54 protein-coding genes and 4 pseudogenes (2 of these 58 cut by a window edge) are annotated in these 55,716 nt (G+C 60.6%); 14 read left to right on the forward strand and 44 right to left on the reverse strand.

The annotated features are described in order from the left end of the window. The 4 genes from DPM35_RS26110 to DPM35_RS26125 all read right to left on the reverse strand — a co-directional run. Positions 1 to 18, reverse strand: partial view of a conjugal transfer protein TraG gene (locus DPM35_RS26110; RefSeq protein WP_112130088.1) — the 5' portion only. It extends 2,013 nt beyond the left edge of the window; the window shows 18 of its 2,031 coding nt (coding positions 1–18); it begins with the start codon at positions 16 to 18; the stop codon falls past the left edge of the window. A gap of 700 nt (positions 19 to 718) precedes the next feature. Beyond that, complete coding sequence (locus DPM35_RS33335) at positions 719 to 826, reverse strand: hypothetical protein (RefSeq protein ID WP_425373418.1); 108 nt, start codon at positions 824 to 826, stop codon at positions 719 to 721. A 46-nt stretch (positions 827 to 872) separates the two neighbouring features. Next, positions 873 to 1,055, reverse strand: a complete 183-nt coding sequence (locus tag DPM35_RS33155) for an isopentenyl transferase family protein (RefSeq protein WP_342633683.1) — start codon at positions 1,053 to 1,055, stop codon at positions 873 to 875. A 302-nt stretch (positions 1,056 to 1,357) separates the two neighbouring features. Beyond that, positions 1,358 to 2,374 (reverse strand): helix-turn-helix transcriptional regulator, encoded by a 1,017-nt coding sequence (locus DPM35_RS26125; RefSeq protein WP_112130090.1) that lies wholly within the window; start codon positions 2,372 to 2,374, stop codon positions 1,358 to 1,360. Between the two features lie 194 nt (positions 2,375 to 2,568). Here DPM35_RS26125 and DPM35_RS26130 point away from each other — a divergent pair, with 194 nt between their 5' ends. Beyond that, positions 2,569 to 2,781, forward strand: coding sequence for a transposase (locus DPM35_RS26130; protein ID WP_425373419.1), 213 nt, complete (start codon positions 2,569 to 2,571; stop codon positions 2,779 to 2,781). 216 nt (positions 2,782 to 2,997) lie between these two features. Further along, positions 2,998 to 4,014 carry a LysR family transcriptional regulator gene (locus DPM35_RS26135; RefSeq protein WP_073986507.1) on the forward strand — a complete coding sequence of 339 codons (1,017 nt, stop codon included), beginning with the start codon at positions 2,998 to 3,000 and terminating at the stop codon, positions 4,012 to 4,014. Between the two features lie 446 nt (positions 4,015 to 4,460). Here DPM35_RS26135 and rlxS read toward each other — a convergent pair whose 3' ends face one another. From rlxS to DPM35_RS26190, 11 genes are all read right to left on the reverse strand, one after another. Continuing rightward, positions 4,461 to 6,431, reverse strand: a complete 1,971-nt coding sequence (rlxS, locus tag DPM35_RS26140; protein WP_112130092.1) for a relaxase/mobilization nuclease RlxS — start codon at positions 6,429 to 6,431, stop codon at positions 4,461 to 4,463. A 397-nt stretch (positions 6,432 to 6,828) separates the two neighbouring features. Next, positions 6,829 to 7,152, reverse strand: a complete 324-nt coding sequence (locus DPM35_RS26145) for a hypothetical protein (RefSeq protein ID WP_112130093.1) — start codon at positions 7,150 to 7,152, stop codon at positions 6,829 to 6,831. Between the two features lie 256 nt (positions 7,153 to 7,408). Then, complete coding sequence (locus DPM35_RS26150) at positions 7,409 to 8,098, reverse strand: lytic transglycosylase domain-containing protein (RefSeq protein WP_112130094.1); 690 nt, start codon at positions 8,096 to 8,098, stop codon at positions 7,409 to 7,411. Further along, positions 8,086 to 8,634 carry a S26 family signal peptidase gene (locus tag DPM35_RS26155; protein ID WP_112130095.1) on the reverse strand — a complete coding sequence of 183 codons (549 nt, stop codon included), beginning with the start codon at positions 8,632 to 8,634 and terminating at the stop codon, positions 8,086 to 8,088. The genes DPM35_RS26150 and DPM35_RS26155 overlap by 13 nt, the downstream gene beginning before the upstream one ends. Beyond that, complete coding sequence (locus DPM35_RS26160; protein ID WP_112130096.1) at positions 8,631 to 8,876, reverse strand: helix-turn-helix transcriptional regulator; 246 nt, start codon at positions 8,874 to 8,876, stop codon at positions 8,631 to 8,633. The genes DPM35_RS26155 and DPM35_RS26160 overlap by 4 nt, the downstream gene beginning before the upstream one ends. A gap of 144 nt (positions 8,877 to 9,020) precedes the next feature. Continuing rightward, the gene (locus tag DPM35_RS26165) at positions 9,021 to 9,344 is read right to left on the reverse strand and encodes a DUF736 domain-containing protein (RefSeq protein ID WP_059186375.1); all 324 of its coding nucleotides are present in this window, start codon (positions 9,342 to 9,344) and stop codon (positions 9,021 to 9,023) included. 538 nt (positions 9,345 to 9,882) lie between these two features. Continuing rightward, on the reverse strand, positions 9,883 to 11,613 hold the full coding sequence (locus DPM35_RS26170; RefSeq protein ID WP_112130097.1) for a ParB/RepB/Spo0J family partition protein: 1,731 nt from the start codon (positions 11,611 to 11,613) through the stop codon (positions 9,883 to 9,885). 88 nt (positions 11,614 to 11,701) lie between these two features. Further along, positions 11,702 to 12,109 carry a DUF2958 domain-containing protein gene (locus tag DPM35_RS26175; protein ID WP_073986499.1) on the reverse strand — a complete coding sequence of 136 codons (408 nt, stop codon included), beginning with the start codon at positions 12,107 to 12,109 and terminating at the stop codon, positions 11,702 to 11,704. 144 nt (positions 12,110 to 12,253) lie between these two features. After that, the gene (locus DPM35_RS26180; protein WP_112130098.1) at positions 12,254 to 13,216 is read right to left on the reverse strand and encodes an ArdC family protein; all 963 of its coding nucleotides are present in this window, start codon (positions 13,214 to 13,216) and stop codon (positions 12,254 to 12,256) included. A 598-nt stretch (positions 13,217 to 13,814) separates the two neighbouring features. After that, positions 13,815 to 14,909: an omptin family outer membrane protease gene (locus DPM35_RS26185; protein WP_245431645.1), complete on the reverse strand. Its 1,095-nt coding sequence runs from the start codon at positions 14,907 to 14,909 to the stop codon at positions 13,815 to 13,817. 1,345 nt (positions 14,910 to 16,254) lie between these two features. Then, on the reverse strand, positions 16,255 to 17,907 hold the full coding sequence (locus tag DPM35_RS26190; RefSeq protein ID WP_112130100.1) for an MFS transporter: 1,653 nt from the start codon (positions 17,905 to 17,907) through the stop codon (positions 16,255 to 16,257). A gap of 390 nt (positions 17,908 to 18,297) precedes the next feature. On the opposite strand from DPM35_RS26190, the gene DPM35_RS26195 reads away from it, so the two are divergent. Further along, positions 18,298 to 18,759, forward strand: coding sequence for a Ros/MucR family transcriptional regulator (locus tag DPM35_RS26195; protein ID WP_112130101.1), 462 nt, complete (start codon positions 18,298 to 18,300; stop codon positions 18,757 to 18,759). A gap of 354 nt (positions 18,760 to 19,113) precedes the next feature. Beyond that, complete coding sequence (locus tag DPM35_RS33340) at positions 19,114 to 19,353, forward strand: type IV toxin-antitoxin system AbiEi family antitoxin domain-containing protein (RefSeq protein ID WP_112130102.1); 240 nt, start codon at positions 19,114 to 19,116, stop codon at positions 19,351 to 19,353. A gap of 1,307 nt (positions 19,354 to 20,660) precedes the next feature. Here the strand turns inward: DPM35_RS33340 and DPM35_RS26210 are convergent. After that, positions 20,661 to 20,873, reverse strand: a complete 213-nt coding sequence (locus tag DPM35_RS26210) for a helix-turn-helix transcriptional regulator (RefSeq protein ID WP_112130104.1) — start codon at positions 20,871 to 20,873, stop codon at positions 20,661 to 20,663. A 121-nt stretch (positions 20,874 to 20,994) separates the two neighbouring features. Here DPM35_RS26210 and DPM35_RS26215 point away from each other — a divergent pair, with 121 nt between their 5' ends. Next, the gene (locus DPM35_RS26215; RefSeq protein WP_112130105.1) at positions 20,995 to 21,261 is read left to right on the forward strand and encodes a DNA -binding domain-containing protein; all 267 of its coding nucleotides are present in this window, start codon (positions 20,995 to 20,997) and stop codon (positions 21,259 to 21,261) included. A 24-nt stretch (positions 21,262 to 21,285) separates the two neighbouring features. Here the strand turns inward: DPM35_RS26215 and DPM35_RS26220 are convergent, their stop codons facing one another. From DPM35_RS26220 to DPM35_RS26275, 12 genes are all read right to left on the reverse strand, one after another. Next, positions 21,286 to 21,801 carry a DUF2285 domain-containing protein gene (locus DPM35_RS26220; protein WP_112130106.1) on the reverse strand — a complete coding sequence of 172 codons (516 nt, stop codon included), beginning with the start codon at positions 21,799 to 21,801 and terminating at the stop codon, positions 21,286 to 21,288. Positions 21,802 to 21,838: 37 nt separating this feature from the next. Beyond that, positions 21,839 to 22,090, reverse strand: a complete 252-nt coding sequence (locus DPM35_RS26225; RefSeq protein ID WP_112130107.1) for a transcriptional regulator domain-containing protein — start codon at positions 22,088 to 22,090, stop codon at positions 21,839 to 21,841. Beyond that, on the reverse strand, positions 22,090 to 22,758 hold the full coding sequence (locus DPM35_RS26230; RefSeq protein ID WP_112130108.1) for an acyl-homoserine-lactone synthase: 669 nt from the start codon (positions 22,756 to 22,758) through the stop codon (positions 22,090 to 22,092). The genes DPM35_RS26225 and DPM35_RS26230 overlap by 1 nt, the downstream gene beginning before the upstream one ends. An 87-nt stretch (positions 22,759 to 22,845) precedes the next feature. After that, positions 22,846 to 23,571, reverse strand: a complete 726-nt coding sequence (locus tag DPM35_RS26235) for a helix-turn-helix transcriptional regulator (RefSeq protein ID WP_112130109.1) — start codon at positions 23,569 to 23,571, stop codon at positions 22,846 to 22,848. A 306-nt stretch (positions 23,572 to 23,877) separates the two neighbouring features. Then, positions 23,878 to 24,126, reverse strand: coding sequence for a hypothetical protein (locus tag DPM35_RS26240; RefSeq protein ID WP_112130110.1), 249 nt, complete (start codon positions 24,124 to 24,126; stop codon positions 23,878 to 23,880). 489 nt (positions 24,127 to 24,615) lie between these two features. Further along, entirely contained in the window at positions 24,616 to 26,145 is a 1,530-nt protein-coding gene (locus DPM35_RS26245; protein WP_112130111.1) for an alkaline phosphatase family protein, read from the reverse strand. Next, complete coding sequence (locus DPM35_RS26250) at positions 26,142 to 27,014, reverse strand: ABC transporter permease (RefSeq protein ID WP_112130112.1); 873 nt, start codon at positions 27,012 to 27,014, stop codon at positions 26,142 to 26,144. Before DPM35_RS26250 ends, DPM35_RS26245 begins: the two co-directional genes overlap by 4 nt. Next, positions 27,008 to 27,952, reverse strand: coding sequence for an ABC transporter permease (locus tag DPM35_RS26255; protein WP_181592147.1), 945 nt, complete (start codon positions 27,950 to 27,952; stop codon positions 27,008 to 27,010). The genes DPM35_RS26250 and DPM35_RS26255 overlap by 7 nt, the downstream gene beginning before the upstream one ends. Then, positions 27,952 to 28,950: an ABC transporter ATP-binding protein gene (locus tag DPM35_RS26260; protein WP_112130114.1), complete on the reverse strand. Its 999-nt coding sequence runs from the start codon at positions 28,948 to 28,950 to the stop codon at positions 27,952 to 27,954. Before DPM35_RS26260 ends, DPM35_RS26255 begins: the two co-directional genes overlap by 1 nt. Next, positions 28,947 to 29,954 carry an ABC transporter ATP-binding protein gene (locus DPM35_RS26265; protein ID WP_112130115.1) on the reverse strand — a complete coding sequence of 336 codons (1,008 nt, stop codon included), beginning with the start codon at positions 29,952 to 29,954 and terminating at the stop codon, positions 28,947 to 28,949. Before DPM35_RS26265 ends, DPM35_RS26260 begins: the two co-directional genes overlap by 4 nt. Further along, positions 29,951 to 30,811 (reverse strand): DeoR/GlpR family DNA-binding transcription regulator, encoded by an 861-nt coding sequence (locus tag DPM35_RS26270; RefSeq protein ID WP_181592148.1) that lies wholly within the window; start codon positions 30,809 to 30,811, stop codon positions 29,951 to 29,953. The genes DPM35_RS26265 and DPM35_RS26270 overlap by 4 nt, the downstream gene beginning before the upstream one ends. A 4-nt stretch (positions 30,812 to 30,815) precedes the next feature. Beyond that, a complete protein-coding gene (locus tag DPM35_RS26275) occupies positions 30,816 to 32,390 on the reverse strand; it encodes an ABC transporter substrate-binding protein (protein WP_112130117.1) in 1,575 nt (524 codons plus the stop codon). Between the two features lie 243 nt (positions 32,391 to 32,633). Between DPM35_RS26275 and DPM35_RS26280 the strand changes: the two genes are divergently transcribed. Next, positions 32,634 to 33,431 (forward strand): class I SAM-dependent methyltransferase, encoded by a 798-nt coding sequence (locus tag DPM35_RS26280; protein ID WP_112130118.1) that lies wholly within the window; start codon positions 32,634 to 32,636, stop codon positions 33,429 to 33,431. Positions 33,432 to 33,668: 237 nt separating this feature from the next. Here the strand turns inward: DPM35_RS26280 and DPM35_RS26285 are convergent, their stop codons facing one another. The 5 genes from DPM35_RS26285 to DPM35_RS26305 form a co-directional block, all read right to left on the reverse strand. After that, positions 33,669 to 34,268, reverse strand: coding sequence for a CDP-alcohol phosphatidyltransferase family protein (locus tag DPM35_RS26285; RefSeq protein ID WP_112130119.1), 600 nt, complete (start codon positions 34,266 to 34,268; stop codon positions 33,669 to 33,671). 10 nt (positions 34,269 to 34,278) lie between these two features. Next, positions 34,279 to 35,076, reverse strand: a complete 798-nt coding sequence (locus DPM35_RS26290; protein ID WP_112130120.1) for a phosphocholine cytidylyltransferase family protein — start codon at positions 35,074 to 35,076, stop codon at positions 34,279 to 34,281. A 23-nt stretch (positions 35,077 to 35,099) separates the two neighbouring features. Next, entirely contained in the window at positions 35,100 to 36,284 is a 1,185-nt protein-coding gene (locus DPM35_RS26295; RefSeq protein ID WP_112130121.1) for an aminotransferase class I/II-fold pyridoxal phosphate-dependent enzyme, read from the reverse strand. A 38-nt stretch (positions 36,285 to 36,322) separates the two neighbouring features. After that, entirely contained in the window at positions 36,323 to 37,252 is a 930-nt protein-coding gene (gene aepX / locus DPM35_RS26300) for a phosphoenolpyruvate mutase (protein WP_112130122.1), read from the reverse strand. A gap of 475 nt (positions 37,253 to 37,727) precedes the next feature. Continuing rightward, positions 37,728 to 37,940 carry a helix-turn-helix domain-containing protein gene (locus DPM35_RS26305; RefSeq protein WP_112130123.1) on the reverse strand — a complete coding sequence of 71 codons (213 nt, stop codon included), beginning with the start codon at positions 37,938 to 37,940 and terminating at the stop codon, positions 37,728 to 37,730. A gap of 126 nt (positions 37,941 to 38,066) precedes the next feature. On the opposite strand from DPM35_RS26305, the gene DPM35_RS33345 reads away from it, so the two are divergent. Beyond that, on the forward strand, positions 38,067 to 38,318 hold the full coding sequence (locus DPM35_RS33345; RefSeq protein WP_245431647.1) for a DNA -binding domain-containing protein: 252 nt from the start codon (positions 38,067 to 38,069) through the stop codon (positions 38,316 to 38,318). Between the two features lie 325 nt (positions 38,319 to 38,643). On the opposite strand, the gene ubiM is transcribed toward DPM35_RS33345, so the two are convergent. The 3 genes and pseudogenes from ubiM to ccoN form a co-directional block, all read right to left on the reverse strand. Beyond that, positions 38,644 to 39,825 (reverse strand): 5-demethoxyubiquinol-8 5-hydroxylase UbiM, encoded by a 1,182-nt coding sequence (gene ubiM / locus DPM35_RS26315; protein WP_112130125.1) that lies wholly within the window; start codon positions 39,823 to 39,825, stop codon positions 38,644 to 38,646. Positions 39,826 to 40,541: 716 nt separating this feature from the next. Beyond that, positions 40,542 to 40,755 (reverse strand): annotated as a pseudogene (locus DPM35_RS32915) (cytochrome-c oxidase, cbb3-type subunit III); the annotation flags it as partial. Next, positions 40,656 to 42,539 (reverse strand): cytochrome-c oxidase, cbb3-type subunit I, encoded by a 1,884-nt coding sequence (ccoN, locus tag DPM35_RS26335; RefSeq protein WP_342633680.1) that lies wholly within the window; start codon positions 42,537 to 42,539, stop codon positions 40,656 to 40,658. The pseudogene DPM35_RS32915 and the gene ccoN, both read right to left, overlap by 100 nt. A 738-nt stretch (positions 42,540 to 43,277) precedes the next feature. On the opposite strand from ccoN, the gene DPM35_RS33350 reads away from it, so the two are divergent. Beyond that, on the forward strand, positions 43,278 to 43,505 hold the full coding sequence (locus DPM35_RS33350) for an Lrp/AsnC ligand binding domain-containing protein (RefSeq protein WP_425373420.1): 228 nt from the start codon (positions 43,278 to 43,280) through the stop codon (positions 43,503 to 43,505). Between the two features lie 131 nt (positions 43,506 to 43,636). After that, complete coding sequence (locus DPM35_RS26345; protein ID WP_112130126.1) at positions 43,637 to 43,930, forward strand: hypothetical protein; 294 nt, start codon at positions 43,637 to 43,639, stop codon at positions 43,928 to 43,930. A 293-nt stretch (positions 43,931 to 44,223) separates the two neighbouring features. Here the strand turns inward: DPM35_RS26345 and DPM35_RS32925 are convergent. From DPM35_RS32925 to queC, 5 genes and pseudogenes are all read right to left on the reverse strand, one after another. Continuing rightward, positions 44,224 to 44,481, reverse strand: a pseudogene (locus tag DPM35_RS32925) (cytochrome-c oxidase, cbb3-type subunit III); the annotation flags it as partial. Positions 44,482 to 45,160: 679 nt separating this feature from the next. Then, positions 45,161 to 45,913, reverse strand: coding sequence for a Crp/Fnr family transcriptional regulator (locus DPM35_RS26355; protein ID WP_112130261.1), 753 nt, complete (start codon positions 45,911 to 45,913; stop codon positions 45,161 to 45,163). Positions 45,914 to 46,502: 589 nt separating this feature from the next. After that, positions 46,503 to 47,237: a 7-carboxy-7-deazaguanine synthase QueE gene (gene queE, locus DPM35_RS26360; RefSeq protein ID WP_112130262.1), complete on the reverse strand. Its 735-nt coding sequence runs from the start codon at positions 47,235 to 47,237 to the stop codon at positions 46,503 to 46,505. Next, a complete protein-coding gene (queD, locus tag DPM35_RS26365) occupies positions 47,234 to 47,590 on the reverse strand; it encodes a 6-carboxytetrahydropterin synthase QueD (RefSeq protein ID WP_112130127.1) in 357 nt (118 codons plus the stop codon). Before queD ends, queE begins: the two co-directional genes overlap by 4 nt. After that, positions 47,590 to 48,288: a 7-cyano-7-deazaguanine synthase QueC gene (queC, locus tag DPM35_RS26370; protein ID WP_112130128.1), complete on the reverse strand. Its 699-nt coding sequence runs from the start codon at positions 48,286 to 48,288 to the stop codon at positions 47,590 to 47,592. The genes queD and queC overlap by 1 nt, the downstream gene beginning before the upstream one ends. 304 nt (positions 48,289 to 48,592) lie before the next feature. Here queC and DPM35_RS26375 point away from each other — a divergent pair, with 304 nt between their 5' ends. After that, positions 48,593 to 48,982, forward strand: coding sequence for a hypothetical protein (locus DPM35_RS26375; RefSeq protein WP_112130129.1), 390 nt, complete (start codon positions 48,593 to 48,595; stop codon positions 48,980 to 48,982). 730 nt (positions 48,983 to 49,712) lie between these two features. Here the strand turns inward: DPM35_RS26375 and DPM35_RS26380 are convergent. Together DPM35_RS26380 and DPM35_RS26385 are read right to left on the reverse strand one after the other, a co-directional pair. Beyond that, positions 49,713 to 49,961 carry a DUF6074 family protein gene (locus tag DPM35_RS26380; RefSeq protein ID WP_112130130.1) on the reverse strand — a complete coding sequence of 83 codons (249 nt, stop codon included), beginning with the start codon at positions 49,959 to 49,961 and terminating at the stop codon, positions 49,713 to 49,715. Positions 49,962 to 50,362: 401 nt separating this feature from the next. Then, complete coding sequence (locus DPM35_RS26385) at positions 50,363 to 51,337, reverse strand: hypothetical protein (RefSeq protein WP_112130131.1); 975 nt, start codon at positions 51,335 to 51,337, stop codon at positions 50,363 to 50,365. A gap of 208 nt (positions 51,338 to 51,545) precedes the next feature. Here DPM35_RS26385 and DPM35_RS26390 point away from each other — a divergent pair. Then, a pseudogene (locus tag DPM35_RS26390) lies at positions 51,546 to 52,168 on the forward strand (Fic family protein); the annotation flags it as partial. Between the two features lie 379 nt (positions 52,169 to 52,547). Here the strand turns inward: DPM35_RS26390 and DPM35_RS26400 are convergent. Next, positions 52,548 to 52,691, reverse strand: a pseudogene (locus DPM35_RS26400) (3-methyl-2-oxobutanoate hydroxymethyltransferase); the annotation flags it as partial. Between the two features lie 189 nt (positions 52,692 to 52,880). Between DPM35_RS26400 and DPM35_RS26405 the strand changes: the two are divergent. From DPM35_RS26405 to DPM35_RS26415, 3 genes are all read left to right on the forward strand, one after another. Further along, positions 52,881 to 53,849, forward strand: a complete 969-nt coding sequence (locus tag DPM35_RS26405; RefSeq protein WP_112130133.1) for an NUDIX hydrolase — start codon at positions 52,881 to 52,883, stop codon at positions 53,847 to 53,849. Between the two features lie 64 nt (positions 53,850 to 53,913). Further along, positions 53,914 to 54,888 carry a quinolinate synthase NadA gene (gene nadA / locus DPM35_RS26410; protein WP_112130134.1) on the forward strand — a complete coding sequence of 325 codons (975 nt, stop codon included), beginning with the start codon at positions 53,914 to 53,916 and terminating at the stop codon, positions 54,886 to 54,888. Next, positions 54,885 to 55,716, forward strand: the 5' portion of a protein-coding gene (locus DPM35_RS26415) for an L-aspartate oxidase (protein WP_112130135.1). The gene runs 710 nt beyond the window's last position; the window shows 832 of its 1,542 coding nt (coding positions 1–832); its start codon is at positions 54,885 to 54,887; its stop codon lies beyond the right edge, outside the window. The genes nadA and DPM35_RS26415 overlap by 4 nt, the downstream gene beginning before the upstream one ends.

A 55,716-nucleotide genomic window follows, 5' to 3' on the forward strand; every position in this document is an offset into this window, starting at 1 on the left:
AAGCTTCGTGGGTGTCAATTTTGTCCACCGTCTTAGACCGGTGGATAACATCGCGCCGGTTAATGGGAACCGGAACGCATCTTAGGTACGATTGAGTGCGAGGACACAACTCTTAGGGAGGACGCCGCTCGATAGAAGAATCTCGTGAGGTCATCGATCCCGCCCGCACCGAACTGAAGCTGTCAGCCTGGGAGCGAGGTCCGCATATTGAGGTGTTTGGCTGGGGCAAGTGCCATTGCATTGCTCTGGACGGTCGCCACTGCCTCGGCGAAAATCGAAGGTACTATCTCCATCTAGGCGAGCGCAACGAGCCGATGAGCTGTCCAGGTCGTGGTTTACCGCCCCAAGCCCTCGCTTCCAGACAATACAAAGCACAGCCGCAGAGTAAACGATCTGCATAAACAAAGCGCAGAGTGCCGCCTGCACCAGGACAGCAGTGAAAGAGCCAGTTAGATAGAATGTGGCAACCGCGAAAACGACCAAAATCCCGATCATGCCGGTCAAAAAGCGAGCCGCGTGCATTATCAATCCCCATTGCCCAGATGGTACGCGACCGCGCTTTGTCGTGTTAGCCGCAAAGTTTGATCTCTTTGTTCTAATGGAGAAGCACGCGGTTGGAACAATGGATTGATTCGATGCGAGCTATCGATGCCATGGATGACTGTCCTCCCGACGCGTGGAAGCTACGATTTCCAGGGAGATCTTGCCTGGCGAGGATCTAATGGCGAGCCTTTCCGTTACGCGCCGCTTGGCGCGCGTCACGACCAAGGCGCAGACGCTTGATGTGCCATCGAAACCCGGCATCCCAATAAGGCCTTCTGGCCATGCAATTCAGAAGCGAGATCGACCCGCCTTCGAGGATAAGGCCAGACCTAGACTAGCGGGACTCCACTTCCACTATGAGCTGGAGATGGGCGGCCCCCAGCCTCGATCAGGCCGGCACCGAGCGGGCGCAAATCCAAATAAATTCGCTCGGTGGGTGGCAACTCCGGCTGCAAAGGACGCCCGCTGCCGGTGACGATTTGAGGGCAGCATTGTACACGATCCAGCGCGATAACGGGTCACCCGTCTCCCGTGCATTTCGCAGTACTGCAGGTTGCCCAAAGATTAGATGAATCAGCATATTCTTTGCTTGCGGGCTTTATCGGACCTATCCCGCCGATAGAGCGTCAGTCCGACCTTCAGACCAAAGCCGCGAAAGACGCGGCGGATGCTCATCTCGACGTCGTGGCGACGTGAGAGGCAGGAACAGCAAAAAAGTTCGCCGACCAGAGGGTTATCTGCGTGAAATGGCCATCGTCCGCCTCGCGCAACCGGTTATGCTGTTTGTCGCGCGAGCGCCTTCGTCACCGCCTTGTCAGAACGAGTTTCGAGAATGGGATCCGCAGACGCGTTTCCTCGTCTCGGAGGGATTTTCTCCATAGTGTGCCCTATAAACAGCGGCGAACCTTCCGAATTGAAAGAATCCCCATTTCAGGCAGATTTCCTTCATGAGCATACGGTTCCCCGGATCGAGCAGGTCCTCGCGTGCCGCCTGTAACCGAAGCATCTGTAGGTAGGCTGCAGGCGTTGTATTCTTGAAAGCACGAAAACCCGCTTCGAGTGCTCTGGTGGAAACACCCGCTGCGTTTGCCACCATTGGCATTGTAATCGGCTGATTTACGTTGGCGCGCATGAACTCGATCCCGCGGCGGATGTGGCCGGGAGCAATCATGTGGGGCTTCTTATTCAGTAAATGTGATAATCGATGAGGCACCATCCTTATCACGAGATCGGCTAGCGCCTGCGTCATATGATGCATGGCTATGGGACTCTGATGCAGGGGACCATTATGACGTAATCCGTCGATGATCGCCTCCGTAAGATTGCCGATAGTCCGGCCAACTGGTGTTGACAGACCCACTTCAGGCAACAGGTCGAGTGAGCCGTTAAACGGCAAATCGAAAGTTTCGCCCACGGTCCGTTGGATCAAAGACCAATTAAGCACCAACTCATCTATTAAATTGGATTGCCCTTGTATCGAGACGCTGTCCCATTCGAAATTCCTGTAAAGAAGCAATTTCCCTTCTCGGGCCTCGGCCATGCGGGAGCCGTAGGTGACCCCCATCCCGCCTCTGCGCGGCACCACGATCGATAGACGCTCTGTTGCGTCCGAACTCCACTGAGCGCGGAACTGAAACCCGGTCTGATGCGAGCCGGTAATCAGTGCTGCACTTTCACAACCTGCAAGATCGAGCGCCCAATGGAAGTTTTCAGCACGACCGACGAGATCGGCGTCGAATGCGCCGAAAACCGCTCCGAGGGACTCGATCATGCTATCGAACGTCGAGCCACGATATCGAAAAACGGCATCCCCTGCGCAATTTTCCATCATGCATCTCCAGCCTCAGAATTGCTGCGCTTTGCTACCGGTTCAATGGCCGTGCCGCTGGTGGCGTAGGATTCGGTCGCTGAAGCCAACTCTACCACCAGATCTCACACCCGCCACGAGCGACGATACGTCGCCGCCGTTATGCTTTTCCAGCCGTCGGACGCAAGAAGATCACAGCTGCGTTTGAAGGCGGGCGCATCGCATCGGATGGCGGCGTCATACTTCTGGCCGGCGTCGAGCGGCGTCTGCGACTGGCCGACCGGCTTGCGGCTGCGATCCACGATCCGCGTCACCCGCAGCAGGTGACGCACGCCATTGCCGACATCCTGCGCGGCCGCAGCCGTCGACCTCCAAAGGCTCTCGAAGGCCAAGCTACCGGCACGGGACAAGCTCGACCGTTCACTCGCTGAAAATCGGCGGCACCAGTAATGGATGGATGACTCGCGTTGCCTGATCGCCATGCCCAATCGGAATGCGCAATATTCGAATTACGCATTCAATGTGCGATTTACGAACAAAAACTCCATACGCGGTCTCCGCGCTGTGAAAATGTCAACATGTATTACTAATGAAGAATGACGTTAGGTTTGGTGGCACAGATCCACGTTATGGATAGATAGAGAGACATGCGGTTCCAGGGACTTGATCTTAATCTCCTAGTCGTGCTCGACGCTTTGATGGCCGAGCGTAAGCTCACGGCGGCGGCACGCAGCATCAATCTCAGCCAGCCGGCCATGAGCGCCGCCGTCGCCCGGCTGCGCGCCTATTTCCAAGATGAGCTTTTTACGATGGCTGGCCGCGAATTTATCCCGACGCCGCGGGCGGAAGGTCTCGCGCCTGCGGTGCGCGAGGCTCTGCTGCAAGTTCAGCTCTCCATTATTTCCCCGCAGCGGTTTGATCCGACCCAATCGGATCGTCGCTTCAGAATCGCGCTTTCCGATTACGTCACATTGGTATTTTTTGAAAAGGTCGTGGAGCGTGTGGCGCGGGAAGCTCCCGGCGTCAGTTTCGAATTTTTCCCCCCGGCCGACGACAGTGAAAATCTGCTCCGGCGCGGCGATATCGATCTTGTCATTCTGCCGGAAATATTTATGCCGAACTCTCATCCTCGTGCGAGGTTGTTCGACGACCTACACGTGTGCGTCGGCTGTCGCTCGAACAGGCAGCTGTCGGAGCCACTTACATTCGAAAGATACATGTCGATGGGGCATGTTGTGGTCCAGTTCGGGGATAGCCTGAGGCTAGGCCTTGAGGAACGCTATTTGCGCGAGCACGCTCGCAAGAGACGCATCGATGTCGTCGTACACGGTTACAGTATGATTCCTCTCATGCTGTCCAACACCGAGCGTATAGGCACTATGCCCTTACGGCTGGCGCAGCATTTCATGAAAACAATACCCATGCGAATCGCCGAGCTTCCGATGCCGCAACACCTTCCGTTCACGGAGGCCGTTCAATGGCCTGCGCTTCACAACAGTGACCCGGCAAGCCTCTGGATGCGCGACATGCTATTCCAGGAAGCGTCCCGTATGGTCTCGCCGCTTGACACAGCCGAGGCCCTCATCGACCCGGACCAGCACGAATGTTACCGCCTCATTGGTGAAGCAGCCTCAAGCTGCGGCGCGCTTGTTCCTCATGAATGACAACGTGTGGTAACCCGACCGATATGCGGGGGACCGCATTCCGCACCCACGCATTCCTCTACAGAACAACTGCTGGCACAAATTCAGCCTCGAACATTTGACCGCTGCCCTCCCAGGTACTTTGCCAGTCAGCATGCTCTTTGCGAGCGACGGCCGCGGCAAGAAGCCCGGAACGGCAGTTAAATGATGAACGACCAAGGGAGGCAGCGGTCGCCACGTGACTTGATGCAGCCAGTCGAACCTCTTGACCCTTCTTGATGCCTTCCTGCACCACTCGTGTGCCGTCGATTTCGTCAATTGGTAGTTCTCTAGTGCAGCACGGCTATCAATTCGCAAAATCGATTGTTTGGATAACGCGCTCTACGCTATCAATTTGGATATAGGCCGTTGGCCGCGTCTAGGGTTTAAAGTGCACACCGAGAAATGCGTTGACCGCATAGCGAGGTTCAAGACACGCTCGGCCCGCTCCTCTGCCGCCCGACGGTCCAGGAAATCCCCTCGGCGCGCACGACGCCGGAGACCTCCTTGCCGGTATGCCGCTCCAGCACCGGTCGCCATGGCACCAGCGTGAACTCACGCGACTTCTCAACAACAGCGTATCTGCCGCTGGCGAGCTCAACCGAACGGCGCAGCGTGCCGTTTACCGGATCTCCAGGCCGAGCTTCGGAATATGCGAGCCCAAGCTCGTCCGACAGCTGACCTGCAATCCGGTTCAGCTCGCGCTGGCGCAGAAGCGAAATCATGTTGGCGCGATAGACGATCCGGTCGTGATCTTCCTGCGCGAGGCGTTGAGTAATCAGCCACTGTCGCCGCCGGGCTAACGCTTCCCGTACCTCACGCCCGAAGCCGGATCCGCGCAAGCTCTCCGGCGTTTCGGAAACCAATTCATGGTCGATCCAGGTGGCGCCGTCAAAACTGACCTGCTGTTCCAGCGTCAATGAGGAGAGCTTGTCGACAACGACAGGCTCGGCCCTCGCCCTCTGACGCTCGTAGTCCGCGACGCGGTCGAGATGATCGGGCGCGATGATCCAGGTGCCGTCCGGCTCGCGTTCGACGCTGTTGGTCGCGCGGCGAATCGCCTCCAGCCGCCGCACATGGGTTTCGGCAAAGCGGTCGGTGGCGGATGGATCATGCTGCAGGTGAATATCGACGTTGTAACGCCCGCCATTGGCCGAGGCGATGTCAGCGACCGTTCGGTCGACTTGCCTCGGGCCGATGCTCCTCGGTGTGACACGCACTATGCAGCCGTCGGGCGTCGGTTGTGTCGCCTCGCCCTTGCCGATGTCGATGTAACTGGTGCTGCCGTCGATGCCGTCCACAATCAGATAGTGACGGTCGCTGATCTCGTCGGCGAGGCCGCGGGCGACCACGCGACCGACAATAGGCTGAGCCTCCTGTCCTCCCGATCGATCGTGGACAATGTAATCTGCGGCACTGCGCGTAAGCCCCTTACCGGTCAGCTCGCGGTGCATGGTCTTGATGATATCGCCGCGCTCGCCGATGCGACGGAGCGTTGCTTCAAGTTCATTGTCCAGGCGCCAGCGACCCGGACCGACCTCCTCAGCCAGGCCCATCCGCTCGAGCTTGCGCAGTCGACCCTGGTGCAGCGTCTGCCGAAACGCGTCGCGGCTGGCCGGCAAGACATGCCCCTCCTCGTCGCGCATGCTGAGCAGACGCCGGTCGATGCCGGTGAAGCGTTCCTGTTCCATCTCGTGCCGCAAGCGCTGCTCGATCTCGCGGTCGGTGCGCGGGCCGAGGTCGAGGCTGACCAGTTCGGCCGCGCGCTCCCGCAAACCCGATGAGATGTAGTCCCGAGCGATGACCAGATTTTCGCCGCGATCATCCTTGCCGCGGACGATGATATGGGTGTGCGGATGGCCGGTGTTGAAATGGTCGACGGCGACCCAGTCGAGCTTCGTGCCGATGTCTTTTTCCATCTGCGCCATGAGGCGACGGGTCAGCGGCTTGAGGTCGTCATACTCGATGCCGTCCTCGGGTGCGACGATGAAGCGGAACTGATGCCGGTCGCCTCCCGCACGTTCGAGGAAGGCCTTGCCGTCGACCCGGTCACTATCGACCCCGTAGAGGGCGCCAGGCTCGCCCTCGCGGGTGACGCCGTCGCGCTGGAGATAGCGCAGGTGCGCACGCGCCCCGTCGACGCCCTTTCCGGCCAGCTTGACGACGCGCGCCTTAACGACGACGCGACGCTGACGGAAGGCCGCATGGCGATCGCGCGATCCGAGGATCGCGGCAGCCGCGCCGCCGCGCCCGGTCCGGCTTCCTGTGAAGCGGCCACGCGGGACCTTGCCGCCGGCGCGATTGATGGCGGCACGGATCTGGCCGACATAGCGCTTGCCGGCCTTCGAACCGCGGGATCCGATCTTGCCGAGTCTCGGTCTGAATTCATCATCTTGCATCGGAGCCTCTAAGGGATTTGCAGCAAAATCAGAGGCTTGCGCGAATAAGCGCTCCAAGGACTGGAAGGAGCCTCCGGAAGAAACGATGTGCAGACAAAGACTTAGCCGCCTCTTGGAGGCGGCACCTTTATCTTGCCTTCCCCATTTTACACCTATCTACCTGCAACAATTCATCAATATCAACCGTTCAAATCCGGCTCGATCGCAGTAAAGACGGCATGATTCATTTCAGTCGTAGATAAGCCAAGCCTACGGGCGGATTGTTGCCTCCGGCGATCCATGCGCTAGTTCGAGCTCGGCGCCTAACGCCGGGCAACGCGCCGCCGAGATGCGCGATCGGAATTCCGCGGTGGCGACATAGGACGAGAGGCGGCGGATGCCGCCTCTCGTCTCGATTTTAGCGGCGATCCTTAAGCTCGCGGATCACCGCCTTGACCTCATAGTCGCCGATCTTGGTGCGGCGTTGCGCCACTAGGATGCTGACAGCCGTTTGGTTCGCCTCGATCGCCTGGATCGCCTCCTCCATGTCGGCATACGGCCGGAGGTTTTCGATGGCGATGACGTCGCCGTTCTCGTCATAGCCGCCGTGGAGATACATCGGCGCCCGCTCCAGGCGCGAAAGCGCCCATTCCGCCTCATGGATGAGAAGGAAGCCCAGCTTGCGCTGCCGCCAGTATTCTGTGCTGCCGCCATCGATGGTGACGATGTTGCGATGTGTCATGGAAATCTCCTTTCGTTCTCTGACGGAAGGAGCCCGCACCGGCGCATCGAGGGGTCAAGGATCGCTTTAGCGACCGCAACGCGGCGAGCGGGGGAGCCGATTTTGTCGGCGGGCGCCGGCAAAATTGGGGGGACCGCTCGTCCTTGACGCCGCAGAGGCGGTGCCACAATGGGCAGTCAGAGAGAGATAGCCCACGGCCCCGACCGGGGCCGTGTCCGTATCCGGCGACCAGCCGGCGCAGTGCCCTCCCACCACGTCAATGGCTGCCGTCCGGCCGCGCTGATCCCCCTGGCGGAGACCCGAGCGGCACCAGAATTTCGTCGCTCGAACCACCCGCAGAGGCGCCATCTTTCAGGAAAAACAATTCGCGCCCGGAGGAGATTTTCGGCGCTTTTGGCAGGCGATGTTTGCCCTTGAACGCATCCATGTCGGCCGCCGAGACACCCGCCGCCTTAAGCTGTTTGAGATACAAAACCGTCTCTTTGGGCAGCGGCTTGCGACGCCGCAGATGGTAAGCGTAGCGATCCGGCCCGGCGTTGTAGGCTGCGAACAGGCCGGGAAAACCGAAGCGGTCATACATGGCGCGCAGATAGGCTGTGCCGGCCAGAATGTTATCGCGCGGATCGTGCGGATCGGCTCCGAGCCCATGCTCAGCGCGCAGTTCCTCATAGGTGTCGGGCATGACCTGCATCAGCCCGATCGCACCGGCGCGGGAGGTAATCGGCCGGCCGTTGAGCATCGTCTGCCCACGGCTTTCGGCATTCATGACGGCATAAATCCAAGCCTCAGGAACACTGAAGCGCCGGCTTGCCTCGGCAACAAACTCTTGCCATCTTGCCAACTGCGGACCTTGGGAGATGACGGCCGGCTGCGCACCGGTCGCGGCGGAACAGGCGCATGGTGCGATCGACACCATGCTCAGGATCAGGAGGGTTACTCGGTCCATAGCGGCACGAGCCTCCCGATGATATTGGCGGCCGGCACCGGCCCGAAATACCGGCTGTCGAACGAGCCGGGAGCTTGGCCATTGATCAGAAAGACCTCGTCACGGCCGAGCGCGCGGCATTCGTTCCACCACGGCAAGGTTCGGCCTTGCGTGTCGACCGGAACGCGGCGGGCGACGATCTCGCCGCCGACGATGATGGCGTCATTGAATGCGCAGACTTGCTCGCCAGGCAGTGCCGCGATGCGCTTCACCAGCGGCACATTGCGGGGCAGATAACCGCGTTGGTCGGCGAGTTGAGCGACCATTTTCGGCAAGCGGGCCAGCACGAAATCGCCGGTGCGAGGTCCACTAAGGCCAAGGCCGTAGAGCCCGATTGGCGCGCTGGCCGAACCATTCCAGACCAGTACGGGCGCCGGCTTGGCGAAAGCGGCGAAGCCGATCAGGCCAAGGCCGATGCTTGCCGCGGCAAGCGTCTTGCGGGCGCGGATGCGCCGCAAACGGCTGCCGATCGGATGGAGGGAAGGCCGTGCGATCATGACCGGCCCCCGCGATTGTCATCGGCGTCGGAGCCCTGCGGCCGGCCTTTCGACCAGGCGTCGAGCTCGTCGATGTGGTAGCGGACGAAGCGGCCGTGCTTGCGAAATTGCGGGCCGCCGCCCTTGAGCCGCATCTTTTCCAGCGTGCGCTGGGACAGCCCGACATAGAAAGCCGCCTGCGCTGTGTTGAGGAACGGGCTGCCCTTCTTGGCGCGGGCGGCGCGTTCGTTTTCGTCGTCCATGATGATCCTCGTTTCGTCGGCTGAAGACGGCGGCGAGGATCGGCGAGCGGGAGCGCTTGCGGGACGGGCGAAGAGTCAACGGCGAGTTTTCGCCGCCCTTGGGGACGGGGAGCCCCCGCGCCGGTGGCGCGGGGGCCTGTTGCGTCAGTCGGCCGGGTTCCAGATGATGGCGAAGGTGTCGTCGTCATCCTGGCCGGCGGCGCGGCCGAGATTGGCGTAGAGTTTTCTCGGGCCAAACTCGGGGGCTGCGATCGACAGGCTCACATAGTCCTTGCCGGAAGCCTCGCCGATCCGGGTCCAGCCCGCACCCACCTCGACGCCTTGCGTCAGCACCCGGAAGTCGGGGTGGTTGTCGGCGCTCTTTGACTGATTGGGCACGATGGCGATGTCGGCGCGGACGCTGAGCGTCTTGAGCTGGCCCTTGTAACCGCCATTGTCCTGCTTGGTGACGTATCCGATCGCGGTCATGTTAGTCTCCTTTTGCTTGTCGCCGGGGACCATTCCCCTGCGATGGCGGACCGTGATGGGCGCGTCCGGCCCGCCCGAACCTCAAAAGGCCGCAGCGACAGCGGAGGACCCGAGCGGGCAGCTTTTTTGAAGCGAAGCGGGCGCGAGGAGCCGCCGCAGGCGGCGGGGAAAAAAGCTGCTGGCCGAGGGTTTCGGGCGGGCCGGATCCGCCCATAGGTCATCAAGCCAGCGGCAGGGGAATGGTCTTGGGCACCAAGCAAAAGGAGATGTCGCCAAGACGCGGTCGCGGCAGCCAGGCGGAAGCTAGGCGAGGACAGGTTTGCGGACGCTCCAGCGCCGTGCCAGCGCTATCGTGCTTAAGCACAAAGCGCCAGATTGCCGCCACGGGCGGTGCTTTCGGAAGTCCGGTCGGGCGATGCGTGTGGCTGAAACCGGACCGGCGTTGCGGTCTCGCAGCAGACGTTGCCGAGGCTCGATGCAGCACATTTATGCGGACGAGCGACGACGCCGGGAACGTCGCCGCCCGCATTGCCAAGGATCATTCTGACACAAACAGCGTCTGGACCTTCGCCCACTGATCGGCGGTGCGGAAACCGCCGCGGTTGGTGTAGCTCGACACCGGGAATGCCATCCAGCGCGGCAGCCAGCCGTCGACTTTCTGCCTGCCGTTTTCGCCGGCGAGGAAGTCGCGAATGATCTTCTTTTGCGTCTTCACCTTCTCCGAAGAATTGCCATCGGCGACGACCCTGCCGCCGATATCGGCGAGGATTTCGTTGGCGACATGCCTGTCGCGCAACAGATCGAAGAAGGCATCGTCCGGCTGCCACCAGCCGTGCATATCGAGACCAAGATGGTTGCCGAGCGCCTCGACGATGGCGCTGCCTGCGCTGAGCGTTTCTGCCATGACGAGAGCCAGGACGCGGAGCACATCGTCATCCGGGAGCGCCAGCAGGCGAGCGAAGACGCTGGCCAGCGCGAAGTCGTCGCCATTGCCACCGGTCACCGGACCATCCTCATCCAGCGTGCCGAGCAAGGCCAAAACCGTGCGCTGCTTCTCTGCGAAAGCGGCTTGCGCCTTGCAAGCGGCGACGCTGGCGGCCACCGCCTCGTTGGCGGCGCGCTGCGGCTCGACACGCACGGTCCACAGGCTCGACCCGACGATGGCGTGGGCCAGCATCAGCCGCAGCGCGACGCCCGGATGATCGAGCAGCGCGGTGCGGACGGCGGCGTGGCGGTGCAGATCGACATAGTTCTGCAGCGGCCCGGTCAACTCGGGCCGTGACGGTTTGGCCGGCGGTTCGGCTTCATCTGCCGTCTCACCTTCTGCGCGGGCGCGGCGCGCTTCCTTGCGCGACAGATAGCCTTCGTGCGCCTCGACCTCGCCGCGCTGCGAGACGGTGATGATCACCTTGCCGCCCTTCTTCTTCGGCGTCTTTTCATAGTCCCACGAATGGAAATATTGGCCGGGTTCGAGCGCGACTACTTGCGCCCAACCGGCTTCCAGATAAGCCTCGCGCGTGGCGGCAATCGCCTCGTTCTGCTTTTGCCAGAAGAGGTCGGCATCGGCGAAATAGCTCTCCTCGCCGAACAGGTCCGACACGATCAGGCCGGGATAGTCTGCGATCGGGAACAGCGCCACCTTGGTCGCGATCGACTGGCCGCCGAACAGCCATTGCTTCAACTGCCAGCCGCGCGGGGCTCGGCTGTCGGGATCGGCAAACAGCGCCAGCCAGTCCTTCTGCTGTGCTTTTGAGGCCATGGTCAGATAGCGCACAGTCTCTTTGTCGATCTCCTCGCGGCGATAGGCTTCGCGGATCTTGGGCAAGAGATCGCCGAGCGCCAGAATGCGCTTCACTTGAGGCTCGGTAAGGCCGAAAGTGGCGGCGATATCGGCAATGCTGCGCCCCTCCTTGATGAGGCGGGTGAACGTTTCCCATTGCGAGACTTCGTCGGGGTCCTCACGGGCGATGTTCTCGATCAGCGAGGCTTCGAGCGCATCGGCGTCGTCGCCGTCTTCCATGATGGCGCAGGGCAGCGGTTCGGCCTCGCCGCGCTCGTCGGCGACTGTTTTGGCCGCGAAATAGCGCCGCCGTCCGGCGACGATTTCGAAGGTATCGGGTGTGCCGTTGGGCCGGATCAGAAGCGGCACCAGCACGCCGCGCGCCCTGACCGACGGCAGGATGTCGGATATGTCGGGCGCGCGCTTGGAATGTCGCATGTTGATGGCGGACACGCTCAACTGGTCGATGGAAACGTGGGCAAGCTGCATTTCTCTTCTCCTTTGTCTGGGCTTGAAAAGCCCCACCGCGAGGCCGAAGGCCGAGCGGCGGGCGGTTTTTGCGCCAAAGCGGCGCGGGTCATTCCGCCTCCTCGGGCGGAAGCTCTGGCGTTGGGATCTCGAGAGCGGCGGCAGCCTGCCGCAAAAGGCGTTCGGCCTCGGTGATGTGGCCGGAAGCCCTAGCGGCTTCGGCGTAGACCGAGAGCGGAAACCGCGCACGAAAATAGAGATCGCGTTCGATGCCGAGGCCAAGCGGTCCCTTGACCGCTTGCAGTTCGGCGAGGCTGACGCTGCCCAATTCCGGGAAGCCGAAGCCGAGATCGCAAAGCCCGAACAGCGTGTCGCCGTCGGCGTCGAGTTCGCTCAGAAGCCAAGTCGCCGCACCTGTCGGATTGAAGAGCTTCACGACCGGGACATGGTCGGTTTCGATTTCGGCGGCACCATTGGCGAGCAGGCGGGCGCGCAATTCGTCGGTGATCAGGATCATGGCAAAGCTTCCTTTCAGGATAGGTTGGACCGGGTCAGAACAGCTCAAGCCGGTCGCGCGTTGTGGTCGGGCGGACGCCTGGAACCAGCATCTGCTCGCCTTCTGGCGTCGGCTCGCTTTGCAGCGGAATGGGATCGGGAGCGCTCATGCCGCGACCCCTTCCGGGCTCTCGCTCTCGGCGTAAGCCTGAAAGGCGAGCAGGAAATCGGCGGCTTTCGAGGCAAGGCTTGCAGCACGAAAAATCGCGCGGTTGTCCTCGCGCAAAACCTCCAGCCAAGAGGCGATGTAGTCGGCATGGCGCACGGTCGGGGTGATGCCGAGGCTCGAGCAGGTGAAGGCAGCCGTGATCTCGGCGACCAGTTCCTCGCGCGCATAAAGTTTGGTGCCGAATGAGCCGGAGAGATCACGCGCAAGCCGCGTGGGGTGCCCGGTCCAGTGGCCAAGTTCGTGGAAGCAGGTTCGGTAATAATTGATCTGCTCGAAGAAAGCGGGCTGCGGCGGCAGCTGAACGAAGTCGGCAGACGGCATGTAAAAAGCACGGTCGCCGCCGATGCGGATATCAGCGCCAGACGCTCGAACAAGCGCCTCGGCCTGCGGGATGATCTGGCGTTCGGGCAGCGGTTCGGGCTGGCTGTAAAGATGCTCGGGCAATCCCTCGCATTGCGCGACATTGAAGACGGTGAAGCGCTTGAGAAACGGCACCGCCTGCGGCTCGGTATCCTCGGCTAAAGCGCGCTCCTTCTCGGTCTTCGGTATGAAGCGGTCGGCATGCACGATGGTCGTGCCGTGCTCGCCTTTCCTGACGTTGCCACCAAGGGAAAGCGCCTGCCGGAAGGTGAGCCAGCTCTGGCCCGGATAGCCATTCTCGATGACCGCGCCCCACAGGATCAGGATATTGATGCCGGAATAGCCGCGCCCCGTGGCGGCATTCTTCGGCAGCCCAAGGCTGGCCTTGGCGCTGCCCCAAGGCTTCACCCAAGGCACGCAACCCCGCTCCAGATCGGCGATGATGCGGTCCGTGATCTCGGAATAAAGGCTGGCCCTTTGCGGCTCGCTCTTCTTGTCGCCAACTTCTCCGCTAGCGCTATGTTTGCCGGTTTTGCGCATGACTTGACCTCCGCTCGCCAATCTCGCCGCGCCCTTCCCCGGAAAGCGGGGTGGGCGGCGAAAAACGACCGGAAAGGCCCGCCGTCAGAGGTGGCCTGCATCCGCAGGACCGGAACGCGAGTGGAGGACCCTGAGCGGAACGCGAAGGGTTGCGGGCCGCCGCGGCGGGCCTAGAAGGGAGAGCCGCCCACACCGCGCCGCCGGGAAGGCCAACTAAAAAGGACAGCGCCGCCCAAAGGGCGGCGGCCGTCTCAGCCCGTAAGGGCTGCCCGCGCCAGGGGGCGAAGCCGAATGGCCGAGACCGCCTGAGCTTGCCGAAGACAAGCGGGCTCGGTTCACGAGCACCCGGCGCGCGCCATAGGCGCGCGGGCGCCGCGATTGCTCCTGGTCGGAACGAAACCGATGGTCCGCACAGCGGCTGCGATGCTGTCGGGCGGCCACAGCGATCCTTGCGATCGGCCTTGACGCGTCCGGTCAGTACTTGAGGCGAATGCGGGATCAGGCCCGGAAGCGATCGAAGCGCCGCGGAACGCCGCGCGATGAAGCCAAAGAAGTCGCGCTCAACATCGGGCTCTCAGGCACTCGAGCGAAACTGGACTCAAAAGGCAGCCTTGAGGCCGAAGGACACCGACATGACCTGGAAAGCCGACGCGACGGTGTTTTCCCACTGGCCGTTGAACTTGCCATTGAACTTGCCGGGGACGGTGGCGTAGCTCCTTTCGTCGCCGCGGGTTTGGAACACCCGGTCGAAGGACCCGCGCAGGTACAGCGAGGCAGATGGCGTGACCGCGTAGCTGACCGCGACATCGGCTCCCATGGTCGGCGCTGTGTATAAGTCGTGGTAAATACGACGTTCGCCCCAGTGATCGTCGATGTCTTCAAAGCCGATTGTCAGGCCGGCTCGAATGCCGCCGCTGACGGAAAGGTCGCCGATCACATGCTGGCCGCTCAGGCTAAGGAATCCGATCGGAATCTTTTGGCGATTGCTCACGACCTTACGATCGCCGGGCCAGATTGGATGGCGGTCGCGAAATAGGGGATCGCCGCTCGATTCGATGCCGTACCCCCCATAGGCCGTCCATTTGACGTCGGTATAACGAAAGCCCGCGCCGATGGCGAAACTGCTGGTGCCGGTGCTAGCGACGATCCGGTCAAGTTGGATGGAGCCGCTGAAATAGTGGTTCAGGTTGGTGTCGGGCATAACCGCACGGCCGCTCCAATCGCTGTGGAGCTTGCTGGCCCAGTCGCGATCGAGCATGTGCCCGTCGCCGCCCGCACCGATATCGAACCTGCTCTTCACGCTCCAGTCCTGGTCGATGTACGCGTCGAGACCGATCGTAAGCAGAGTGACCTCTATACTCTTCCAGTCGAGTTGGCTGGCCTTGTGATTGTGCCACTCACCGGAGTTCCAGTAGAGAAATTCCTGGCCCCTGATATCGGCAAGACCGATTTCGCCGGAAAGGACGACGTTACCATAGTTGAAGTGAAAGGGACCATTGCCTGCGAGAGCGTTGCAGGGCATCAACGACAACAGGCAGGATGTAACAAAGGCTTTAACGCTGCAGATGCGATTTGCGCACTGCCGCTCGTGCGGTTCGCACCTCCAGGCCGCTGCGGTTGAAGTACCGCTGAGGCTTGCGCATAGCGAAGCAGGCGGCGTTTTCCTGTCCAGCGGCGTTTGAGGATGCAGCATCGTTTCTTTTCTCCTTTTTTGATAGGTTCAAGGTCGCTCACCAACCTGAAATCCGTGGCGCGAACGCACCTGGTTGGCCGGAGGCAAGGGCGGGAAAGCAATAGCGATGCGGCATCCGCCACGTTAACGGGATCGGGAAGGGAGCATGGTCGGTTCGCAGCGGTTTGGATGGGCTACGCAATTGCCAGGCCAAATCCGAAACGGCTCCTGACAGCGTGGTCACTCGGACAAGTGAAGTTTCAGTTGTCCGGAAAGGAACAAACGCCACATTCCGAGAGGCAATGGGAGGGCTTTTGTTTACATTCGCGCGTCTTGCCGTCTGCCACGAGCCCAATGCGGACCGGATAGGAGGATCGCTTCGCTCGCTCGCGCGATACGGTCACGGCCCGGTTGTCGATAGCGCTATGAACCGCCCCGGCAATGTCAAATCGGGGATAGGCGGGCCGGGGAAACGAGAGAAGCTGTCCGTTCGACAAAGCGCATTCAGGCAGCTGGGTGCCGGCAGGCACTGTTCGAAGGCCCGGCCACCTTGAACGCGTTGCGCCATGGCGAGGTATATGTATGCCGGGCCAGACCACGGGACAGGCGATCGTCGGCACCTTCTGTGGCAAGCAAACCTCGGCGTGGGGTGAAACGCGCAGAAAATGGCTCTGCGAGTTCACGTCCGTGGAGCAGAGCCTCGGTTTCCAGATCGAAAATTGTCTCGCTTGCTTGGAGCTCGTGCCTGTTATGATCGACCGTGTTCCACGGGTTCAAGGGTGGTATCACCGTCAAGGGGAGTGCAACGAGCTGATGAGCTGTGTGGATCGTGGCTTACTGCCCCAAGCCCTCGCTTCCAGACGATACAAAGCACAGCCGCCGAGTACACGATCTGCATAAACAAAGTGCACAGTCCCGCTTGCACCAGGATAGCGGTGAAAGAGCCAGTTAGACAGAATGTGGCAATCGCGAAAACGGCCAAAGTCCCGATCATGCCGGTTAAAAGGCGAGCCGCGCGCATTGATCAATCCCCATCGCCCAGATGCAACGCGACCGCGCTCTCTAACCTGTTGGCCGCAAAGTCTGATCTCATTGTTCTAATGGAGAAGCGCGCGGTTCGAACAATGGATTGTTTCGATGCGAGCCATCGATGCGATGGATGACCGTCCTGCCAACTGGTGCGTCCGGGCGCGAGCCTGAACGCGCCCGCAACGCTGCGCGCGCCCACCTGCGAACAGGATGTTGACGACAGGCTACAGGGAAATTGTTACCAGCCGAGAGCGGTCCCAGGAGTTGGAGGGAATGCAAGGATGCAGGGACGCGGCTCGCCTCACCCCGCCTGTTGCGCTGGCTGCGTCTATCCCGGTCAGCGCCGCGAGATAAATGGCGGCCATTGATCCCGCTTCAGGGTCGGCCGGGCCGGCCGCTCGATCGAAAGCGTGGTGCGCGGTGGAAGGTCTCCAACGTGGAGTTCCAGCAGCCGCCGATCCAAGTCCTTGTCCGCCGCCGTAAGGCGATGGTTCAGCCGAAGATAGTCCATCCATGTCGGCGTGCGGAAGGTCTCTATCCAGTGCGACGGCTCCTGCAGATCGCGCTGGAGATTCCAGCGCCGGGCACCAACGCGGCTTTGCACTCTGCGTCGTTCCTGCATACCATCGAGGAAAGCATCGATGTCCGCCTCCGGTATCGAATACTCGATCTTGACGACGATCGGGCCGCTTCTCGGCTTCAGGTCCAAGGAAAGGTCTGGCGTTTCGAAGCCAATCGAGTCCTGGTCGGAATCCTTCCACTGGCGAATGGGCAACAGCAACCCGGCGCCGGCGACCAAGAGCAGGGCGCCGGCGGCGCTTTCCAGCGCCATCGTCAGCGAATAGCTCTCAGCCACTGTTCCCCAGAGCCAGCTGCCGGCCGCGATGCCGCCCGATGAAAGCGCCGAATAGATCGAGAGCGTGCGACCGACGACCCATCGCGGGCTCGACAACTGCACGCTCACGTCAAGCCCCGTCCAGGTGACGACCCAGCCCGCGCCGCCCAGCGCCAAGGCCACGCTCGCCACGGCCAGGGAAGGCGTAAGCGCCAGCGACAGACAACACGCCGCACATGCTATGGAGGCGAGCGTCGTCAGCCGCTCCTGAGAGAGGGAACGTCTCAGGGCGTTGTTGCCAATGCCGGCGCACAGGGCGCCAACGCCGAAGCCGGCCATCAGGATGCCGTAGGCGATCGGGCCTCCTCCCAGCTGGTCGCGGGCGACCAGAGGCATCAGCGCCAGCATCGCGATGCTCGTCAGGCCGAAAAGCGCTCCGCGCGCAATCGCAGCCTTGATCTCAGTCGAGAGGGCGGTGAAGCGCGCCCCGTCATGGATGGCGGTGGCCAATAGCTCGCGCGGCAGGGGCGAGGAGCGGACGCTCCATTTGCAGCGGGCGATGGTCCAAAGCATCATCAGGTATGTCAGCGTCGCAAGGGCGAACGCAGTCAGCGGTCCGAAAGAGGCGACGACGATGCCGCCGAACGCCGGACCGATGCTTCGCATGGCGTTGTAGCCGACCGAGATCAGCGTGACCGCGGCTGGGACCTCGCGTTTGCGCAGGATGTCGCCGACCGAGGCGTGCCAGGCAGGATCGGTGAAGGCGGCGCCGCATCCAGCCAGGCAGCTGAAGGCGAGAATCATCCAGGGATTGAAAAAACCGAGGCCCGCGACTGCGGTAAGCAGGATCGCGGACAACGCTATCACGCACCAGCCCAGTATCATCACAGTCCGGCGGCTGAAATTGTCGGCGACGGCGCCGGCGACGATCGACAGAACGAAGACTGGCAGCGTGGTGGAAGCCTGGACCAGGGCGACCATCACATCGGACGTCGAAATGGTCGCCATCAGCCAGCTGACGGCGACGGTCTGAATCAGCCAGCCCAGGCTGGACACCTGTGCGCCAACCCAGATCGCACGAAAGGTCGCATTCCCGAGCGGCGCGAAAGTCGCCGACGAAACTGGATTCGACTCTGCGCAAGCCGCCCCGCTCATTGGCCGAGCCTTTCTCTTGTATAGATCCGGGAAGGTTTTCTCGGTCGCGACCGTACTCATGGAGAAGTGGCAGCATCAGGGCATTTTGGTCTCTGCCACAAGTAATTTTCGGCGGCTCGTAAGGGGCGAAACTCAAGTCCTCTTTCGGGAAAATGACTATTCATCAGTGAGTTGAAGCGCCCTTGGCCCCCGCCCGTGAGATCGTTTCCAGAAGCTTGAACGAGTGCAGAACCACTCTTCCTACCGACGCGCCATTCATGTGCGTTGCAGCGTGCCGCACTTAGGAAGATGACGCTGACGAAGACTGCCGGGAATTTTATTGCTTTCTGCCGCCGCCTTCACTAATGAGGCGAAACTTCGCCGAAGAATTTATCAAATCAGGAGCATCCCGTGGCAGAAGAAGCCGAGAACAAAACTGACGCCCTCATTGAGCTTACTGCTGACGTCGTGTCGGCCTATGTCTCGAACAATCCGGTCCCGCTGAGCGAGCTTGCGGCGCTGATCGGCCAAGTGCATGTCGCGCTGAAGGCTACGCTGGGAGCAGCCCCTGAAACGGCGGAGCCCCTCACGCCCGCGGTTCCCATCAAGAAGTCCGTCACGCCCGACTACATCATCAGCCTCGAGGACGGAAAGAAGTTCAAGTCGCTGAAGCGGCATCTTGCTACCCATTACGGTCTGACGCCCGACGAATACCGCGCCAAGTGGGGCCTGCCGGCAGATTATCCAATGGTCGCCCCCAACTATGCCGCAACCCGATCCGCCTTGGCCAAGTCGTTGGGGCTTGGCAGAAAGCCTGCTCCGGCTGAACAAGCCGCACCTGCGAAGAAGGCACGCAAAAAAGCCGCGGCCTGAGAATTCGTTCTGGCGCGCAGTTGAAGGGCGGGAGGATCCTGCCTTTCGCTGCCGCGCGGCGTGCAGCAATTTGCGCAGGCTTTCGTTTACTCCAACTCCCGCGTCATTCCCTCCGCGTCACCCCAAAAAGCGCCTGCCTCGCGGTCCAGTCTGACGGGAGCGCAAGGCATGCCCAGCGCACGTTGCCAAGCCGACGCGGGACGCCGCTCAGCAGAATAGGACTTCTTTGAATGCACTCGAAAATGTTCGATTTTAATTGACATATCCCGGCAGCGCTGAAGTAGCCTTTCGCATCTCGGAGAGCCCCTACGAGCGGACGGACCTTAATTTTGTCCCTGGGTTTGACCAATCAGAATGTCATCGCCGGAGCGTGCGGTTCTGGAAGCTATGGCGAACGTTCCGAACACCGTTAGCTTTCACGCAAATCCCCTTCGAGGCCTTGGTGAGCCTGCGGCCGCGGCTCTTGCCGCAATTGCTCGTAAATGCCGCGGTGTGAAGGTGAAGCACCTGTTCTTCGTCTATGTCGACAAGCATGGGCATCCTTGGCGCAAGCACGTCAATGCAGCCGAGTTGAATTGTCGGCCGCGGAGATAAGAGCCTCCTGGCCGACGGCCAGCTTCATCCGACTTATCGCAGAACCGTGCCGGCTGACCTCTTATCCCAAGAGGCGTCCGATGCACGAATCCTACAGGCGGGAAGTGGAACTTCTGGTGTTTTCGGGCCAAGGGCATTCATGTCCTCTTCTGGCAACCTGGCGAAAAGTCTTTAGCTTCGGTTGGGCATTTTTGGTCCGCTTGTCACAATGCTCGCAGTCATCGGCAGCTAGAATGGCAGTCGAGAGGTTGGACGACCGGCAATGAGTTTCGTGCAGCTCGGCGCGACAGAGAGCCGGGCGGTAACGTCCATGCGCTGATGTCGTACAAGTGATCAACAAGAAAACAGTTCTCCAGAGGAAACATACTGACTTGGCGATCGGGAGGGTTCGGCGGACTGAACGAGGACGAGGGCAAATGGTGCGGCCTGGAGAACACTCCGTGATTGAACGCATGCAGAAATGGCGGGCAGGTCCTGGAATATTGCCGCCGCCGCGACGTTTTCGCGGTGGCAAATTCGATCTTCGAGGGCCGCCAGGCGAACTGCCCAGCAGATGAGAGCCTGCTCGAAGCGTGAGCTGTTCGGGTCGCAATTGCATGACTGCCGTTGCGGGCGGGAGCACGGTTCAGCATTGTTGCTGGGGGCTATTCAGATATCCTGCCCCTACTCTCAACCTGTCTGAGCGGTGTCTCGCGTTCAGGGGCGGACATGGGCACTGAGGAACTGCTTCCATATACATTGCAGACAGAAACCAGTCGCCTCACAAATCTCCAGCCATTCTGCGTGCACACACATCAGCAGAGGTGGACGAAGAAGAGCGGACGTCCGGCGGACTCCTGGCCGGCGCCGACGCATACTCTTGGGGCGGAGGTTACATGAAAGCGTCGGTCGCCGGCACTAGGCGAAGTGCGTCAGCAATGACGCGCGGCAAGGCTCCGGAGGAGCCTGCACGACCATCCCCCATTATGGTAAAGAAGCTGTTAGCATCGCCTTTTTTCTCGCACGTGACCGGATACGTCACTGTCCTGGGGCGCATCGCAAAGGCGTCAAATGTGGATCCGTGCGACCTAATCAGGCCGTCCTCCTGATCCGCAGATCGCATTCTGCAGGCGAGTAGTCAGCAACTTGCACGCTAGCGTAGCCTACAGCGATGCCGCCAGCCCGCAAGGGCTGCCCGCGCCAGGGGCGGAGCCGAACGGCGCGAGACCCATCTGAGGTTCCCCGAAGAAAAGCGAGCTCGGTTAACAAGCCCCCGCCGGAGCGCCTTCAGGCGCGCAGGCGCCCAGCAATTTCCGCGCAGAGTCCGATTATTTGTCCGGACGAACCAGATCCATGTGGCTGACGCCAAGCGCCAATGCCAGTTCGTAGATGGTGACGATCGTCGGATTGCGGCGGCCCTTCTCCAGCCCGCTGATATACTGCTGACTAAAGCCGGAAATTTCGGCGAGCCGTTCCTGCGTCAGACCTTTCTTCAGCCTGATCCTTATCACATTCCGACCCACCAACTGACGCATGTCCATGCATCAGAAGTCAGCGGATCAGGCTCCTTGAGTTTATCAACTATAATATGTATTCCACACCAAGCGTCTCAATCCGATCGGGGACGGGTTTGCTAGACCGCTCTTGGAGATAGGATCAGCGATGTTGCAGCCTGAATCGAACGTGCCGATAGCGGATGAAGCGCCATGGTCTGACAGCCTCACGGCTTACGACAAGGACCACTTCACCATCTATATGCGCTTCCTCGATGCCGCCGCCGATGACGCCAGCTACGAGGAGATGGCCGATCTGATCCTCGGCATCGATCCGGAGCGCGAACCAGAACGCGCCCGCAATGCGGCCCGCAGCCATCTCGACCGGGCGAACTGGATGGTGACAACGGGCTACAGGGAGCTGTTCACCGGCTGACGCATTTGCACGGTGCGAGACACATCAGGCAAGAAAGTCGAGATAGCCGCCATTCATGAGCACCCGAGCCCGTGTCACGGCACGTCGGGTGCGATCGCGGAGATGGTCGCGAGGATCTGTCCAGTCGGCCCGGACACGCGTGTGACCAATCAGCACTTCGGCGATGTCCCGGTACGAGGCGCCCGCAACTGAGCCGTCAAGGGCCCGCAGAACAAAGCGCAGGCGACGACCGCGTGTGTCTGGCGCAAACAGTCTTTTCGGCCAGTGTTGCCGTGTAATGACACTGTGGAGGCATTCGAGCGCCCAGAGGCGTTGCCGCAACTCACCGGCCGGCCAGATCGCATCCGTGCTCAGCCGAACGGGGTCGACGATACTCAACCCCGAAACGGCGAGCTGAAGCTGCCGGCCGGCGCTGTGCAGGAGGAGATGCTGGCCGCCGTCAACCAGCCTGAGGACAATCGCACGGTAGGGCAGACTAGCCGGTTCGAACGCCGGCATCGCCGGCGAGGAGGACACCGGTTCGGCGACGACCGGCAACACCTGAGAGCATCGGCTCGGACACCAGAACGTAGCTGCGTCACGGTGCGTTGAGGAGGCGAAACAAAAGCCCCCAGCGCGACAGGTCGGCGGAGGAGGCAATCACGTCGAGCGACGGCCGCTGATCGACAAACCTGGCCTGTTCCAATGCGTGGGACAGATCATGCCGGAAGGCCGAATTGCGCCGCAGGAATTCCCAGGCCCACCCGCGCCGCGTCAGCTCAAGGGTGTAGTCATAGGACCGCTCATCGCGCCAGTCCGGCCGATCGGCTTCAGGTTCCGGCAGGCTCATCAGGCATCTCCGCCCGCAGCACGAAGCGAAGCCATCGTGCGACCTCGTGGATTGACGGGTGCCCACAGCACCGGACCGGCAAGACCGCCATTGCGGCGAACGGCATCGAGGCGCTCGTTTGAGACCTCGAGGTAGCCGGCCACTGCCCGGGTGGGGCCGATCGCGCGCGGCTCGCCGAGCCGCTCGAGCGGCCAATCGGCCCGGCGCAGGATGCGCTCCATGCGCAGGTCGGTGACGGTGACGATGCAGCTCAGACCTCGCCATAGCCCGAACTCGATCATGCCTGCGAAGAGCGCGTAGGTGCCGGCAGCGATGCCGCCTGCCCCCTTGGCGGCCGACGGCGACAGGTCGAGCGCGAAACGACTGCTTTCCCAGATTCTTGGATCCTGCGGCGCCGGCTGCCCGTCCAGCAGGGCCGGAAAGACATCGCCAAGCATGGTCGGCCCGGTCGAGGCAAGCAGGCGGATGCAGCCGTCGACGCTGCCAGTTGAGCCGCGCAGCAAAAGATAGTGGGGTTTCAGCGCGTCGAAGCGATCGATCTCGTAGCCGCCGCTGGTGCTGACGTCCCAGTCCAGCCGCTCCTTGAAGACACGATGGCGCAGACGGTGCATTTCGTGGAGCTCGTCGGCGAAGTCGCCGTACCATTCGGGAGCAATGAGCTGCAGCATGATTATCGGCCTCCAGGCGGGATTGACCCTGCCATTGGAGGCCGAGCGTCAGGCCGAAGCAGCCTGTACAGCGGTACAGGTGCCTGGTCAGCCGAGACCCGTTCTGGCGGCTGAGAATTGCGCCACGGCCTGCACGCGGGTGCGCAGCCCAAGCTTCTTCCTGGCGTTCTCCAGGTGAAAGGCGGCGGTGCGGCGCCTGATGCCAATAATGCAGGCGATGTCGCGTGCGGATTTGCCCTGCGCCGCCCATTCCAGGCATTCATATTCGCGCGGCGTCAGTTGCACGCCGTTGACCACCCGGTCGGCCGAGAGCTTGCGGCGGACGCAGATATGAAAGCAGGTCGCCATGAAGCGAAATGCCTCTTGGTAGCGCTCGGTCACCCGCAGGAGGGCCGGATTGAGCTCGTCTGCGGCAAAGCTCATGGCAGCGACGTTGCCCCGCTTGTCGAGGATCGGGATCGTCAAACCGCAGCGGATGCCGAACACGGCCGCCTCGTCGAAGAGCTTGTGCTCGAAATCCGATAGCCCGGTTCGGCTGTAGTGAAGTCCCCACAGAAACGGGCATTGGCTGCCTTGCGCCCGCGCGATCACCGGATCGATGGCGTGATAATGGTTGCTCAGGTAATGAGCGGTCCAGCGCGGCGGATAGTTCGAGATCAGCCTTGGCTTTCCCGGCGCTCGTGGCGGCAGGCACAGATAGGCGAATTGGACGAGATCGAATGCCGCGGCCGCACGCGCCATCGCGTCGCGGAAATCGGTCTCATCGACGCTTTCCGACAGCTGCTCCAGGAAGGTCTCGAAGACAAATTGCATGCCTAGTCGTCCCCAGACCCTTCCGCCGCGCGGCATTCTCCGAAGTCGGCGGGCAGCTTGCCAAGGTGGATGGCCAAGTTCGCCGGCACAGAGCGTTACGCGATCGCCAGTGCGCCACCTTCGGGCTGGCATTCCAACGATCGGAGAATGGCGATTGAAGTCTCTTCAGCATCCAATTCGAACTGACAGGCGATGACACCGGATCCGCGGCACGCGCCATTCAACAAGTCGTGCAGCCGCGACAGATTTTCAGCCGTTTCGCCATCCGGCTGATAGCGCTTGCGCCACGCGACATTTGGCCGACGCTCAAGCCGAGGCTTCGCCAAGCATCTTGAGCATGGCCAGCCGGATCCTGACGAGCTTGCGCACCGGCGCGTGATAATTTTGAGGAGCAGCGTCCACCACAAACACCAAGGTCATCAGATCCAGCAAGAATTGATGGATCGCGTCGGCAGTCATGACCGACTCGAACTGATGCAGCATCGAGCGCGCCTCGTTGACCGATTCAGCGCCGGGCGCATCGATCAACGCTTCGAGCCTTTCGAAAATCTCCAATTCGGCGAATCCTCCATTGCATCAATTGCCGTACGGCAGATTGCTATTGGCGTTACGCGAAAAATACCGCGCCAAGAGACGGCTACGCCACGACCCACGGGGGACCAGTCCGGAAACAGACCTCACCCCCTCGATGGAAGACACAAAAACTTGCTCGCAAGCCATCGAAAAATCCGTTTGCTCGCGGAACAAGCGGTGGCCTGCCACTGCGTCCGCATCGCGGTGACAACTCAAAGCCAGCTTCCCTCATACGCCCTGGCCTGCCTCAGGCCTCCGCCTCACCGAGCCCGGCGATAGCGCCTCAGTCCGGGCGACGAGGAGGACGTCTGCGTCTGTGCGAGTCACTATGGCCACATGGATTTTTCCCGCGAACTCCTGCATCCGGATGTTTTCTCGGCGACCATCTGCGATCAGGCTCGTTGCCTTTGGAAAAGCTTGTCCTCAACAACGACCTCCCCGGCATCTGTACGCTTCTAACGATGGCATAGATCACGTTGTTGGCGTTGCCGACAAAGAGGCGATGCTCGCGGACAAGGCATCACGGATATCGGCGGATTCAAGATAAACTGCTCCACCGACCCTCACACGCTGAAGGCGCTGCAGGTATTCGCCGGTGCCCGTTTCATAGACCGTCTTGATCGTCGGCGGCCCATCCCCAGGGTTCTGGATAAAAACTTCGGCGAGAACCCGGCCGGTCATCGTCGAGGGTCGCGAGATGCCAAGCAGATCGAGCACTGTCGGCGCGAAGTCGCAAACACCTGAGGGCACGTGTGAGACGACCCCGCTCTTGATCCGTGGACCAGCCAGGATGGCGACCGATGCCATCTCCTTGGCATGCAGCCCCCCGTGCACACCAAAGCCGATAGGGGAATCCGCGCTCCAACTGCGGCCTAAGAGACCAAAGCGATCGAGACCGTCATCCGCCCGGAACGAGAACAGGATGTCCGCCGAACGGGCATGATCGGCGAAGACCAGGTGGCGTGCGAAGCTTCCCGGAGCCACCCCCTCCGACTCGCTTCGGCCAGTGGTAAAAACCGGGCCGCACCAAGGCCGTTCGGTCATCGCCGCGACTGCGCGGCGGATAATCGGCTCAGATGGCTCGGCCAGGTATATCGCTCCGACCTGCCCCGGCATCACGGTTGCGTCGATACCTCGCGCTGGCGCTTGGCCGCAACGCAGCCCGGTCGCCTCAAGCGTTTCGAGCAGATCGGCTCGTGCATGAACTGTGACATGACCATGATCGGAGGCGGCAATCAAGTGCACGTTCTGGGAAACACCCTCGGCCTCCCACCAATCGAACACCCGGCCGAATTGGCTATCGATGAAGCGAATTGCTTCCAGTGTCTGCGGCGCACCAGTTCCGGAATAGTGGGAGGAAATGTCGGGCTCGCCAAAGGACAGGATCGCGACATCGGGCCGGATCTGCGGCCAGATCACCTCGAGGAATGCGGAGGTCAAGAAGGCTTGAGCCGCGAGATCGGCGGTGCCCTGGGGCGCCGGCGCCGGCGTGGGTCCTAGCAGAGCTTCGACCCGCTGGAGCATCTCGTACGAAGTTGCGACACGGGGAAAGTGACCCGACAGCGTCAGTTGGCCGAGCGTCCGAGCCTTGTGATTCAGCATGCGGGTCGCCCCGGCGGAGTTCGAGGCCAGGACCGAGTATGTCCTACTGTTTGCCGCGAGTATCTCACCGAGACAGGGCACGCCGAGGAAATGGCCGCCGCTTGCAGTGTCGAGTTCCTCGATAAGGCGGTCGTCGCTGGTATCGACATAGCGCGGCATCCCGGACAGCCGATCAAGATACTTGTTGCCGACGATGCCGTGACGATCCGGCGTCGTGCCGGTGACGAGGCTAGTCAAGGCAATCCGCGTCTCGCTTGGATAGACCGTGCGATGTCGCGACAGTGTCGCGCCACGGCGCTTGAGCCTTTCCAAGTTCGGGGTCAGCCATGGGCTGATGAGATCGGGCCGAAGCCCGTCAAACAGCACGATGAGAACGTGAGTCGGCATGAAGCGGCTCATTGGAGTGCCTTGTCCATTCGGTCGCGCAGACAATCGCCAATTAGGCAAACCGACATTGTGCTTAAGGCGATGACAAGCGATGGTGCGATGAGGATCCATGGCGCGCGGGTCAGATAGTCGCGGCCGTAGCCGACCATGTTGCCGAGCGAGGTCTGCGGCGGTTGCACGCCAAGTCCGAGGAAACTCAGCCCGCATTCCAACAGGATCACCTCGGGAAAGGCGAGCGTCAGGGTGACGATTAGGCTGGAGGCAATGTTGGGTAGGACATGGCGAATATAAAGCCGCCAGGGTTCCGCACCGAGCTGGCGCGCGGCAATGGCGTAGCCTTGCGCCCCGGCACTAATGGCCAGTACGCGGGTGATGCGGGCATAGCGCTCCCAGCCATGTAGTCCGAGAAGGGCGATGAACAGGGCAAGCGAGTTGCCAAAGAAGGCCAGGACGGCGAGTGCCAGAATGAGGAAAGGCATGCTGGCCTGGAAGTCGACGAATGCGAGCACGATCTGCTCGGCCCAGCGGCGGAAATGGGCAGCGAGAAGGCCGAGCGCTATCCCGAGTACGGCGCCGAGACAGGTGGCCTCGAAGGCGATCAGCAGGCTCATGCGGATCGACGCGATGAGACGCGAGAGTACGTCCCGGCCTAGTTCGTCTGTCCCTAACGGATGCAGGACCGTGCCACCCAATCCAGCGGGCGGGGACAACCGATGGTGCAGGTCCAGCGCAGCATAGTCGTAGGGGGCCAATACGTCTGCCAGCAGCGCGATGGCGAGCATTAACGCGAGCCAGACTACCGCCGCGACGACCAGCGGCGGGATCGCGGTCCGCGCCGCCGACCTCGGCGGCGCAGCGCCTTCATGTGAGGCATTCAGCATCTGCCGGCTCCCGCGCAGAGCGGTGCTGTGCGGATGCGTGGGTCGAGCACACCGTAAAGCAGATCGACGGTGACATTGGCACCAATCATGACAGCGGCGATGAGAAGCAGGATGCACTGCACCACGGCGAGATCGCGACTGACCACTGAGACGACGAGCAATCGGCCGAGGCCCGGCCACGAGAACACATTCTCGACCAAGACCGCACCGGCGATTAGGTTTCCGACCATGAAGCCTACAATGGTGAGCGTGGGGATTGCCGCATTGGGCAATGCGTGAGACACGATCACCCTTCGCCAGGGCAGACCCCTGGCGCTGCCGGCTCGGATATAAGGCTGGCCGAGCACTTCGAGCATGGCGCCGCGGGCGAAGCGGGCCAGCACCGCGGCGCCGCCAACGCCCAGGGTGACGATCGGTAGGATGCAATGGCCCAGTCCCCCGATGCCGCCCGACGGCAGCCATCCGAGTCTGATCGAAAACACCAGAACCAGTAAAAGCCCGAAAACGAAGGAGGGAACAGTGAAGCCCGCGATCGCTGCGACCATCACTGCCCGATCGGTTCGACTGTTGCGTTGAAGGGCCGCATAGACGCCTGCCGGAATCCCGACTGCTAGACTAAAGAGCAGCGCCGGCACGGTGAGTTCCAGCGTCGCGGGGATGCGCTCGGCGACGACGACAACGGCTTCGCGCCCGTCGCGCATCGACTGGCCGAGATCGCCGTGCAGGATAGCCAGCAGATATCGCGCGTACTGAATCCACAGCGGCGCATCCAGGCCCCAGGCCTTGCGGAAGGCGGCGATGGCCTCGGGTGGCGCATCGACAGACATAATCTCCAAGGCCGGATCGCCCGACACACGCAGCACGATGAAGGCGAAGGTCACAACCAGCGCGATGGTGATGAGCGCGCGCAACAGGCGCACGGCGAAAAAGCGCAGCATCAGGCAAGCCTCCTGATGGCCGGGCCCCCGGTGGTGCCATGGACCGCGTGGCAGGCGACGCTACGACTCTCTTTGACGGGTTCAAGCGCCGGCAATTGCAGCTTGCATGCCGATCCTGCGATGGGGCAGCGCGGGTGGAAAGCACAGCCTTTCGGCCGGTTCATGGGATTTGGCGGATCGCCTGGGAGCAGAATCCGTTCGGTCCGGCGTCTTCTCGGGTGCGGAATCGCCGAGACGAGCGCCTGCGTATAGGGGTGCAACGGCGCGCCGAAGACCTCATCGGGTGGTCCCTCCTCGACGATGCGGCCGAGATACATTACCGCTACGCGATGGCTGACCTGCCGGACGGCCCGGAGATCGTGACTTATGAACAGCATCGCAGTGCCGAGTTCTGCCTGCAGGTCGGCCAGGAGGTTAATGATCTGAGCCTGGATCGACACGTCGAGGGCCGACATAGGCTCGTCGCAGACGATTAGGTCGGGCCGTGGCGCCAGTGCCCGGGCTAGCACGGCACGTTGGCGCTGCCCGCCCGAGAGTTCGTGCGGATACCGAGTCGCATGATCGGTGCCGAGGCCAACGGCCGAGAGCAGTGCAGCCACACGCTCTGCTCGCTCGGACGGCGAACCGAAACGGTGGATGTCGAGCGGCTCGCGGATCTGTTCGCGGATGGTCAAGTGCCGGTCGAGCGCGGCCAGCGGATCCTGGAACACCATCTGCATGCGCGCGCGGGAGGATCGCCAGCCCGGCTCGTGGGGCATCGGCAACACCGTGCCGTCGAAAGAGATTGCGCCGGCGTCCGCGGGCTCGAGGCCGATCAGGAGACGTCCAGTGGTCGATTTCCCGCAGCCGGATTCGCCGACCAGGGCAAGGGTTTCGCCGCGACGGATCGTCAGGGAGACGTCGTCGACCGCATGGACGGTGGATTTTCGGCCGAAGAAGCCATGGCGCACGCCATAGCGACGAACCAGCCGTTCCGCCTTGAGGAGTGGGACGGTCATGCGAGTACGACCTCCTTGTGTTCGGGCGCGCGGGCGTGTGCAAAGGACGAATGAAAGCATGCCGCCCGACGCCCAGGATGTTCCGCATCGACGGAAGCCAGTGCCGGTTCGGCGGCATCGCAGGCCGAGGTGTGACGTCTACAGCGGGGCCCAAAGGGACAACCTGGCGGCAGGCGGACGAGATCGGGGACCGAGCCCGGAATGGCGGTCACGCGACGTCTCGGGCCATCGACGTTAGGCAAAGCCGCGAGCAGAGCCGCAGTATAAGGATGGATCGGCCGCTCCAGCAGATCGTCTACCGGAGCCTCCTCGACGACGCGGCCGGCATACATGACCGCGACGCGCGAACAGGTTTCGGCGATAATGCCAAGATCGTGCGAGATGATCACGAGTCCCATGCCTGTCTCGGTCCGAACCTCGCGGAGCAGATCGAGAATCTGGGCCTGTATGGTGACGTCCAATGCGGTGGTCGGCTCGTCGGCGACGAGCAAGTCGGGTTCGCCGGCAAGGGCCGCAGCGATCATCACGCGCTGATTCTGGCCCCCCGACAGCTCGTGCGGGTACGCGTCGAGCCGCCGTCCCGCATCGGATATGCCGACCGCATCGAACAAGCGCCTCGCCTCGGCTCGCGCCGCACGGCGGTCCATGCCACGGTGGAGCCTCAGCACTTCCGAGACCTGATCGCCGACCTTGTGTACTGGATTGAGTGAGCTCGCCGGATCCTGGAAGATCATAGCGATGCGCGCCCCGCGCACCCGGTCCAGGAATGGCGCGGGCATATGCAGAATATCCTCGCCTTGGAGCCGAACTCTTCCGGCGACCCGGGCCTTTCGCCCCAGCAGCCCAAGAGCGGCAAGCCATGTCACCGATTTGCCGGATCCGCTTTCACCGACGATGCCAACCGCTTCACCGCGCGCGACCATGAGATTCACGCCGCGCAAAACCGAAATGCCGCCGATCGAGACGCAGAGATCCGTCAATTCCAGGAACGGGCGTGTACTCATAGCGCCTGTCCGGACTGCGATCGCGTCGAACTGTTGTGACCGGTCGGGAGCAGAACCCTTACCCCTGCCTCCTCCAGCGCGATTGCCATATCAGGAGGTGCGGCCCTATCCGTAGCGAGAACTGCGACCCGGCTGAGCGGCAGCACCACATAGGCGTCCGATCGGTTGAACTTGGTGGCATCCGCCACGACGACGAGGCACCGCGCCCGCTCTGTGAGCTTTGCACCGATTGCGGCATGCCATTCGGACGGGCCGAGGAAGCCATGCACAGCATCAACGCTGCTCGCGCCGCAGACCGCAAGATCGAATACCTGGTGGTCCAGCGCGTTAAGTATGTCGGGGCCAATCAGCGTTCGGGTGGTCGGCTTGAGCACGCCCCCGAGCAGCGTCACCTTAAAGCGGACCTCCACGGCAAGTCGTGTGGCGATGTCGATCATGTTGGTCGTGACCGACAACGCCGGGCCTTGCCCTGCGAGCGCGTCGGCGAGCAGCAGCATGGTGGAGCTGCCGCCAAGGAAGATGTTCATTCCTTCCTGAAAAAGCGGCAGCGCGGCCTCGGCTGCCGCCATTTTCGCAGAGCGGTCGAGCTCGAGCCGCTCGGCAACCGGACGGCGAGCAGTGAGGTCGACCGGCGCCATGGGCGCCACGCCGCCGTGAACTCGGCGGAGCAGTCCGGCCTGATCGAGCGCGCGGATATCTCTGCGGATACTCTCCTGCGAAACACCAAAGCGCTCTGCGAGGTCCCCGACAGCGATGATGTCGCCGTTGGAGATGAGCGTCAGGATCTGCTGCTGTCGCGCCGCCCCAAGTCTGGCACTGCCACGCGGCTGCGGCGCGTCGCGCTCTTGGTCCACCATGACCTCAGCTCCGCGCGAAAGCTTGATTTGATGGCCCGAAATTGAGATCCAGCATCTGCCCGGGAATCCACGGCACGTCACGGCGCTTGCCGTAGAATTGACCCGAGGCATGCAGCACCACACACGGCGGATCGTCCCGGTCGATGATCGTCAGCATGCGGCGAATGATCTTTCGGCGCTCTTCGACATCGACTACGTCCTGCAATCTGGCGCCGAGATGGAAATACTCCTCATTTGACCAGATTCCGACCTGCTTCGGCAGGGTCCCGTTCGGCCCGAATTCACGCCAAGCATGACCGAGGTGGTCGAGGAAGATCGCTGTCGATGAACTGTCGTAGATCGCGTTGACGGGCTTGCGCTGGATTTGTGAGAAGTTCTCCATCATCTGGATCTCGACATTGAGGCCCGCCGTCCGCCACATCTCGACCATCGCCTGCGCGCCGGAGACTTGGTTTGTGTAGTAGTTGTTGAGCAAACGGTATGTGATTGGTTCGCCTTTGTAGCCGGCATCCTTGATGAGTTGGCGCGCCAAGTCGGGATCGTAAGCAAGCGCCGGGAAGTCCTCGATATAACCCGAGCCGAAGCTCGATAACTGGAAGCCGTTCGGTACCGGTACTCGGTTCTCCCACAGGGCTTCGACGAAGAGCTTCCGATCGATCGCGACGCTGAGCGCGCGGCGGAGCCGGGGGTCTTTGAATATCGGGGCGGTTTGGTCGATAGCGAGGTACCGAACGTTTTGGACCGCACCGCCGGCGATCTCGAGTTCAGGCCGCGCGGCGATGTCTCCGAACTGATCGGGCGGCACATCGGTTATGATGTCAAGCTCACCGGCGAGCAGGCCGTTCACGCGTGCGGCAAGCTCAGGGATGATACGGTACTCGATGGCACCGAAGGGAGGTTTGCCTCCCCAATAAGCATCGTGCGGAGCGAGAACGATATTGACGTCCAGGTTCTGACTGACGAGCCGGTAGGGCCCGGTGCCGACCGGCGCAGCGCTCCACTTGTCCCAGGAGCCGGCGGCCTCGAACGCGCGCTTGCCGACAATCTCCGAAGCCCAGGCCGCCAGGCGTTGCTCGAGAAGGGCATCGTTGCCTTTGGCGCGGATCACTATGGTGTAAGGATCAACGACTTCAACACGCTCGACGCGATCAAGTGTCTGCATGGCGATCGACCTGCCGGAGCGGCCCGGTCCTAGAAGATGATCGGGGCTGAAGGAGAAGGCGACATCGTGCGCCGTGAACGGACTGCCGTCATGAAAGGTTACCCCCTTACGCAACGAGAGGCGGAGCGCCCCACCGTCGAGCCGTTCCCAGCGCTCTGCAAGGGCTGGTTTGAGCGCCATGCCCTTGCCGTGGTCGAAGGCGATCAGGGTGTCGAAAATCTGTGGTACGACCCGCCGCGTAGCAGTGTGGTTGAAGAGCGCCGGCTCGACCGCCGGCGGAAAGCCCGACATGCCAATCGTGAGCCGAGGGTGCGTCCCAGCCTGGGCAGCCCAAGCCCTCGACGCCATCGCAGCAAGCAATCCGCTCGCCAAGGCGCCAGCGATTGTCTGCCGTCTTGTCATTTGAAGCTCAGCCATCTCACTCCTCCAGTGGTTTGAAGGGAGACTTAGGTGGCGGACATGAAGCTAATGTGACTTTTTGTTGCGGTTTTGTGAATTTTTGACTGCTTTTGACCACCCTTGTCCGGTGCGACTGGCGCTTCCGCGTTGCCTTCGCTAAGGCTGAAGCCGATCCAGGACGTCCCGGCCGCTTCTTCGGGTATAGGTTGCCATGCAAAATGCATTCGTTTTGAATGCGACTGCCATAATCAGGAGAACGCGATGACTGTCCCCATCAAACAGGCGGCAGAGCAGGAAAGATTTGGCGATTTTACGCACGTGTCACAGAATTATAGATACAGGCCTTATTACTCCTATCCTGTATTCGAATACATAGCCTCTCGCATCCGGTTCGCTGCGTTGCCTCTCGTGGCGGCGGACATCGGCGCTGGAAGTGGCAAGCTGGTCGAGATGCTTGCTCGCATGGGCTTTTCCGGCTTTGCCGTCGAGCCGAACCGGGAAATGCTTAAACACGGTCGGGAAGAGTGTTCATATCTTCGGGGTTTTTCGTGGCTGGAGGCGACGGCTGAAAAAACAGGACTCGATGATCGATCAGTCAGCTGGGTCTGCATGGGTTCCATGTTTCACTGGACGATCAGCGACGCCGCACTGGCTGAGTGCCATCGAATTCTTCGCCCAGGAGGATTTCTTTCGGTCGTCTATGACCTGACGGATATACGATGTGACCCGTTCCAGACAAAGGTGGAAAACCTGATACGGAAAAGGGCACCTGGCGTTAAGCGGGCACGCGAGCCTATCGAAGCGATTATGCCGGAACTTGAGACAATCCTGAGCGAAGCGCCAGGCTTCAAAGAATGCGTTTTTGTCGAGGCTGCGCATGTCGAGCTGATGGACGTAGAGCGGTATATGCGGGTTTGGGATACCGCCCATGATCTCCGAGGGCAGCTATCAATGTCTGAATGGAATGGCTTGAAAGCTTCCATAGTAGACCTAGCGAGGAGGATGGACGAAATTCCGGCAAGATACCGAACCAGCGCCTGGACGGTTCAACGTGTCTAGGCTGTCGTTTTCGATCGGCGAACGAAGGCAACGGCTCCAACACGTTATCTGACGCCAGCCGCAGGCAGCTGATCATTCAGAACCAGCTTTTCACGCGGTCGGCTCCGAACGATCCGCAGTTGAAGGCGTTGCGGCACCTTTCCCAGGTCCGACCTTAGCTGGCAATCGGTCGACCCGTTTTGCGAAGCGGAAACGTTCATTTTTGGGCTCCTTCGTACAGCATCGGATCTACTCAAATCAACAATAACCAAGCAGAACTGCTGACGCGCCAAGGCTAAAAAGCACAATCATGGTATACATCACCTGATTTGGAGCAGGGATCCGGATCGGAGCGACATGCAATGCGCCAAGGATCGAAAAACTGATGTTGGTGGTCGTGGCGAGATTGTCCCCGAGCTGACCTCTTCCAAGCAACAACACCGCCAGAAGCGGGACGTCGTATGACAATGGAATTCCCAAGAATTTTCCGTCCTTGGAAAGGCCGAAATTATTGAAATAGCTGAGGCGAATTACACCTCCCAATAGCAATACGGCGCTAACGATAGCCGACATTAAAGAGGCCTTGCTAATCTGGCTGATACAGATCGCGGGAAAGACTGAACCGTAAATTATATCGGCAAATCCATCCAAGGACTTGCCCATCTTCGCCATTTCCGGAGGACGACTTCTTAGACGCGCGGCAACTATGCCGTCGAGGTGGTCGGCCAACATGGCCCACAGAGCAACACCAACTGCCGGCGGTGTGTATCCGGACAAAGCCAAGTGTATTGCTATAGCTGAAAAAGCCACCCCCAGGGCAGTGATCGCGTTCGCGGGATCAACAAGATAGCGCAACATGGGCTGGCTCCTATTCCGCCGTGACGACAGACGCGGGCCTAGACGCGGTCGGACCGAAGATACTTTCGGCGATACACAAATCTTCCGTGCTGTCGATTTCGTATAACTTCAGATCGTCGCAACGCGCGGCCGCTAGTTGAAGGCCACCGGTGCCGATCAAGTGGCCAAAGAGCTCTTCGGTGTATGCGTTTGTTGCGCCGGAGCCGATTAGATCGTCGAGCGCCGGGATGATGATCGTCCGAAGTTCAGAGCCAGAGAACCGGATGAGGTTCATGGTCTTGAAGAGGACTGGACCGCCTGACACGAGGTTTGCCCCGGTCTGTTTCAAGAGGACCTCGGCTATGAGACCGCTGGGCGACAAAATGACCGCGGAGCCCTCCATGGAAGCGGTGAACGGCGCGACGGCCGCGACATTTGCAGCGGCTACCTCTATCAGACAGCGAAGCGTGTCCTCCTCGAAGAAGACGTCGCCTTCGAGAAGATAGCAGTCTCCGCAGCGGAGTGCGTCACGGGCGAGCCATAGCGAATAGGCACTGCCGGTGCGGTCGAAAACGGTTGACTCGACATACGTGATCTCGACGCCGTAGAGGCGGCTGCCGCATGCGTATTGAATAGCATCCTTGCGGTAGCCGACGACTATCGTGACTTCTTCCACGCCGATTGCTGCGAGGTTTCGCAGCGCATTGTGGAGGATCGATGTTCCGTTGACCTCGATCAGGGGCTTCGGCCGCAGATCGGTCAGCGGGCGCAGGCGTGAGCCCATGCCGGCGGCGAGAATGACGGCTTTCTTGGGCGCGGCGACAGGCATGTCGATCCCCTTTCTTCGTGGTGTCATTTCCAGCTGTTAAGGACATCAACCAGCCGGGTTAGCCCGGTTTCGAGTTTTTCGGGAGGAGTTCCATAGGACAGGCGCAGACCGAGAGGGTCGCCGAAGGCAGTGCCCGATACGGCTGCGACGCCGGCGTCGGCAAGGAGCGAGGTCACAACGTCATCGGCGGTCGCCGGGCCATTCTTGAACGCCGGTCCCAACCCGGAAAGATCGAGATAGAAATATATGCCGCCCTGCGCCCGAGGCGCGGGGATCCGCCTCAGTGAGGAGAGGATGCTGAGACCGAGCTGTCTGGAACTTGCCAGCTGCAAGCCCAGCTTTTTCTCATGGCGACCGTCTCCCCGCTCAAGGTGAGCCAGCACCGCATGTTGGGCAATCACATTGGGATTTGAGGTGGTATGGGACTGCAAGGCCCTGACGGCATCAACAACTTCCTTTGGAGCCGCCAGATAGCCGATCCGCCAGCCCGTCAGGGCCAGCGACTTGCTGAATCCGTTGACGATGATTGTTCGAGACCTGACTTCGGGCACAGCCGAGACGATCGGGTAATGGGCGTGCTGGCCGTAGACGAAGTTGGCATAGCATTCATCGAAAATAACCCACAGGTCGCGGTTGATCGCCAGCCGGGCGATCGCCGTCAGCGCATCAAAATCGTAGACCGCACCCGACGGGTTGGCGGGCGTATTGACGACGATCGCGCGGGTCTTTTCGGTCAATGCCGCAGCGATGTCCTGGATGCGCGGGACGTACGCGTTGGAACGCGTATCGACGAAAACCGGCTTGCCGCCTGCAATTACGACCTGGGCCGAGAACGTCGTCCAGTAGGGTGCCGGGATAATCACCTCATCACCTGGATTCAGCAGCACCATGGTCGCATTGAAGAGCGCTTGCTTGGCGCCTGTCGTTGCCGCGATCTCGTCGGCTTTCCAGGTTTGGCCCGTATCGAAGGAGACCTTGCGCGCCAGCGCCTCGCGCAATTCCATCATGCCGAGCGTATCGGTGTAACGATTGACGCCGTTGTTGATAGCATTGATCGCGCCTTCGCGAATGGTCGGGGCGAGCTCGCTCCAGATCTCGCCAGCGGTCAGATCGATCACCTCCTGGTGGCTGTGGGCTGCCTGTCTTGCGGCGGCCCGCGCCGCGGCGGTTCGAGATGAACCGAACGAGCTTGTGCGTCGAGCAAGCATCGGCGCCTCCTTGCCTTGATTTGGGAAGTCAGGCCCGTTTATCGGGCACCGCTCGGCAGATATTTTTGTTCGGCCGCGGAGAGCTCTTGATATTTGAGCAGATCAAACAGGTCTTCGAGTGTGGCAACATCGCGTTCGATCCCGGCGGTGCTCTCTTCGCGGATGATGCGGTCGCAAACCTGGCGCATGGCGGAGATCGCGGCACGCATATTATGGTTCGCCCAAATCACGGTTGAGATTTGTGCCGCTCGGTATTGCGCGACCGGTGCGCGGTAATATTTCGTCGGGACGATCACTACCGGGAGGCGGTTCCTCCAGGCGCGGCTAAAGGCGAGAATTTCCGCTGCGTCGGGTTTGCGCGAATGGATCAGGATCGCGTCGGCACCGGCGTCAGCATAAGCATGGGCCCGCGTCAGCGCCTCATCCTGACCATGCCCCGCGATGAGGGCCTCGATCCGCGCGACCACAACGAATTCCGGATCTGGCACGTGGTCCCGAATAGCGTGCAGACGGCCGCAGAACTCACCGATCTCAGCGAGTGGGTGCCGATCCCCGACAAAGGAGTTCTTTTTTGGGAAGCTCTTATCCTCGATGCAGACACCGGCCGCCCCGCGTTGGTGCAGCTTGCGCGCGAACAGACGCGCGTTGTTGAAATTCCCGAATCCGCTGTCGCCGTCGACAAGAACAGGTATTTGCGTGGCCTCAACGATCCTGTGCACAGCATCGACGATCTCAGTCCACGAGGCTTCGTTCGCATCGCGATAGCCCAGGCAGGACGAGATCGACAGTCCTGACGCCCACAGGCCTCGAAAGCCGGCGGCCTCCGCGACCGACGCCGACAGGGCGTCGTGAGCTTCCATAAGGAAGGCGATTTCATTCGAACATACCAGACTCCGCAACGTCGATGCGGCGGATGCTTGACGAGTTCCGTTGTTAGAGTTTGCGGTTATGGCCCCGCCTCCTACCATAGTTAATCACTGGTCGCGGTGCCGACCCGAGATCAAAGGGCGCCTGGCCGCCCAATATGTTTCATAATGCCGAGTCGGATGTCCACCGCATCGCATCAAACAAGTCGACAATCCATCTGCAGATTTCTACAGGATTCGACTAACAATATAAGCCTATTTCTTGTGAAATTTACGTTACATCATTATTTAACGATCACGGAGCTTCGAAACGATTATTGCACAATCGGCCAGAATCCCATTCCTGGCTGTCAAAACCCTTCACGATATTGGCTCTTTTGCTGTCACGCCGGAAAACGGCTGACTGCGGCCGTTGGGCCGTATCGCATGGCCGAGACGCGGCTGAGCCTGTCCAAGAAAAAGCCGGCTCGATTCCCGAGCGTTCGGTGAGCGCCGTCTGCGCGCAGGGCCGCTCAGTTCACGGGTTGACCGCCGCCATCTAAGGAGGTCACGCCGACGGGGAATGTAGATTCCTTGATCACCGGAGCGGTTTGATCAATTCGCAAGGATCAACATTAAGAGCTTTTGCGAGTCGACCCAGAACACTTACGCTCGCGGAGACGCGGCCGCGCTCGATTGAGCCCACATAACGCATGCTGAGCTCCGCGAGGGCCCCCAATTCCTCCTGCGTCAGGTCCTGATGATGGCGCACCCGACGCAGGTTGATCGCCATCACCTCTTTGAGGTCCATGGCGAGATACGGACCAGAACCGGAACTATCGTTCTAGGAACGATCGTTCCTATTCGTTATGGTGAGCCGCTCAAAACGCATCTGGGATCGTGGAAGACGCGCCCGAAAGCTGACTCGCAAAGCCATATGGACATCGAAATGCAAGATGAAGTTCCCTGGTCGGATAGCCTCACGGCTTACGACAAAGAGCATTTTACGACCTATATGCGGTTCCTGGATGCCGCCGCCGACAGTGCCAGTTACGAGGAAATGGCGCAGCTGATCCTCGGCATCGATCCCAAACGCGAACCGGAACGGGCCCGCAATGCGGCCCGCAGCCATCTCGATCGGGCGAACTGGATGGTGACGACAGGCTACAGGGAATTGTTCGCCGGCTGACTGGCGTTTCGATAAGAAAAAGACGGCAGCCCGACATTGGGGCGGTGACAGTGGCGAGATGTGGATGGGGCGCTTCGCGCCATCCTAGGGGTGGGAGCATTTGCGCCAGCATACGGCGATGCGGCCTGAGGCAAGATCCGGCGTAGGTTCAGCCAACGCGACCCCGGGGCCACCGAGAATGTCACCCACGATCTCGAGAACGAAGGAGCTCCACCCGGATTCCCGGCGAATTGTCTGCCAGGGCTAGCAACTTGTTCGGGGAAGCTTCGCAGCGCACTTCGCAATCCATCCCGCCGTAAGAGCTCGAAATCCGCTGGCAGTTTTTTCACCGCCCAAGCACGTTCGCAATGCCCTGCCGGACGAAGGGAAGATATTGGCCCAGGCGAAGCCCTACATGTCTTGCAAATCGGGCCGCCCGGTGCTCGTCTGAGTAAATCCCGACCAATATATTGGTGGCGTGATATAGAGGTGCCGCCCTTAGGCGCAGGCGGCTCTCGTATCTGCGCAACATGTCGGGATCGGCAATGTCGTGACCATTTCGAATAGCCGTCAGTATGCCGTGGGCGAGTTGCTTTTGGCCGCCGAGGCCGATGTTGAAGCCATGGGCGGTCACCGGGTGCATGCCGATAGCAGCGTCGCCGACGAGTGCGGCGCTCGGAGCCCAGAAGCTGTGCGCCCAGGTCGTGACCAATGGATAGATATGGCGATTGCTTGCCAGGGTCATTTTTCCGAGGCGCCCTCGACACCGGTCCATCAATTCGATCAGGAACAGATCGTCATCCAAAGCAAGAAGTCTATTGGCCTCGTTTGTGCGCAATGTGAGAAGCAATGACGACACGCCTTCCATCAGCGGCAAGACCGCTATGGTCTGATGGTGATCGAACCATTCGATCGCGAGCTGATGGTGGGCGCGCTCGTGCCTCACCCGGCAAATCACCATCGAGCTGCCAAGCCGATTGATGTCGGCGGCGATGCCGAGCAGGTCGCGCGTGCGCGACAAACGCGAATCTGCCGCAACGAAAAGTCGAGCGGTCAACCGCCTGCCGTCGGAAAGCTTTACGACCGCTCCTTTGCGGCCGTTGGTTACAGCAACGACCGAGTGGCCGCATAGCAGCTGGACACGGTGGTGCGAGCGGAGGATCTTGAACAGGGCATCGCGGATCCGACAATTTGGGACGAGAAATCCGAGCGGTTCTGCAGACCTCCTTGGAGGATCGAAACACAGAGCGAAAGGGCTCGATCCGTTGAGCACGCGCGCGCCTTGCACCGGTGACTTGTGATCAGCGGAGATGGCGTCCCAGGCGCCGAGCTCGCGAAGGATGCTGATCGAGGCGTAGGTCAGCGCGATCTCGCGACCATCAAAAGGCGGATTCGCCACGCTTTCCAGGGCCTGCTGCTCAACCACGGCAACTTTGAGATCGCTCTTTGCAAGCGATGCGGCGAATGAAAGTCCGACCGGCCCGGCTCCGGCGACGATGATGTCGAAACTGTCGTCGCAGTTGGCCATCAGAGCGCTGCCATCGCGTCGGCTATCGGGGTGAGGTGCTGGTTGCGATGAGTCGCAATCTGCGGACCAATTGCCCTGGCAGCCATTGTGCGCCGCATTGCCTCAAGCCACTGGACACAAATAACCGCATATAAATCCGCAACGAAGGATGCAGCCAGGAACGCGGCCGACAGAACCAGCCCTTGTGCGTGCCGAGCCAGGCAGATAGCCAGCCAGCAAGGGGGATTCTCACACCGGCGGACTGCTGGAGGTGACGACCAGACTGTCCCTCTAGACATGCGTTCTCCCTTGAAGGTCGGTCGACGTAACCAGGCCGGTCAGGAGATGACCTGATCTGGATCAGCCAGACGCCGCAAAAGCTGGCAGCGGCGAGTTTTATGCGGCACCTCACCTTCACGCCACTCACCGACATCCGCTTGGTCGATAGGTTGACGCGCGCGCTCTCGACGCGGTCGAGTTTGGCGAGTGCTGCTTCGATCGCCTCCATGCAGCCGCAATGAACCGCCGGCACCGGCAAATCGTCTGCGGTCATCAGCGACGATGTTCGCGACCGACGCTCGACCACGCGTTCTGGCTGGGGGTCGGGCAACCTTTGCCGCATGGCGGGCAGCGTCGCGTTGAGGAGGTTCAAACGCAGACTGCCGCACCGCGGTCGAGGCCCGGCTCGCGCCGGGCCTCGTCGCTTGGCGGGGGGAGGGTCGAGAATAGGCCGCCGCCTATTCTCCGCCGCCAAGCGAATGGACATAGACAGCCAGTACCTTGACCTCGGTCGTCGAGGCGCTCGATCCAGGCTGGCATCGCGCCTTATTTCGTGGTGCGGGCTTGGGCGGCTATGGCCGTCTCGCTTGGTCCATGAAGCCAGATCGCGTCGGTCGGATCGGGTGCGCCGAGTTCTCTGTTGCCCCTCGCGTTCTCACCATGACAAGCGACGACGTCCCGTAGCGTTGAGAGGCGAGCAGGGGCGGATGCCGTCGATCTTCTCGATCGTGTTGTGGAGATAAAAGAGCGGCGCAATCTCGACGATGCCGCCAACCGTGACGGCCCGAAGGCGCGTTGTTCTTCTCGATGGTCGCGTGCTTGTCCATCAAGCCTATTTTCTGGCTCCCGATCGCGCAGGCTGGATGTCGGGGATAGCTCGGCATCGGATCCTCTTCACGTTGGTAGCCAAAGATGGTCATCGTGATGTTCCAAGCCATGATCAGCGCACCGGAGAAGTACATGGCGCCGCCAATAGGGCGCATGATGTAGTAGGGATGCATCGCGGCGACGGTCTCGGCGAAGGAGTAGACCAGGAAGCCCTGCTCGTCGTACTCGCGCCACATCAGGCCCTGCATGATGCCGGAAACCCACATGACGGCCGCGTAGACGACGATGCCGAGCGTCGCCAGCCAGAAGTGCCAGGTGACGAGGCGCAGCGAATAGAGCCGTTCTCGGTTCCAGAGCTTCGGCACCATGTAGTAGATCGCGCCGAAGGTGATCATGCCGACCCAGCCGAGCGCGCCGGAATGGACATGGCCGATCGTCCAGTCGGTGTAGTGCGAAAGCGAGTTGACGGTCTTGATCGACATCATCGGGCCTTCGAAGGTCGACATGCCGTAGAAGGCGACGGCCGCGACCATCATGCGGATGATCGGATCGGTGCGGATCTTGTCCCATGCGCCGGAGAGCGTCATCAGGCCGTTGATCATGCCGCCCCAGGAAGGCATCCACAGCATGATCGAGAACACCATGCCGAGGGTCTGCGCCCAGTCGGGCAAGGCGGTGTAGTGGAGGTGGTGCGGCCCGGCCCAGATGTAGAGGAAGATCAGCGCCCAGAAGTGGATGATCGACAGGCGGTAGGAATAGACCGGCCTGTTCGCCTGCTTGGGCACGAAGTAATACATCATGCCGAGGAAGCCGGCCGTGAGGAAGAAGCCCACGGCATTGTGCCCGTACCACCACTGGGTCAGCGCGTCCTGAACGCCGGAGAAGGCGGAGTAGCTCTTCGAGCCGACGAACGAGACGGGCATCGACAGGTTGTTGACCACGTGCAGCATCGCGATGGTGACGATGAAGGAGAGGTAGAACCAGTTGGCGACGTAGATATGTGGTTCCTTGCGCTTCAAAATGGTGCCGAGGAAAAGGATCAGATACGCGACCCACACGATCGTCAGCCAGAGATCGACATACCATTCCGGCTCGGCATATTCGCGACCTTCGGTGATGCCCAGCAGATAGCCCGTCGCAGCCATGACGATGAAAAGCTGATACCCCCAGAACACGAACCAGGCGAGATTGCCGCCAAACAACCTCGCGCGGGACGTGCGCTGCACGACATACATGGATGTGCAAAGTAGCGCATTGCCGCCGAAAGCGAAGATGACCCCGGACGTGTGCAGCGGCCGCAGCCGGCCAAAATTGAACCAGGGCTCGATGTTGAAGTGAGGGTATGCAAGCTCGAGCGCGATGATCACCCCAACCAGCATGCCGACCACGCCCCAGAACACGGTCGCTATGGCCCCGTACCGGATCGGCCCATCCATATAGGTGGAGGGGTCGACCGGAGCTGCTGGTTTGAAGTCCGTCTTGCGCATCAGGACCGCGGTGAAGCCAGCCACGGCGAAGAACAAAATCCACATATGCTGGCGAAAGGCCTCATCTACGCCGGAGCCGGCAGCCACAAGGGCTGCAAAGGCAAACAGGCTTAGAAGGACGATCTCTGTGCCAAATTTCATCGCAAGTCCCCGATCTGGAAATTCCGGCGGATGCCAATCCGCAGCGCACTAACTGGCAGTCGCAGCCTGTTTGCCCTGATCCATGTCAGAGCCGCGCGATTTTGCCTCCGGCAGCATCGAGTTCGGTACGATGAGAAGGTTGAGGGAACGCAGCGGCCAAGCTCGCTTACTGGAACAAGTCCGCCGCCCCGGCCGCTCCGGCGTGGTGGCAATCGCGTGCAATCTGACGACGCGCGTGGGTGTGCGGCGGAGCGCGACCGCCGCGAACGCCGGCCAATTGCGACACCCAGACATGCGGCAACATTGCCGGCCCAAACTTATTGGCGATCTGTGCCAAGGCCTTTCGTCGACGAGGCGAGTAGCTCCAATCGGACGGGATCGCTGGTCATCGTCCCCACGACAAGGTCGTCATTCGACCTGAATTCACGGATTGTGATTGATGCTATGCCATGTTTGCGCGCGGCAGTCGTCGGGCGACTTGCAAGCCAGGCGTAGGCTTGGCTATACGAGGGATCTCGCGCAATTTCGACAGAGAGATGGTCGGCTGCAAAGCATGAACATGATGTCGTCGGCTGCTCGGATCGAGCTAAAGTGTGGGCACGTGCCAAGCCGGAACAGCGGTTTTCTCACTGCGGCTCGATCCCACTGAAGCGGCGGCGGACTCCGTTAGATGTTTAAGTTGGAAAAACCGGAGAGAGCAATTTGACAACCGGTAGCAAAATCCCGGTCCGGATCGAGTTGGAGGCCATTAGCTCACACACGGTCGAGCGCTTCGAAAATTCTCTTCGAAAGCATCCTGAAATCGAAGAGTGCTACGCGGTAAGCGGCAAGACCGATTACCTTCTATACGTCTCCGTAAAGGACATCCGGGGCTACGAAGAGATCCACCGGGAAGTCCTTTCGAGACTACCTGGGGTAAGAAAAATTAGGGCGGATATTCCCCTACGCCGCGTCGTTCCATTTTGATGGATTGCGCGACCCGAGCGCATCCACGAAATCTTCACAAGGTGGAGGTAGCCGGGGGGGGCGCTTCTAAATTGCCGAGAGACAGGTAGGCATTGCCGCCGATTGATACGAGAGGAAGATACGTGCTGAGAATGACGCGGGCTGAGCTTTACGATCTGGTCTGGTCGAAACCGATGACCGAAATCGCAAGGCAGTATGGCATCAGAGACCAGCATGTGGCGCAGGCCTGCGATGCGTATGAGATTGCTCGGCCGCGTGCGGGCCATTGGCAAAGAATGGAGCACGGCAAGCCGGTGGAAACCCCTGCCCTTGATAACAAGAATCATTCTCCAGAGACAATCATCGTCATCGAACCGGCGCTAGGGAAGCCCGGCCGCTTCCATCCGGGCGACTACCATGACGCAGCTAAGAGACGCGCTGCATGATCCATTGAATGCTGATGCGGGGATTGCCGCTCGAAAATGGCGTCTTGAACGAGGGATCGAGCCTCCGCAGCGAGCATTTCGTGGATCTAGCGGTTGCGGGTACAATCCTCGCCATTTATTACTGCAAAGCCCTGTTCGCAGCGCTTTACTAGCCGTTGGTCGGGAACCTTGCCGCATGGCGGACACGTCAAATGGAGGAACTAGTATCGCAGACTGTCCAGACGAGGTTGAGGCCCGGCTCACGCCGGGCCTCGTCGCTTGGCTGGGGGGGGAGGGCAAGAATAGGTCGCCACCTATTCTCCGATGCCAAGCGAATGGACATAACTTGCAAGTTTCTTGACCTCGATCTCGCCGAGGCGCTCTTTCGGCATCGCGCCTTTTTTCGGGGTGCGGATCTGGGCGGCCATGGGCGTCTCGCCCGGTCCATGAAGCCAGATCGCATCGATCAGATCGGGCGCGCCGAATTCTCTGTTTTCCTTTGCGCTCTCATTGTGAGGAGCGACGTGGTTGTCCGCGAAGACCTTGACACCGGGCACGATCAGGCAGGCATTCGGAGCTGCCGGCTTGAACTCAGTGTTGCGCAGCAGGAAAGCGGTGAACCCAGCCGCCGCGAGGGACAAGACCGACATGTGCAGGCGAAAAGCTTCGTCGGCGCCCAAGCTGGCGGCCAGCAAGAGGGCAAAAGCAAATAGGCTTAGCAAGACGATTTCTGTGCCAAATTTCATCGCAAGCTCCGATCTGGAATTTCCGACATCCGCCAGTTCGGATCGGATTAATTGCGCCGTCGCGGCCTGTTCGCCCTGATCTATGTCAGAGCAACACGAATTTGCCTCGGGCAGCATCGAGGTGCGCCCGGCCAGAGTCGCTTATGAAACAAGTCCGCCGCCCCGGGCCGATCCGGCGTGGTGGCGATCGGGGGCAATCAGATGACGCCGTGCGCATGCGAAGGATGACCGATACAGTGCGCCGTCACGGCTTCAAAAATGACTTGGGACTTGGGACAGCCGACTACTAATTATCTACTACCCTTATAGGACCGTTATGGAGAGGGTCAGTTTGCCCGACTGTGAAGTCGCAATTTGAATTGGCCTGCGTCTAATCTGCCGCCGCCACCCCAGGATCAATGTGTCACCACGAGCTGGCCGAGACGCGGCGATGCATCGCATTCGAACGCGAGCGTGTCCTGCTTGGGTGGGGTAAGCGAGGCAGGAGCTGCCACTCAGGTAACGTTCAAGGACGTTTGCGCCTCGGCCGCCCCCCACCGCAACGCTGTTCCAAACGGCTCATGTTGTCTACCGTCACACGGCGGTTGTTCTCGATCCGGATCACGCCGTCCATCTTCAATCTGGTCAGCTGACGGCTCACCGTCTCGTTTGTAATTCCAAGGAAATCAGAGATGTCGGCACGCGTCAGCGGCAGATCGAAGCGGGCCGGCGCAATGGCGGAGCCAACATTGGGATTGATGTTACGGGCGATCATGAGAAGAAAACTCGCCACCTTCTCAAGTGCGGTCTTGCAGCCCAGAGTCACCATCCATTCGCGTGCCTCTTCGAGTTCGCTCAACGTCTGCTTGAGCAGGCGATGCTCGAGCTCCGGTGATTGTTTCATCATCTGTTCGATTGCCGCCTTCGGAAACGAGCACAGCGAGACAGTTGTTGCCGCTTCTGCATTAATCGCGCTCTTCACCTGGAAGGGCTGTCCGAGAAAATCCGGCGCAAACTGGAGACCGACGATCTGCTGACGGCCGTCCGAAAGGCTCTTCGTCAGTTTCACCACACCCGAAAGCACGTTTGAATAGCTGCTGATGTCCTGCGTATCGCCAATCAACTCGACGCCCGGTTCGATTCTGCGCCGCGATGAAGTCTTGGCGAGCTTGGCCAAACAATCTGGATCGAGCGCGCCGCAGAGGCCGCGGTGCCTTGCCTGGCAATAAAGGCAAGTGACGGGAATTCCGGAACTGTGGATCTCCTGCCGTACTGTCATTTGATTGCTCTCCCGATCCGAGTGCCCTCCGGTCCCAAGCATCGGCACGATAACAATCGGCGGTAGAAAAATCCTTGCGGCAGTTTGTCGTGCTGGGGGCCCACCTAAATTGGGACTTTAGCGCATCTCGTGCGTCCACAGTGCCGCGATGATAGCCGAGTGCGACGGCGGCAAGTACTTCGCCGTAAAGGTTGCCGTGGGGTTTGCAGAGCGCAGAGCTTGCATCGCGGACTTGTGGGGGGCGACACCACTCTTTCCTCGAATGAATCGAGGTGGGCTCCGAGCCGCGCGAGCTCTGCCATCGCGACGCGTCGGTCTAAACGCGACAACGCTGCCGCAAGCGCCGTGCCAAACCGCGGTGGCACGAGAAAACATGCACGATCTTTCACTCCTCTGTATGCGGATTTCTGCGTTGGCTTCCGGCGCTTGCCTTTTCGAAATATGGGCTGGCTGTCAGGGGGTCGCTCTGGGCGCTACACGCTACTTGACAGCGACTGGAAGCCCGTCGCGCTACGAGATTGGGATCTGCATCTTGATTGTCGAAATCTTGCCATGCCGCTGCCGACGCTGGCGGCCCGGCGAATGCTGGCTATACGCCTCGTTTGTTACCCCAGAGCAGAACATGCAGCTGTGGTAGGACGCGGGCTTCGAACCAATTGTCATGGGTCACGCTATCAACCAGCCACTCCATGCGTTTCATTATTCCGTCAACGTCGACAGAGGCATCTTCATCTCCGGGGCGTGGCGGCGTGTGATTGCCGGGTTGTAGATAGACTGGAAGCCGCGGAAATCTCGCGGCGGCCTCTTTCGCAAAGGCATAGTCATTTTCATCGAAAACCACGAGCTTCAGCACGACCTGCGGCTTGTCCTGTGCCGCCTGGAAGCTCGCCTCGATAGCCGCCCATTCAGTCGTCATTTTGCTTGACGGGGGCTTCGGGCTGAGAACCAGCACGTCAAGTTCGGCGAACCATTCCTTGACCACGGAACCTTGGGTTTCCAGCGCAAATCGGTAACCCTTATCATGGCCTCGTTTGATGAGAGCACCGAAAGGCTGGATAGCGGGATTGCCGCCTGACAGCGAAACCGTCAACGGGCGGCCGCCGGAAAGGGCTAGCACTTTTTGCCACACCGCTTCGCAGGACATCATCTCCCATTCATGCCGGAATTGCTTGTCCACCGCATGCAAGCTGTCGCACCACGAGCAGCGATAGTCACACCCGCCGGTTCTTATGAAGACCGTCGGCAGACCGATGAGCACGCCCTCGCCCTGGATCGTCGGCCCGAAAATCTCACTCACACGGATTGCGGAATGCGTATCGGTCATGGCCGGCATTCGGCCCATGTTTTCGGCGTTTCGCTAACCCGCACGGCCGAGGTTTCGGGCAGGCGTTCCTTGCACCATTCAAAAAAGTGCCTGGCCAGGCATTCCGCGGTAACTTTTTCATGTCCGAGCACATCGTTGAGATGTCGGTGGTCAAAATTCTCGTCGATATAACGTTTGAGGGGTCCCAGATCGTGATAGTCGCGCACAAAGCCGTGCTCGTTCAGTTCCTTCGCTGAAAGCTCGACTTCAACGATGTAGTTGTGCCCATGCAGGCGCGCGCACTGGTGGTCAGGCGGCAAGGACGTGAGCTGATGGGACGCCGAAAAGTGGAATTCCTTGGTGATGCGGAACATTACACGCTCCTCCTGCGCAACGCGTCGAGCCAGAAGTCGGCGTCGTCGTAGTCGGTGGGGTCTGGGTGCCCAGACAGATGAAACGCCTCACGCCGCTCGACGCAGGTCCCGCACCGTCCACAGTGACGGTTGCCGCCCTTGTAGCAGGACCAAGTTTCCGCAAATGGCGTGCCGTGTCGGGCTCCATCCTCAACTATGTCCGTCTTCGTGAGATTCATGTAAGGCGCATAAAGGCGAATGTTGGCGCAGCCGTCGAGCGCGCGGTCTTGCATCATCTGGAAGGCGTCGATGAAGTCTGGCCGGCAGTCCGGGTAGATGAAATGATCGCCACCGTGGACAGCCGTCGCCACCGCTTCGAACTTGCGAGCGGCGGCGAAGCCGAAGGCGATGGCCAACATGATGGCGTTACGGTTCGGAACCACCGTGACCCTCATCGTGTCTTCCGCGTAATGTCCGTTGGGCACCTCCACATTGTCGGTCAGTGCGGAGCCGGAAAGGCCGCGGCCGATTTCGCGGATGTCGACGATACGATGGGGGACGTTCAGACGCTCCGCGCAAAGGGCGGCGAAGTCCAATTCCTTGCTGTGCCTTTGGCCGTAATCGAACGAAACGAGGCCGGTGAGTTCCTGCTCCGCCGCCACCTTGTGAGCAAGGGTAACGGAGTCCAATCCGCCGGAGCAGACGACGAGTGTCTTCATCTTGGGGTTTCCTGTTTTGACCGGGTAGGCTGCGACCGGAGATTTCTCTGTTCTCCCAGTACCCCAGGGAGCCTCGTTTGTGAACGGAGGACGAGCTTGATGCGCTGACGTGCCGCTGTGCTCAAGCGGGCTGAGCGTGCAAGAAACAGAACCTAATGAGAGGCCCACCCAGGACGAGGCTCGAAGCACGGCGTCAGTCAGTGGCCGACCGGCAACCGAAACGAAACGATGGTCTTGGGCCGACATCTGTGAACAAGCGAGTGCGTCGATTGCAATCCCCCCTATATTGCGCGCAATTACCCCCATGGCTGCGGATGAACTGGATTCGCTGGTTTTCCAGATGGCGGTCGAAAGCGTCCGCGCGCTCTCCTTAGGCTTCACTGAAAAAGCCGCGGCGATAGCCGCCAGGAGCCGTGGTATCCTGCTTTTCGACGTGCGGATCAACGGTGACGCGGCGGTCCAGCGGATTGCGGCCATCCGGTATCCAAGCGACCGGACCGGCGTGCTGGCTTTGGACATACAAGGCCTTGTTATCCGGCATTGCATTGTCGGTGGAATTTTATCGGGTTTGACTGCGCCACTAGAGAATTGGACCAGCATGCCCCTGTCAATGCAGGCCAAAGTTAATATCGACCATCATGCCACTCTCTTCCTAGGGGCGTTGCGGAAGGCCGGACATATGTTGGTCGGCTAGGATTTGACGAGAATGCATGTTGCAGATTTTGGCATCCGGCATCGGTGCCGACATCGCCGGCATGACTGTCGTGCTTGAAACGGCGCCGCGAGCGCTGCAAAGCGATGGCACGACAAAGGGCATGAGGATATGCCAGGGTCGTCTCTTCTTGCCGTAAATCGAATATCCAGATCCGACGCCCGGGAAGACTCGACAACAGCGAAAATGTGAGCGACGAAAGGGATGTGGCGGGCCGCCCTGCCCTCTTTCGATCGGGAGAGCTTCCGGTGCTCACTCGGCGACCGACAAGTCCTAATGGCAAACACCAAAACCGGCACACCGATGGCAATCGGCTTCGTCGCTGGAGGAAATGCAAGGCCTCGCTTGCCAGGCAGAGGCGTGCGACGCTTACCCCGTTGCTTGCTCGAGGATCTGATCGACGAATAGTCAGACAAGGAGGCGTTGGGCGCGGCCTACTTCGAGATTCCTAGAAGCGCGCCGGCAGCCTGGGCGGGGGCTTGGGGCGAGACTGCCGGCGCACGCCACTCACGAAGAGCAGCTCTTTTTGCGGTTCCGACATACGTAGTCAACCCAGCAGCCTCCGGGTGCCCGCTGTGCTGTTGTAACAGCGGTGCAATCTCGGCCATGGCGGCCGATTGTGGCTGGTGTGTTGGGCCGTTCTCGGCAACCAAGGTGAGCTCCAGCCAGCATCGTCTCGCCAAGCGCGCCGTTGCTGTCCTAGCCGATGCTATTATGCAAGCGTCAGAGCACTCCGGGTGGCTATATCGCTCAAGACAGCATGAAGAAGCGTTCCAACTTCCTGTTCGGCGAGCCTGGGTGCAATCCCTGATTCGGACAGTTGAACGAGAATTTGCTTGGCGGTGTTGCGCCAGAAGGCATTCGCGTCTTCCCCGTTCTTCGATTCCAGGATTCGAGCGATACCTTCAACCAACTTCCGCCGCCGGTGCAGCGGAAAGGCGCTTATGTTCGAATCAGACATTCATCACCTCACCCGTTAGCCTGCGAGTCTCTATTGGGGGCCCAAAAATCTTGTTAACAGCGTTTTTTTGCCGGTGATCCGCGATGGAATAAGCGTCGGCCAGGCTCGATGGCCGGTGCCGCGATAGCACTGGACATGGCGACAGGGCGAGTTTCGAGTTCCTGTTCAAGAGGGCCGTCAGCGATGATGAGCCGCTGGCCATAGGGCGTGATGCGGATACAGCCGACCGGTCCATTCGAGGGCAGGCAGGTTCTGGCTTCGGTGATGGCAGGATTGCAACGGCACCATGTGGAGGAAGCGCCCGACCGTGGACGCAGATTGTCCGGTATGGTGCCATTGCTTATTTGCCTACAAGGCACTGGTCTTCGGTCTGGGAAACCTTTTTCGGGACTTGTCCGAAATCAGCGAATAACCGGCTCGCCGTGAAAGCGTCGGCGCGAGGGCGGCGAAACGCCGAAGCCGACTTCCATCATCAGCCGCGGGCTATGCGCCGGTACGGTGCCCATGTGGAAGCCGAACGGATCCTCGACGAAACCAAGCCCTGCTTCTCCTGTAAGAGTGACGGCGCTTTGCTCGCCATAGACGCGCAGAACCTCTTCTGCGGGATGGCCGACGAGAAGCGTCAGTTGATGCTTGAGCGCGCGTCGCTTGTGGCTGCCGCGGACATAGACATGTGGACCGGTGCCCTCGTCTACCGGCAGCAGGTAAAAGAAGAACTTCAGCATCCGCCAGTCGTCAAGATCGAAGTGGTATTTGCCGAGCGATGCTAGGTTCTTGTCGGCGTCGGAGACCTGGCTGGTGGGGAAGCTCCACCAAACGCGCGTGGTGATCAGTTTCGCCTGGCCGCCGAGATAGTGTGCAGCGATATCCATGAGCAACGGATCATTTTGAATGGCGACTGCCGCCTTGCAGCCGAGAATGCGCTCGAAATAGTGGCCGCTGAGCAATGGACGGCCGAAGCGAGCTTCAGCCTGTGCATGCTCCGTCGGCATGAATTCGAAACGGCGATCGAAATTGCCAAAGCAAGGCGTGCACCGGACAAAAGCTGCAATCTCCTCGTGGATAAATTTGGGCAAGACGAGTCCGGAAAAAAGCCCATCCGACTGCAGCGCATCGACAACGTCCTGACGATTGACGCCGACAAACATTGTTTCCCCCGCTTTCTGCGACGCGCGAACAGGCTTTGCACCACGCCAGTGCATTTTCCGTGCAGGCATAGTGCGGGCGAACACGAACATCGGCAGCCACGCTGGATTCTCGCGAAGGTCCGACAGATATGTTGGAATGCGAACGGCCATGCGACGTAGCATACTGCCGTTTCGCGCGATCGCCTCGAGACTTGTAGCGCCGGCTTTGTCGGTATTCGTAACGGTCATTAGGATCCTCAGGTATGAATGCACTTTCAACGAAGCATTAGTTCCCACTGCTTCGCTTCGGATTACCCAAGCCCGAATCCCGCGGCGGCAGAACGCTAACCGCGCGTCAAATTTTGTGCAATGCACAATTGCCTCGCTCTGCAGCACAGTAAGGATTGCGAAGCTGTCGCCGTAATTACCTCAGGAATCGTCTATAGCCGCCGCCCATCAGGTAGCGGCCCGTTTGGATGCACGATCGCGAAGATGGCCGCCCACGTGTAAACCCATGTTTCAGGAAGCGCTTCCCGCGCTGACGCGCGCCGGTATCGCGCATCTCTATTTCGAGAGCATTCAACCGTTCGAAGACGGCAATGGCCGCATAGGGCGTACCCTTTGCGAAAAGGCGCTGGCGCAAAACTGGGCGAGCCGAGCCTCATCGCGGTAGCCTATACGATCGAGCGTTATCGCAAGGCCTACTACGACCGCCTGGAAGCCAGCAACAAGAGCAACGCGATTGCCGACTGGCTGCTCTACTTTGCCAACACGATCCTAGACGCGCAGCGCGTAACGCTTGCTCGCGTCGAGTTCTCTGTCGCCAAGGCCAAGTACTACGAGCATCACCGGGGTCAGTTCAACGAGAGCCAGGAGAAGGTGATCGCTCGAATGTTCCGTGAGGGCATCACCGGTTTCAAGGGCGGTCTCAGCGCCGAGAACTATATCGCCATCACCCAGGCGTCTCGCGCCACGACGACAAGGGACCTGCAGGATCTGGTTGCCAAGGGTGCGCTGACAAGAACTGGTGAACTCCGACACACGCGTTACACGCTGAACATTCGTGACGATCGTGCGTAAATCCCATCGGCGAACGAAGGGACAGGCTGTTAAAGAGCCAGCTTGTCTCAATATCGGTGAGTGGCGAACAGCTACCCGGCAGGAGTTCGTGGAGTGGGTTACCCGCGACCGGAAGCCTAAGAAAAGGGATGGTGCTGCCATTCTCGCAGTCAGGTCACGGCTCAAAGCCGGCTGCGGACCACGCCATAGCCTCACCGAGATCGGCAATATCAACGCTTGCAGACAGTTGCTCGCCGAAGTTTTCAAATACGCGATGCATTTTCGCGTTGCCAACCTCCGTGAATGTCGCTCGATGCCAGCACAGATTTGGACTGAACGATCCCGCACCGATGCCAGGCGCGCGACCCTTTTACCATCATCGCCTCCTGCTGGTGGTCGAACCGCGCAGCACCATGCCGACACTGTCGCCGACAAGAACGATGTCGCAATGTCGATCGACCAGCTTTGCAACCGACGTCGCATAGGTCGTCAAGCAGACGAGCGGGGCGCCACCTTTACGGGCCCGAATATCGGGCTGTGTAATTTCCTTTGAAAGACCAGCTGCGCTAACGCGAACTGCCTTCCCCCACGTGACCCACCGCGGGTGTCGCGTTTGACACGATTTTGTGCAGTTGCGAAGAGCTAAAAAATGGCCATGCAGTTGCGCGGTGTTGACGCTGCGTTTAGATTAAATCGATTAAGGCACGCAGGCCTACCAACCACTTTCGCGACCATGGACAAACAGGCAAAAGGAACCAGGAAAGACCGAGCCGCCTTCAAAGCCGATGAAGTCAAAGTGGACCTGATCGCTTTTGTCGTCGCTGTAAACGACAACGAACCCTGCGTCCTCACCATCGGCCAGGCGGATACACTACCTTCCGGACCATTTGCGCTTGAGCACCGATCGCTGCAATCCGGGTTGAGGGGGTGGGTGGAGCAGCAGACCGGCCATCCGCTGGGCTATATTGAGCAGCTCTACACCTTCGCCGATCGAGACCGCATCGGCTCCGAGCGTCGACAGCGCGCTATCTCAATCAGCTATCTCGCGCTCACGCGCAAGGAACAGGCAGCTGCCTCACGCAAGTGCGGTTGGCGAAGCTGGTATGAATATTTTCCATGGGAAGACCACCGTTTCGGGACGCCGCCGGTATTGCTGGATGTCCTGCGACCGCGGCTGATTGAATGGGCAGGCGGCGCTGCCGACGCGGCGACGAGACGCGAACGTCGACAGCGGGCAGCGACGGCATTCGGCTTCGACGGCCGCCATTGGAATGAAGACCTTACGCTTCAACGCTACGAGTTAATCTACGAAGCAGGTCTGGTCCAAGAGGCGGGAAGCGCACGCGACGCGACGCGGCCTTCGCTGGTGCCCAGCAAGTCCATGGTCGCCGATCACCGCCGCATCGTAGCGACCGGCATTGCGCGACTGCGCGCCAAGATCAAATACCGGCCGGTCGTCTTTGAACTGATGCCGCAGTCGTTCACTTTGCTACAGCTGCAACGAACCGTCGAAGCTCTCGCGGGCAGGCTGATCAACAAGCCGAACTTTCGTCGCCTCATAGAGCAGCAGGAGCTGGTCGAGGAGACTGGCGAGACTTCGGTCGATACAGGCGGGCGACCGGCAAAACTCTATCGCTTCCGCCACGCGGTCCTGGACGAAACGCCCATAGTCGGCACAAAATTGCCCGTCGCGCGGGGTTGACACGCTTATAGTCGGGATAGATATATACCCCTTATAGTCAAATGGATTATAATTGGAGGGGCCGATGAGCGGGGCGTTACCTTCAGCCGCGTCTCTTTATCGGCGCGTCTGGCGCGTCATCCCGCCGGGGGAATGGGCGGCGTTCAGCGATGACATCGAGGCCATTTTGGCGCTCAAGCGCGAGCGCAATGCAGTCATCCTGGCCCACAACTATCAAACACCCGAGATCTTCCACTGCGTAGCCGACATCGTCGGCGACAGCTTGGCGCTCGCCCGCAAGGCTATGACGGTCGAGGCGCAAGTCATCGTGCTGGCTGGTGTGCATTTCATGGCCGAAACGGCCAAGCTGCTTAATCCGGACAAGACGGTGCTCATTCCCGATCTCGACGCCGGTTGCTCGCTGGCGGACTCGATCACGGCACAAGATGTGCGCTTGATGCGCCAGCGCTATCCCGGCGTGCCGATCGTCACCTATGTCAACACCTCAGCCGAAGTCAAAGCCGAGTCGGATATCTGCTGTACATCGGGCAACGCCAAGGCGGTCGTCGAATCCCTTGGGGCTTCCCGAGTGATCATGTTGCCGGACGAATATTTGGCCCACAACATCGCTGCCCAGACCGGTGTTGAGATCATCGCCTGGAAAGGCCATTGCGAGGTGCATGAGCGCTTCACGCCGGCCGATATCCGCGAGCTGCGCGAAAGCCATCCCGGCGTGACGGTGCTGGCCCATCCCGAATGCCCGCCCGACGTGGTGGCCGAAGCCGACTTTTCCGGCTCGACTGCAGCCATGTGCGACTATGTCGAAATGCAAAAGCCGCCACGTGTCGTGCTGATGACGGAATGCTCGATGAGCGACAACGTCGCGTTAGCGCACCCAGAGATCGAGTTCATCCGGCCGTGCAATTTGTGCCCGCACATGAAGCAAATCACGCTTGCCAATATCCGCATGGCGCTCGAGCAAAACCGGCATGTCGTGACTCTTGAGCCGGCGATTGCCGGACGCGCGCGGCTTGCGGTCGAACGGATGCTTACAATTTGACCGCCTCGATCCGCAGCTTCTTCGGGCGGCCTATCATCATCGGCGGCGGCATAGCCGGACTGATGACGGCACTGCATCTGGCGCCTGAGCCGGTGCTTGTTCTGTCCAGGGCGCTGTTGGGAGCCGAGGCATCAAGCAGCTCGGCACAAGGGGGCCTGGCTGCTTGTTTCGGCGAAGACGACGATCCGACCCTTCACTTGGCCGATACGCTCGCCGCCGGCGACGGCCTTTGCGATACAGACATGGCGAGCCGCATCCTCCAAGCCGCGCCGGGGGCGATCGAGGAACTTGCGCGCTTTGGCGTCTGCTTCGACCGTACGCCGAAAGGATCATTGTGCCTCGGATTGGAGGCTGCACACAGTCAACGTCGCATCGTTCATGCGCATGGCGATGGTAGCGGGCGTGAGGTCATGCGCGCTCTTGTTGCGGCCGTGCGCTCCTCGCCCTCGATCGTTGTCGTGGAGGGAGTAGAAGCGCGCCGGCTGGCGGTCAGGGAGAATGCAATCCGAGGCGTCTGGGCGAGCTGTTCGCTAGGACCTGTGTTCTTCGGCTCACGGCGGGTCATCCTTGCCACCGGTGGAATCGGCGGGCTATTTCTCGACACCACCAATCCTCCTGGCAGTTGCGGACAGGGTCTGGCACTTGCGGCCCGTGCCGGCGCTGTTCTTGCGGACCTCGAGTTCATCCAATTCCACCCGACCGCGCTTGAGAGCCCCGAACGCCCCATGACGCTGGTCAGCGAGGCCGTCCGAGGCGAAGGCGCTACCCTGATCGATGAGACCGGTCGCCGCTTCCTAGATGGAGTGCCGGGCGCCGAACTCGCGCCTC

The sequence above is a fragment of the Mesorhizobium atlanticum genome (assembly GCF_003289965.1).
GTDB lineage: Bacteria > Pseudomonadota > Alphaproteobacteria > Rhizobiales > Rhizobiaceae > Mesorhizobium > Mesorhizobium atlanticum.

Excerpts from the sequence above, each read along its gene's own strand:
- DPM35_RS33335 (WP_425373418.1), bottom strand. The coding sequence starts at position 826 with ATGGCCAGAAGGCCTTATTGGGATGCCGGGTTTCGATGGCACATCAAG.
- DPM35_RS26125 (WP_112130090.1), bottom strand. The coding sequence starts at position 2,374 with ATGATGGAAAATTGCGCAGGGGATGCCGTTTTTCGATATCGTGGCTCG.
- DPM35_RS26135 (WP_073986507.1), top strand. The coding sequence starts at position 2,998 with ATGCGGTTCCAGGGACTTGATCTTAATCTCCTAGTCGTGCTCGACGCT.
- rlxS (WP_112130092.1), bottom strand. The coding sequence starts at position 6,431 with ATGCAAGATGATGAATTCAGACCGAGACTCGGCAAGATCGGATCCCGC.
- DPM35_RS26145 (WP_112130093.1), bottom strand. The coding sequence starts at position 7,152 with ATGACACATCGCAACATCGTCACCATCGATGGCGGCAGCACAGAATAC.
- DPM35_RS26150 (WP_112130094.1), bottom strand. The coding sequence starts at position 8,098 with ATGGACCGAGTAACCCTCCTGATCCTGAGCATGGTGTCGATCGCACCA.
- DPM35_RS26155 (WP_112130095.1), bottom strand. The coding sequence starts at position 8,634 with ATGATCGCACGGCCTTCCCTCCATCCGATCGGCAGCCGTTTGCGGCGC.
- DPM35_RS26160 (WP_112130096.1), bottom strand. The coding sequence starts at position 8,876 with ATGGACGACGAAAACGAACGCGCCGCCCGCGCCAAGAAGGGCAGCCCG.
- DPM35_RS26165 (WP_059186375.1), bottom strand. The coding sequence starts at position 9,344 with ATGACCGCGATCGGATACGTCACCAAGCAGGACAATGGCGGTTACAAG.
- DPM35_RS26170 (WP_112130097.1), bottom strand. The coding sequence starts at position 11,613 with ATGCAGCTTGCCCACGTTTCCATCGACCAGTTGAGCGTGTCCGCCATC.
- DPM35_RS26175 (WP_073986499.1), bottom strand. The coding sequence starts at position 12,109 with ATGATCCTGATCACCGACGAATTGCGCGCCCGCCTGCTCGCCAATGGT.
- DPM35_RS26180 (WP_112130098.1), bottom strand. The coding sequence starts at position 13,216 with ATGCGCAAAACCGGCAAACATAGCGCTAGCGGAGAAGTTGGCGACAAG.
- DPM35_RS26185 (WP_245431645.1), bottom strand. The coding sequence starts at position 14,909 with ATGCTGCATCCTCAAACGCCGCTGGACAGGAAAACGCCGCCTGCTTCG.
- DPM35_RS26190 (WP_112130100.1), bottom strand. The coding sequence starts at position 17,907 with ATGAGCGGGGCGGCTTGCGCAGAGTCGAATCCAGTTTCGTCGGCGACT.
- DPM35_RS33340 (WP_112130102.1), top strand. The coding sequence starts at position 19,114 with ATGTCATCGCCGGAGCGTGCGGTTCTGGAAGCTATGGCGAACGTTCCG.
- DPM35_RS26210 (WP_112130104.1), bottom strand. The coding sequence starts at position 20,873 with ATGGACATGCGTCAGTTGGTGGGTCGGAATGTGATAAGGATCAGGCTG.
- DPM35_RS26215 (WP_112130105.1), top strand. The coding sequence starts at position 20,995 with ATGTTGCAGCCTGAATCGAACGTGCCGATAGCGGATGAAGCGCCATGG.
- DPM35_RS26225 (WP_112130107.1), bottom strand. The coding sequence starts at position 22,090 with ATGAGCCTGCCGGAACCTGAAGCCGATCGGCCGGACTGGCGCGATGAG.
- DPM35_RS26230 (WP_112130108.1), bottom strand. The coding sequence starts at position 22,758 with ATGCTGCAGCTCATTGCTCCCGAATGGTACGGCGACTTCGCCGACGAG.
- DPM35_RS26235 (WP_112130109.1), bottom strand. The coding sequence starts at position 23,571 with ATGCAATTTGTCTTCGAGACCTTCCTGGAGCAGCTGTCGGAAAGCGTC.
- DPM35_RS26245 (WP_112130111.1), bottom strand. The coding sequence starts at position 26,145 with ATGAGCCGCTTCATGCCGACTCACGTTCTCATCGTGCTGTTTGACGGG.
- DPM35_RS26250 (WP_112130112.1), bottom strand. The coding sequence starts at position 27,014 with ATGCTGAATGCCTCACATGAAGGCGCTGCGCCGCCGAGGTCGGCGGCG.
- DPM35_RS26255 (WP_181592147.1), bottom strand. The coding sequence starts at position 27,952 with ATGCTGCGCTTTTTCGCCGTGCGCCTGTTGCGCGCGCTCATCACCATC.
- DPM35_RS26260 (WP_112130114.1), bottom strand. The coding sequence starts at position 28,950 with ATGACCGTCCCACTCCTCAAGGCGGAACGGCTGGTTCGTCGCTATGGC.
- DPM35_RS26265 (WP_112130115.1), bottom strand. The coding sequence starts at position 29,954 with ATGAGTACACGCCCGTTCCTGGAATTGACGGATCTCTGCGTCTCGATC.
- DPM35_RS26270 (WP_181592148.1), bottom strand. The coding sequence starts at position 30,811 with ATGGTGGACCAAGAGCGCGACGCGCCGCAGCCGCGTGGCAGTGCCAGA.
- DPM35_RS26275 (WP_112130117.1), bottom strand. The coding sequence starts at position 32,390 with ATGGCTGAGCTTCAAATGACAAGACGGCAGACAATCGCTGGCGCCTTG.
- DPM35_RS26280 (WP_112130118.1), top strand. The coding sequence starts at position 32,634 with ATGACTGTCCCCATCAAACAGGCGGCAGAGCAGGAAAGATTTGGCGAT.
- DPM35_RS26285 (WP_112130119.1), bottom strand. The coding sequence starts at position 34,268 with ATGTTGCGCTATCTTGTTGATCCCGCGAACGCGATCACTGCCCTGGGG.
- DPM35_RS26290 (WP_112130120.1), bottom strand. The coding sequence starts at position 35,076 with ATGCCTGTCGCCGCGCCCAAGAAAGCCGTCATTCTCGCCGCCGGCATG.
- DPM35_RS26295 (WP_112130121.1), bottom strand. The coding sequence starts at position 36,284 with ATGCTTGCTCGACGCACAAGCTCGTTCGGTTCATCTCGAACCGCCGCG.
- aepX (WP_112130122.1), bottom strand. The coding sequence starts at position 37,252 with ATGGTAGGAGGCGGGGCCATAACCGCAAACTCTAACAACGGAACTCGT.
- DPM35_RS26305 (WP_112130123.1), bottom strand. The coding sequence starts at position 37,940 with ATGGACCTCAAAGAGGTGATGGCGATCAACCTGCGTCGGGTGCGCCAT.
- DPM35_RS33345 (WP_245431647.1), top strand. The coding sequence starts at position 38,067 with ATGGACATCGAAATGCAAGATGAAGTTCCCTGGTCGGATAGCCTCACG.
- ubiM (WP_112130125.1), bottom strand. The coding sequence starts at position 39,825 with ATGGCCAACTGCGACGACAGTTTCGACATCATCGTCGCCGGAGCCGGG.
- ccoN (WP_342633680.1), bottom strand. The coding sequence starts at position 42,539 with ATGAAATTTGGCACAGAGATCGTCCTTCTAAGCCTGTTTGCCTTTGCA.
- DPM35_RS26345 (WP_112130126.1), top strand. The coding sequence starts at position 43,637 with ATGACGCGGGCTGAGCTTTACGATCTGGTCTGGTCGAAACCGATGACC.
- DPM35_RS26355 (WP_112130261.1), bottom strand. The coding sequence starts at position 45,913 with ATGACAGTACGGCAGGAGATCCACAGTTCCGGAATTCCCGTCACTTGC.
- queE (WP_112130262.1), bottom strand. The coding sequence starts at position 47,237 with ATGACCGATACGCATTCCGCAATCCGTGTGAGTGAGATTTTCGGGCCG.
- queD (WP_112130127.1), bottom strand. The coding sequence starts at position 47,590 with ATGTTCCGCATCACCAAGGAATTCCACTTTTCGGCGTCCCATCAGCTC.
- queC (WP_112130128.1), bottom strand. The coding sequence starts at position 48,288 with ATGAAGACACTCGTCGTCTGCTCCGGCGGATTGGACTCCGTTACCCTT.
- DPM35_RS26375 (WP_112130129.1), top strand. The coding sequence starts at position 48,593 with ATGGCTGCGGATGAACTGGATTCGCTGGTTTTCCAGATGGCGGTCGAA.
- DPM35_RS26380 (WP_112130130.1), bottom strand. The coding sequence starts at position 49,961 with ATGTCTGATTCGAACATAAGCGCCTTTCCGCTGCACCGGCGGCGGAAG.
- DPM35_RS26385 (WP_112130131.1), bottom strand. The coding sequence starts at position 51,337 with ATGACCGTTACGAATACCGACAAAGCCGGCGCTACAAGTCTCGAGGCG.
- DPM35_RS26405 (WP_112130133.1), top strand. The coding sequence starts at position 52,881 with ATGGACAAACAGGCAAAAGGAACCAGGAAAGACCGAGCCGCCTTCAAA.
- nadA (WP_112130134.1), top strand. The coding sequence starts at position 53,914 with ATGAGCGGGGCGTTACCTTCAGCCGCGTCTCTTTATCGGCGCGTCTGG.